Origin of the sequence: Pseudomonas wadenswilerensis (assembly GCF_900497695.1) — a bacterium.
Taxonomy (GTDB): Bacteria; Pseudomonadota; Gammaproteobacteria; order Pseudomonadales; family Pseudomonadaceae; genus Aquipseudomonas; species Aquipseudomonas wadenswilerensis.
The window spans coordinates 280,093-335,967 of sequence record NZ_UIDD01000004.1; the positions used below are offsets into that span (position 1 = coordinate 280,093).

The following is a 55,875-nucleotide window of genomic DNA, read 5'->3' on the forward strand; positions in this document are numbered from 1 at the left end:
TTTGCCGACGACGTGCAAACCACCGTCGCGCCGAGCGAAGTCGAGCTCAATGCCTTGCGTGACCTCGAAGCGCGCACCGCCGCCGCCCACGGCCAAGCGCCAGGAGAAGCCTGATGCGTGACGTCTTTATCTGCGATGCCATTCGCACCCCCATTGGCCGCTTCGGTGGCGCCCTGGCCGGCGTGCGCGCCGACGACCTGGCGGCGGTGCCGCTCAAGGCGCTGATCGAGCGCAACCCGCAGGTACAGTGGGAGCAACTCGACGAAGTGTTCCTCGGCTGCGCCAACCAGGCCGGTGAAGACAACCGCAACGTCGCGCGCATGGCGCTGTTGTTGGCGGGCTTGCCGCAAAGCGTGCCGGGAGTGACCCTCAACCGCCTTTGCGCCTCGGGTATGGATGCGGTGGGCACGGCCTTTCGCGCCATCGCCAGCGGTGAAATGGAGCTGGCGATTGCCGGTGGCGTCGAGTCGATGTCCCGTGCGCCGTTCGTCATGGGCAAGGCTGACAACGCCTATTCGCGCAACATGAAGCTGGAAGACACCACCATCGGCTGGCGCTTCATCAACCCGCTGATGAAGGCTCAGTACGGGGTCGATGCGATGCCGCAGACCGCCGACAACGTCGCCGATGACTACCAGGTATCACGTGCCGATCAGGACGCCTTCGCCCTGCGCAGCCAGCAGCGCACGGCCGCCGCCCAGGCTGCGGGCTTCTTCGCCGAAGAGATCGTGCCGGTACGCATCGCCCATAAAAAGGGCGAAACCGTGGTCGAGCACGACGAGCACCCGCGCGCCGACACCACCCTTGAAGCCCTGGCCCGGCTCAAGCCGGTCAACGGCCCGGACAAGACCGTCACCGCCGGCAATGCCTCGGGCGTCAATGACGGCGCCGCGGCGTTGATCCTGGCCTCGGCCGAAGCCGTGAAGAAACATGGCCTGACCCCGCGGGCGCGGGTGCTGGGCATGGCCAGTGCCGGCGTTGCGCCACGGGTCATGGGCATCGGCCCGGTACCGGCCGTGCGCAAGCTGACCGAGCGCCTGGGCGTGGCGGTGGCCGATTTCGATGTCATCGAACTCAACGAAGCCTTTGCCAGCCAGGGCCTGGCCGTGCTGCGCGAACTCGGCCTGGCCGACGATGCACCGCAGGTAAACCCCAACGGTGGCGCCATTGCCCTCGGTCATCCGCTGGGCATGAGCGGCGCGCGTTTGATCCTCACCGCCTTGCACCAACTGGAGAAATCCGGCGGGCGCAAAGGCCTGGCGACCATGTGTGTCGGCGTCGGCCAGGGCCTGGCCCTGGCCATCGAGCGGGTGTAAAGCAATGATCCCGAGCCGCCGGCCTCCACGCAAGGTTGGCGGCCTGGGGTGATTGTTCTGTGGATCGTGGATGTTACTGGGTGTATCTAGACTCTCTGTAGTTCCAAGAGAAAGTAGCCATGACTTCAGCCTATTTGAAGCAACGACCGGGCAATCAGCTGTTCGATGCCTATTTCACCGCGCAGGGGATGCGCGAGATCTTCAGCGACCGTGGCCGGGTGCAGGGCATGCTTGATTTCGAAGCAGCCCTGGCCCGTGCCGAAGCGGCCACCGGGGTTATCCCCCAGGTGGCGGTGGCAGCGATCGAAACCGCCTGCCATGCCGAGCGCTATGACTTTGCCGCGCTGGCCGAAGCCATTGCGGTGGCCGGTAACTCGGCGATCCCGCTGGTCAAGGCGCTGGGCAAGGTGATTGCCAGTGGCGTCCCGGAGGCCGAGCGTTATGTGCACCTGGGCGCCACCAGCCAGGATGCCATGGACACCGGCCTGGTGTTGCAACTGCGGGCGGCGCTGGCATTGATCGAAACGGATCTGGCGCGGCTGACGGATGCCCTGGCCCGCCAGGCCCAGACCTACGCAGAGACCCCCTTGGCCGGTCGCACCTGGCTGCAACATGCCACGCCAGTCACCTTGGGCATGAAGATCGCCGGCTGGCTCGGCGCCTTGAACCGCCACCGCGAGCGCCTGCAGGAACTCAAGCCGCGCCTGCTGACCCTGCAGTTTGGCGGCGCTTCCGGCACCCTGGCGGCGCTGGGCGACAAGGCCTTGCCGGTGGCTGAGGCCTTGGCCGCAGAGCTGAAACTCACACTGCCTGAACAACCCTGGCACACCCAGCGCGACCGCCTGGTGGAGTTTGCTTCGGTGCTTGGCATGATCGCCGGCAGCCTCGGTAAGCTCGGCCGTGACGTCAGCCTGCTGATGCAGACCGAAGCGGCCGAGGTATTCGAACCCTCGGCGCCCGGCAAAGGCGGGTCCTCGACCATGCCGCACAAGCGCAATCCGGTCGGCGCCGCGGTGTTGATCGGCGCTGCCACCCGGGTGCCGGGTCTGCTGGCCACGCTGTTTGCCGCCATGCCCCAGGAGCACGAGCGCAGCCTCGGCCTGTGGCATGCCGAATGGGAAACCCTGCCGGAAATCTGCTGCCTGGTGTCCGGTGCACTGCGCCAGGCACAGATCATCGCCGACGGCCTGGAAGTGGACGCCGAGCGCATGCGTCGTAACCTCGACCTGACCCAGGGCCTGGTCCTGGCCGAAGCGGTCAGTATCGTTCTGGCCCAACGCCTGGGTCGTGACCACGCCCACCATTTGCTGGAAACCTGCTGCAAGCGTGCAGTGGCCGAGCAGCGCCACCTGCGCGCCGTGCTTGGTGACGACCCGCAAGTCAGCGCCGAACTTTCGCCAGACGAACTTGATCGTCTGCTCGACCCAGCCCACTACCTCGGCCAGGCCCGTGCCTGGGTCGAGCGGGCGCTGGCTGAACATCACCGCGTCAATGCCTGAAGGAGGCTGCAGTGGCACAGGTACAACTCGCCGATGGCGTACTCAATTATCAACTCGAAGGCCCGGAACACCTGCCGGTGCTGGTGCTGTCCAACTCCCTGGGCACCGACCTGCACATGTGGGACACCCAGGTACCGGCCCTGACCGCGCATTTTCGCGTGCTGCGCTACGACACCCGCGGCCATGGCGGCTCGCTGGTCACCGCAGGGCCGTACAGCATCGAGCAACTGGGGCAGGATGTGCTGGCCCTGCTCGATGCCTTGCACATCGAACAGGCGCATTTCTGCGGCCTGTCCATGGGCGGGCTGATCGGCCAGTGGCTGGGGATCAATGCCGGTCACCGGCTCAAGCGCCTGGTCGTGTGCAACACCGCGGCCAAGATCGGCGCGCCGGACACCTGGAACCCGCGTATCGAGATGGTCCTGCGTGATAAACAGGCGGCAATGGTCGGCCTGCGTGATGCGTCGATCGAGCGTTGGTTTACCCCGGCCTATGCCGCGGGCAACCCCGAGCAGGCCAAGCGTATTACCGACATGCTCGCCGCCACCTCGCCTGAAGGTTATGCGGCTAACTGCGGGGCAGTGCGCGATGCCGACTTCCGTGAGCAGTTGGGCGAGATCAAGGTGCCGCTGCTGGTGATCTCCGGCACCCATGACGCGGTCACGCCGCCGTCGGGCGGGCGCTTCATCCAGGAGAACGTGGCGGGCGCCGAGTATGCCGAGTTCCACGCTGCGCACCTGTCCAACGTTGAAGTCGGTGCGCCGTTCAGCCGCCGGGTGATCGATTTTCTGCTGGCCCGTGAGGAATGACCATGGACGAGAAACAACGTTATGAAGCCGGCATGCAGGTGCGCCGCGCGGTGCTGGGCGATGCCCATGTCGAGCGCAGCCTGGACAACCTGACCGAGTTCAACGGCGAGTTCCAGGAAATGATCACCCGCCACGCCTGGGGTGACATCTGGACCCGCCCGGGCCTGCCCCGGCATACCCGCAGCCTGATCACCATCGCCATGCTGATCGGCATGAACCGCAACGAGGAGCTGAAACTGCACCTGCGCGCGGCGGCCAACAATGGCGTGACCCGTGAAGAGATCAAGGAAGTGCTGATGCAGAGCGCGATCTACTGCGGGATCCCGGCGGCCAATGCCACCTTCCACCTGGCCGAGTCGGTGTGGGATGAGTTGGGGGTTGAGTCGCGGGGCTGACCTTCAGGGCCTTATCGCCGGCAAGGCCGGCTCCCACAGGTATTGCAACCACCCAACCTGTGGGAGCTGGCTTGCCAGCGATGGGCTGCAAAGCAGCCCTAATCAGACCGCCGCCTTCTTCTGCCGAATCGCCACCGGCCCGACAGTGTCTTCAATGGCTTTTTTCAGCTCCAGGCGCATGCCCAGCAAGAACCCCAGCTCCACCACCACAAACAACGGCCCGATGATCAACCCCATCAGATCATCGACAAACGCCGGCTTGCGCCCTTCATAGTGGTGGCCGACAAACTGGATCACCCAGCCAATCACGAACAGCGCAAGCCCGGCACTCAGCCACACCAGGGTGCTTTGCACGGCCAACGCCTGCCCGGCCCACAGGCACAAACCAAGCAATACCGCCATCAGCAGGCCCAGGCGTTGATCCAGGCGCAAGTAGAACCAGCCGGTAACCAGCGCCACCAGCAGCGCCGGCGACACCCAGACGCCGCCCACCGCAACCCCCGGTCGTGACAACAAAACCGTCACCGCCAGCACAATCAGCGGAATACCGATAAAGTGGGTGACGATGTTGCGCGGGTCGCGGTGGTAGGCGGCGTATTGACTCAGGTGTTCGACCAGGTTTTTCATTGTTGTTCCTCCTGTAGGTGGCGTGAGCATGTCCTACAGATTTCCGCCTGTCTGTCGGCTAGCCGACAGAGCTCACCTTCGAGGCGCTATGCGCGAAACCCTGCTGCAAGGTCATTGGTTCCAGGCGTTGCCTCCCTGCTTTCAGGATAGCCTGTTGGCGCTGGCCCGGCAGCGTGAGCTGGCAGCCGGGCAATACCTGTTCCAGCGCGGTGATGCGCCGTGCGGGCTGTATGCGGTGCTCGATGGGGCGATGCGCGTGGGCGCGGTGGCTACCGATGGCAAGGAAGCGCTGTTGACCCTGATCGAAGCGCCGCACTGGTTCGGTGAGATCAGTCTGTTCGACGGCCAGCCGCGTACCCACGACGCCCAGGCTGAAGGGCCGACCCGGCTGTTATGGATACCCCAGGCGCCGCTGTTGAAGTGGCTCGAACAGCAGCCACAGCACTGGCGCGACGTGGCGTTGCTGATGAGCCATAAACTGCGCGTGGTGTTTGTTGCCCTGGAGCAGCAGAGCCTGCTGGCGGCGGCGCCGCGGGTAGCCCACAGGCTGTTGCAGATCGCCGCCGGTTATGGCGAGTTGCGGGGCAGCCGGCGCGTGCTGCAACTGTCCCAGGAGCAGTTGGCGCTGATGCTCTCGCTGTCGCGCCAGACCACCAACCAGATCCTCAAGTCGCTGCAACAGGAGGGCGCCTTGCGCCTGGGCTATGGCGAGATCGAAATCATCGACCCCGCACGCCTGCAGGCGCTGGCTAATCCGGCTGGAACGGTGACTGACTGAGGATCACCCCGGTCTCCTCGACATACTTCTGCCATTCGCCGAGCAGCGCCTCCAGTTTCGCTGGTTGTGCCGTGGCCAGGTCATTGATTTCGCCCGGGTCGCTGGCCAGGTCGTAGAGCTGCCAGGTGGCCGGGCCGACCGGGCCGGGGATGTACACGGCTTTCCAGTGGCCCTGGCGAATCGCCCTGCGGCCGAACAGCTCCCAGCCGGTGACGGTGTTTTCGTCGTGTACCTGCTCGGTCTCGCCTGACAGGAAACCCAGCCAGGACTTACCGCGCAGCGGCGCCACGTCGCGACCGCGCCAACGCTTGCCGGGGTGACGCACGCCGGCAAGATCAAGCAGGGTCGGGGTGATGTCCATCACCGTGCTGAACTGATGGCTGATCTGGCCCTGGCGCGCCAATGCCGGGTAATGCACCAGCGCCGGCACGCGAATTCCGCCTTCGCTGGTGAAGGCCTTGTACAGCCGTGACGGTGCAGTGGCCGCCTGGGCCCAATGTGGGCCGTACCAGACATAGGAGTTGGCCCGGCCGATGTTCTCCAGGCTGTTGTCGTAGTGCTGGTCGAGATAGCTGGCCAGTTGCGGGCCGAATTTGGGGAAGGCTTCGAGCAGCGCCCCTTCGGCACCGTTGTCGGACATGAACAGCACCAGGGTGTTGTCGAGCAGGCCCTGGTTGCGCAGGTAGTCCAGCACCCGGCCGATGTTCCAGTCCATGCGCTCGACCATCGCCGCGTACACCTCCATCGCCCGCGCCGAACGCTGGCGTTGCTCAGCGCTGAGGCTGTGCCAGTGGTTGTCCACCGGGTGGGCCTGGGTATCGGCGGCGATCAGGCCCAACTGACGCAGTTTTTCCAGGCGCTCCTGGCGCAGCACTTCGGGGCCGGCGTCGTAGCGGCCCTGGTAGCGCGTCACCACCTCGGCAGGCGCCTGCAACGGCCAGTGCGGCGCCGAGAAGGGCAGGTAGGCGAAGAATGGCCGGCTCTGGTCGCGCTCCTTCAGGTACTGCAGCAGCTTGTCGCCGAAGGCGTCGGAGGAATAGAAATCCTTGGGCAGTTCTTCGATAAAGGTCTGGTCTTCGATGTACAGCGCCGGCGTCGACTTGAGCAGGCCGGGGGTGTGTTCGTCATAGGTTGGCTCAAAGCCATAGTGGTTGGCAGCGCCGGGCAGCAGGGCGAAGGAGCGCTCGAAGCCGCGGGCCTGGGGCGCCAGTTCGGCGGTCAGGCCCAGGTGCCATTTGCCGCTCATCAGGGTCTGGTAACCGGCATCGCGAAGCAGCTCCGGCAGGGCCACCACGCGGTCATTGAGATAGCCTTCGTAGCCTGGCTTGCCGATCAGTTCCGGGGTCAGCGCTTCGGCCATGGTACCGATGCCGGCGATATGGTGGTCGGTGCCGGTGAGCAGCATCGAGCGGGTTGGCGAGCAGGTCGGCGCGGTATGGAAATCGGTCAGGCGCAGGCCGGCAGTGGCCAGCGTGTCGAGGTTCGGCGTGGCGATTTCACCGCCGAAGGCGCCGAGGTCGGAGAAACCCAGGTCGTCGGCAACGATGACCAGAAAGTTGGGGCGTTGGCTCATGGTCGGTTCTCAGTAGGCAAGGTAGGTCAAAGGCAGGTCGCGGATCTGTTCCAGCGCCGGCGGCAGATAGCGTTCGTCGGCGGTCAGTTCGTGCAGCAGGTCTTCGCGCAGACGGTGGAAGGCGTAACTGGCGCGTTGGCGCGGGTGCGCCAGGTCGATGTCGACGATGCGCTTGATCCGCCCGGGGCGCGGCTCCAGTACCACCACGCGGTCGGCGAGAAACAGCGCTTCTTCGACATCGTGGGTCACCAGCAGGGTGGTAATGCGTGCCCGCTCGCGAATCGCCAGCAGCTCGTCCTGCATCTGCTGGCGGGTCAGCGCGTCGAGGGCGCCGAAGGGTTCATCGAGGAGCAAGATACGCGGGCTGGCCACCAGGCCACGGGCAATTGCCACACGCTGGGCCATGCCACCGGAGAGCTGGTGCGGGTAGGCCTGGCTGAAGTCCTGCAGGCCCACCAGGGCGATGTACTGGTCGATGCGCTGCTGGCGCTGCTCGCTGTTCAACGGCTCGTTGACCAGGCCCAGGGCGATGTTCTGCGCCACGCTCAACCAGGGGAACAGGCGGTGCTCCTGAAAAACGATGCCGCGTTCGCTGCCGATGCCATTGAGCGGTTGGCCGTCGATCAGGATCTGCCCCTGGTAGTCGTTGTCCAGGCCGATCAGCAGGCGCAGCAGGGTAGATTTACCGCAGCCACTGGCGCCGACGATGGCGACGAACTCACCGTCGGCGATTTGCAGGTTGAAGTCGCGGATGGCTTCCAGCTCACCGCCGGCCACGGCGAAGTGTTTGCCGACCTGATTGAAACTGACCAGGGCAGGGGCGATGGCGTTCATGCTCGTCTCCAGCGCGTGGCGCGCAATTCGAGGTGTTGTCCAAAGGCGCCGAGGAGCGCGCCAGTGAGGCCGACCAGGAGCATCCCGGCCATGATGATGTCCATGCGCAGCAACTGCTGGGCGCCGATCATCAGGCTGCCGATACCGCCGCCCGAGGGCATGAAGTATTCGGCGCCGATGGTACCCAGCCAGGCGTAGATCAGGCCGATGCGCAGGCCGGCGAAAATCCCCGGCGCAGCGCCTGGCAGCACCAGTCGGTGCAGGCGCTGGGGCAGGTTGAGGTGCAGCACGCGGGCGACTTCCTCCAGCTGTGGCGAGCGGTTGGCCACCGCCCGCTGGGTGGCGATGAACAGCGGGAAGAACGCCGCCAGGCCGACGAATACCCATTTGGCCAATTCACCGAGGCCGAACCAGGCGGTCAGCAGCGGCACCCAGGCGAAGATCGCGATCTGGCGCAAACCGGCCAGGCTTGGCCCGAGCAGCCGTTCGGCGGGCGTCGACAGCCCAAGCCACAGGCCCAGGGCGAAGCCCAGGCTGCCGCCGAGCAGCAAACCGCCCAGGGCCCGACCGACACTGATCGCCAGGGCGCCGCTGAGCGAGCCGTCGAGCAGGCCATTCCAGGTGGTCTGCAGGACTTGCAACGGGGCAACCAGAATCTGCGTGTCGACCCAGTCCAGTTGATTGGCCAGCTGCCACAGCACCAGCAGCGCGATCGGCAGCAGCAAGGCCTGCAAGCGCTGGGCGCCTTGCAAACGCGACACCCGCAGCTCGGCGCTGGGCGGATGCGGCCAATGCACCAGGTGCCGGTCGAGCCAGCCGAGGATGCGATCCATGACAAAACCCAGCAGGCCGATGACCAGGATGCAGACAAACACGATATCGAGCATGAACAGCTGCCGGGCCCAGACCATCAGGTAACCGATACCTTCACTGGAGGCCAGCAGTTCCACCGCCAGCAACGATGTCCAGCCGGTGGCCAGGGCCAGGCGCACGCCGGCGAGAAAGGCCGGCAGGGCCGCCGGAAAAATCAGTTGGCTGACCAGCAGGCGCGCCGGCAGGCGCAACACCGTGGCCGCCTCGCGCAGCCGTGGCTGGGTATCGCGCACCCCCACCAGGGTATGCAGGGTCACTGGCACGATGATCGCCTTGACCAGCACCACCAGCTTGAGCACCTCGCCGATACCGAACAGCACCATGAACAGCGGCACCCAGGCCAGGGTCGGGATCTGCGCCAGGGCATTGAAGGTTGGCAGTACCAGGCGTTCGGCGCGACGGCTGAAACCCAGCCAGGCACCGAGCAAGGCGCCGCTGGCGACGCCCACCAGCAGGCCCAGGGCCAGGCGTTGCAGGCTGATCGCCAGGTGCGTCCACAGCTCGCCCTGGGCCAGCTCCAGGCCGCTCTGCCAGACCAGGCTCGGTGCCGGCAATATCTGTTCGCTCATCCACTGGTTGCGACTGGCCAGCCACCACAGTGCTGCCAGTAACAGGGGCAGATACCAGGCTTGCAGGCGGCTCAGGTACAGGCCGTCGAACCGTCGCGTCCGGCCTGGCGGGCTGGCCAGTGGCAGGCTGGAAAGTGAAGCTCGGGCCATGGAAACCTCTGCGAGTTGAAATTTGCTTATTCTTAAATTGAATTACAGATTTGAATATCAATTCGTTTAGGTGATAAGAATCTGCATTTAAAGCTGCTGTCACAACGCGCAGCCAATGCATTCGAAGCATATTTTTCTTGTGCCTGATGCATGGCGCGCTGGAACGCCCGTAGAACGGCTTTTATGCTTACAAGTTATTAAAATGTAATTTATTAGTATTTATTTACTGGTCTGGGTTGTCGGTAGCGTGGCCGCACCATTACAAGGAGTCGCGTGCCATGAACCTGTCGATCAACCGTGTGTTCAATCTGTTTGCCGTTCCCGCCCTGGCCGCGGTGGTCGGCTGGCTGCCGCCGGCCCAGGCTGGCGAGGTCAGGGAAATCCGCATCGCCGTGCCCGACCTGAGCGCCGGCACCCAGCATTCCGGCGGCGGTGTGACCGACGTACTGCGCGACCAGCAATTGCTGGAAAAAGCCTTCGCCGCCGATGGCATCAGCATCCAGTGGAACTACTTCAAGGGCGCGGGCCCGGTGATCAACGAGGCATTCGCCAACGGCCAGGTCGACTTCGCCTACCTCGGCGACCTGGCGGCGATCATCGGCAAGGCCAATGGCCTCGACACCCGCCTGCTGGCCGCCACCGGGCGCGGCATCAAGCATTACCTCGGAGTGGCGCCGGGCAGCAACATCAAGACCTTGCAAGATCTCAAGGGCAAGCGCGTGGCGGTGTTTCGCGGCACTGCCACCCAGCTGTCGTTCGACGCCGCCCTGGCCAGCCAGGGCCTGAGCGAGAAGGACCTGAAAGTCATCAACCTGGATTTCAACGCGGCGATCGCCGCCCTGGCTGCCAGGCAGATCGACGCCACCTGGGGCTCGACCGGCATCAGCGCCCTCAAGCAACGCGGCCTGGCCGAGCTGCCGCTGAACACCCGTGACCTGGGCGGCGCCGGTAATGTTCAGGCGGTGCTGGTAGGGGCTGGGCGCTTTGTCGACGAGCACCCGGAACTGGTGGAAAAACTGCTAGCTGCTCAGGAGAAGGCCGTGCACTGGCTGACCCAGGACGACAACAAGGAGGCTTACATTCAGTTGGTCTCGGGGCTGGCCAGCTACCCGCCGGCGATCCTGCAGCAAGACCTGCAGAACGAGCAGCTGAGCAAGATCTTCCCCTCGACCCTGGATGCCGACTTTCTGGCCAAGTTGCAGGCTTCAGTTGACCTGGCCGCCGGGCAGCGGCTGATCCGCAAACCGTTCAAGGTCGAGCAGTGGCTGGCGCCTCAGGCTATCCGGCCAGCACCTGCACCTCTGGCTGCCGATCGAGGCTGATCAGGGTTTCGATCATTGCCCGGGCGGCGGGCGAAAGGCGATAACCGCTGCGGCTGACGATGCCGCAGCGGGCATTGAGGCTGTCGAGGTTGGCCGGCAGGTTGCGCCAGTGCAGGCGTATCAGGCGGCCCTGTTCGATGTCCTCGGCAAAGGCTTCTTCGGTGCCGATACCAATGGCGTCGGTGCCCAGCACGATCTTCACCAGGGTCGGCAGGTGCTCGGTCTGCACCTGCGGGGCGAAGTCGGTCTTGCCGCTGAGGTTGGCCAGCAGCTTGCGCACCCCCGGCGGGATCAGGGTGGTGGCCAGCGGGTAGTCGTACATGTCGTTGGTCGACAGGCTGTCCTTGGCCAGCAGCGGGTGCCCCGGACGGCAGAAGAACAGGCCGCGGCGCGGGCTCAGCGGCTGGGTCTGGAAGTTCGGGTCGGCCTCGAAATGACGGATGTCGGCGACGAAGAACTCGATCTCTTCTCGACTCAGCGCGCGGCTGAGTTTTTCCCAGTTATCCACGTCGAAGCAGGTGCGCACCTTGGGGTGGGCGCCGAGAAAGCGTGCCACCGCCTGCGGCACCAGGTGCACCGCAGGCGCCGGGCCGCAGCCGAAGCGCAGCTCGCCGGCATCGAGCTTGGTCATCTGCTGCACTTCGCTGTTCAGCTGCGCCGCGCCTTGCACCAGGCGCAGGGCGTGCTGCAGCACCACCTGGCCTTCGGGCGTGGGGCGCAGATCCTTGTTGCCGCGATCGATCAGCACGCAGCCGAACTCCTGTTCCAGGCCCTGGATGCTGCGGCTGAAAGCCGGCTGGGTGATGCCCATGGCATCGGCGGCGCGGACAAAACTGCGGTGTTCAGTGAGGGCGATGAAGTAACGCAGTTGGCGAAGATCCATATGCTTTCCCGGCATTCCAAAAATACGGCGAAGGTATTTGCCGCCGTGCAGGCTCAGGTTTTAAATGCAAGCTCTTATTCCGTCAATGAAGCATCTGTTTATTTGTTAGAGCTTATTTGCATATCAATAGAGCAGAGCTTTCATCGGCACTTCGCGCAACCTAGCCAGATGAGGGTCAAACCATGAGCAATGCCGCACGCGTCGTAGCACCTGTCACCCACGCGCTGGACATCCACCCGGTGGCCGGTCGCATCGGTGCCGAGATCCGCGGGGTCCAGTTGAGCGCCGACCTTGAACCTGCCGTGATCGAGGCCATCCAGGCCGCGCTGGTGCAGTACAAGGTGGTGTTCTTCCGCGCCCAGACTCATCTTGATGACCAGGGCCAGGAAGCCTTTGCCCACCTGCTCGGCGAGCCGATCGCCCACCCGACCGTGCCGGTGCGCGAAGGCACGCGTTACCTGCTTGAACTCGATGGTGGCGAAGGGCGCCGGGCCAATTCCTGGCACACCGACGTGACCTTCGTCGATGCCTACCCCAAGGCGTCGATCCTGCGCTCGGTGGTAGCGCCCGCGTCCGGCGGCGATACCGTATGGGCCAATACCGCCACGGCTTATCAGGACCTTTCTGCCGAGTTGCAGGCCCTGGCTGACCAGCTCTGGGCGGTGCACAGCAACGAGTACGACTACGCCGCAGCCAAGCCCAACGTGAGCCTCGAGCAGCTGGAAAATTACCGGAAGATCTTCACCTCGACGGTGTATGAAACCGAGCACCCGGTGGTGCGCGTGCACCCGGTCAGCGGCGAAAAGAACCTCTTGCTCGGGCACTTTGTCAAACGCATCAAGGGCTACTCGCAGAGCGACTCGGCACATCTGTTCAACCTGCTGCAAAGCCATGTCACACGGCTGGAGAACACCGTGCGCTGGCGCTGGCAGGCGGGTGACGTGGCGATCTGGGATAACCGCGCGACCCAGCATTACGCGGTGGACGATTATGGCACCCAGGGCCGCGTGGTACGCCGGGTGACCTTGCAGGGCGACGTGCCGGTGGGGGTGGCCGGGCAGCATAGCCGCACCACACGCGGGGCTTGAAGCAATCGCGGGGCAAGCCCGCTCCTACAGTCCAGGTGTTGTGCACAGCGGACATTGTGGGAGCAACTGTCTTGATCAGGCTGTTTGCTCTCGCCAAGGGGTATTGTCCCGCAGCATTGCATTCAGCCTGACGATCAGTACCCGCATGCAAGCTACGAGTGCCACCTTGGCGCACTTGCCACGTGCCCGAAGTGCTTCGTAGCGTGCTTTAAATTCCGTGTTGTGGCGGATGATGATCCAGCTCGACATGTACAGCACTCGCCTTACATGGGCCCGACCACCCCATATCTGGCGGTGCCCTCGATGGCTACCACTATCGTTGTTGTAAGGCGCTACGCCCACCAGCGCGGCGATCTGACGGCGGTCCAACTGCCCCAGTTCAGGCAGTGAGGCGAGCAGATTTGCGGCGGTTACCCGACCGATTCCGCTCACCGCCAACAACTGACTCGCCCTGGTATCGTCCAGTTGCACCATCGCCTGGTCAATTTCTTCGTCGAGGCGTTTGATCAGCACTTTCAGGTGTTCTATGTGCTCATCAAAGTGGGCCATCGCCATTGCCGAGCGGCATTGCAGGCGACGCCGTTTGTAGTCATCACGGCTCTGCACAAATTGGGCGCGCTGCTTCACCAACTCGCGCAGCTCTTCGCGTTCCGGGCTGATCGGTTGGCCTTGAGGAACGCTGAGGTGTGCAGCGAAGTCCGCAAGGACCTCGGCGTCGATCTTGTCGGTTTTGGCTTTTTTACCCATGGCATCGGCGAATTTCCGGGCACGGGCTGGATTGATGCAGATGGTTTCCAGTCCTGCTGAGGCCAGGGAGATCAACACATCTTTCTCGTAGCCGCCTGTCGCTTCGATCAGCACTCGACTGATATTGAAGTCCTTCAGACGCTCAAGCAACGCCTCGAAGCCTGCGGAGTTGTTGGCCACTTCGAAGCGGATTTTCTGAGGTTTGATGCAGATCTCTAAAGTGGCTTTGGCAGTGTCGATTCCAACAGAAGACAACATGGCTGAACCCTCTTACACTCAGTTGTGAGAGCGCTCTGGCTTGGCCCACGCTTGTGATTCGAGAGGCGCTCAATCAACTGTTCGGGCTCGGGCCAGAGTGGAGAGGTGAATGGCAGCTTTGCTCCCACACGTGCTTTAAGCACTACCGGCGTACAGCTTGCCATTCACCGCTCTCACTTCTGATTCTATTCCTACCTCAAGACACAAGCCGGCGTTGCCGGCGATGGGCTGCGAAGCAGCCCCAAGTTCAGAGAATACTGATCGGGTAACTGATGATCAGCCGGTTCTCATCAAAGGTATTGGTGCTGTAGTCCCGGCGCATGGTCGAGTTACGCCACTTGAGCGACAGGCTCTTCAACGTCCCGGACTGGATCACATAGGCCAGCTCCGACTCCCGCGCCCATTCCTTGCCATCGGTGATGGCGCCGGTATGCACGTTGTCGCCGCTGATGTAGCGGTTCATCAGGGTCAGCCCGGGCACGCCGAGGCCGGCGAAGTTGTAGTCGTGACGCAACTGCCAGGAGCGCTCCTGGGCGTTGTCGAAGCTTGAGTTGTAGCTGTCGTTGGCCAGGGTGCCACCACTGGTGCCATTGACCCGCATCCAGGCATCGTCGCCGCTGACTTTCTGCAGGCCAACATAGAAGGTACTGGCGCCGTACTTGGCCGAGAGCATCGCCGAGGCGGTGCGGTTGTCCAGTTTGCCGGCGCGTTCGGCGCCGTCTTCCTTGCCGATGAAGTAGCCGAGGTTGGCGCCCAGGGTCCAGTCGCCCAGCGGCTGGCTGTGCACCAGGTTGAGGTACTGCTGGTTGTAGATGTCCTTGAGTTCGGCGTTCCACAAACCGATCATCGTGCGCTTGTCGTTGAAGCTGTATTCGCCACCGGCAAAGTTGAAGCGGTCGGAGGTGAAGGCCGCCCGGCCGTTCATCGACATGTCTTCCATGCTCGCGTCATTGCGCGGGCTGTTGCCGCGGAACTGCCCGGCATACAGGGTCAGGCCGGTGATTTCCTGGGAGGTGATCTGCCCGCCGCGGAAGGTTTGCGGCAGCGAGCGGCCGTCGTCCGAACGCAAAATCGGCAGCACCGGCATCCATTCACCAACCTTCAGTTCGGTGTTGGAGATCTTCGCTTTCAGTGCCACGCCGAGACGGCCGAAATCGTCGGCCGGGCGCCCGTCATCGTGCACCGGCAACAAGTGTGTGCCCGCCGTGCCCTTGCCGCCATCGAGCTTGACCGAGTACAGGCCCAATACATCGACACCGAAGCCGACCAGGCCCTGGGTAAAGCCGGAGCGGACGTCGAGGATGAAGCTCTGGGTCCATTCCTCGGCCTTGCCTTGCGGGTTGGCCGGGTCGACGAAGTTGCGGTTGATGTAGAAATTGCGCAGGTTGAGGCTGACCTTGGCGTCCTCGACAAAGCCGCCTTCGGCCGCGAGGGCGGGCAGGGCGCAAGTCATGGCCAACAAGCCGGGAAGCAGGTGTCGTGCGGGTGCGGGTGTGGTCATCGTCTGTTGTCTCTTGTTTTTATGTAAGCCGAAGCCATCCGCTGCGACAGTTGGAGGTCACAGGCCGGGCTACGATCTTTTGGGGGTACGCTTTGGAAAAGCTGCGAAGCGATGGTGCGGCGGCGGGCGGGGGTGAATCAATTCGTTACAGGCGGAATTGGGCGATAATCGAACGGTAACTGGTTGGTTAATTCATCATCGCGGGGGCAAGCCCGCTCCTGCAGGCGATTGCATAAAAAAGCCCACCGCAAGGGTGGGCTCTTTCACAACGCAAACACTCAGCCTTTCGGCGTCTGGGCTGCAGCCTGCTGCTGCGCCTGACCGGTCTGCTCGTACCAGCCGCCACCGAGGGCCTTGTACAGGTTGACCTCGCTGACCAGCTGCGACAGGCGATCACTGATCAACGACTGCTGGGTGTTGAACAGCTGACGCTGGGCGTCGAGGAAGGTCAGGTTGCTATCGATACCAATGCGGTAACGACGCTCGGCCAGGCGGTAGTAGTCCTGGTTGGCGGCAACCAGGTCGCGCTGGGCCTGCAACTGCTGATTGAAGGTCTGGCGCGCGGCGAGGCCATCGGAGACTTCCTGGAAGGCGGTCTGGATGGTTTTCTCGTATTTCGCGACGTTGATGTCCTTCTGGATCTTCGAGTAGTCGAGGCTGGCACGCAGGGAACCGGCGTTGAAGATCGGCAGGTTGATCTGCGGCTGGAACAGCCAGGTGCCCGAACCACCCTTGAACAGGCCACCCATGTCCGGGCTCAGGGTACCGGCGTTGGCAGTCAGGCTGATGCTCGGGAAGAACGCTGCGCGGGCGGCGCCGATGTTGGCATTGGCGGCCTTGAGCAGGTGTTCGGCTTCCTGGATGTCCGGGCGGCGTTGCAGCAGGTCGGACGGCAGGCCCGCCGGGACTTCGGCCAGCAGGTCGCTGTCGAGCTTCTGCGCCGCCGGCAGGTTGGCCGGCACGCCGGTGCCGAGCAGCACGGTCAGGCTGTTGAGGTCCTGGGCAACCTGGCGCTGGAACTGCGCCAGCTTGACCCGAGCGCCTTCAACCGAAGTACGTGCCTGGCTCAGGTCCAGGGCCGAAGCCACACCTACTTCATTACTGCGCAAGGTCAGCTGGTAGCTTTCCTCGTAGGTCTTGAGGGTGTCTTCGGTCAGCTTGAGCAGCGCCTGGTCGGCCTGCCAGGTGAAGTAGGCGTTAGCCACACTGGCCACCAGGCTGATCTGCGTCGAGCGCCGCGCTTCTTCGCTGGACAGGTAGATTTCCAGTTGCTGCTCGGTCAGGCTGCGCACCCGGCCGAACAGGTCGAGCTCGTACGCGCTGACCCCGAGGGTCGCCGAGTACTGGCTGCTGATACTGGATTCACCGGTTTGCGACATGTTCGCCGGCATCCGCTGACGGCTGCCGCTGCCATTGGCCGAGACCGCCGGGAACAGGTCGGCCCGCTGGATGCGGTACTGCGCGCGGTAGGCATCGATGTTCAGCGCCGCGACCTTGAGGTCGCGGTTGTTGACCAGCGCGCTCTGGATCAACTGCTGCAGCGCCGGGTCATGGAAGAACTGACGCCAGCCCTGTTCGGCGGCAGCCACCTCGGCCGACTCGGTCGGCGAGTAGGCAGGGCCTTGCGGCCACTGCGCGGCCACCGGCGATTCCGGGGTCTGGTAGTCAGGGATCAGCGAGCAGCCGCCAAGAATGAAAGCGGTTACTGCCAGGGACAACAGGGACTTACTCATTGCCCGGCCTCATAGCGTGGAGTTTCAGGGGTGGCGTCTTCTTCGGGCTTCTTGCTACCGAATAGCGACGACACGCTTACGAAGAACAATGGCACCCAGAAAATTGCCAGTACGGTGGCGGTCAGCATCCCGCCGATTACCCCGGTACCGATGGCGTGCTGGCTACCCGAGCCTGCGCCGCTGGAGATGGCCAACGGTACTACGCCGAGGATGAACGCCAGCGAGGTCATGATGATCGGCCGCAGACGCATCCGGCAGGCTTCGATGGCCGCATCCATCAGGCTGCGGCCCTGCTCGTGCAGTTCCTTGGCGAACTCGACGATCAGAATCGCGTTCTTCGCCGCCAGGCCGATGGTGGTCAACAGGCCCACCTGGAAGTACACGTCGTTGGACAACCCGCGCAGGCTGGTAGCCAGCAGCGCACCGATAATCCCCAGCGGTACCACGAGCATGACCGCGATCGGGATCGACCAGCTTTCATACAGCGCCGCCAGACACAGGAACACCATCAGCAGCGACAGGGCGTACAGCGCTGGCGCCTGGGAGCCGGACAGCCGCTCCTCGTACGACAGGCCCGTCCAGGAGTAACCGATACCCGCCGGCAGTTGCGCGGCCAGGCGCTCGACCTCGAGCATGGCTTCACCGGTACTGTAGCCAGGGGCTGGCGCACCGAGGATTTCCATGGCTTCTACACCGTTGTAACGCGACAGCTTCGGTGCCCCGTAGATCCACTCGCCCTTGGCGAAGGAGGAGAACGGCACCATTTCGCCGGCGGCGTTGCGCACGTACCACTTCTGCAGGTCTTCCGGGCTCATCCGTGCACCGGCTTCACCCTGGATGTAGACCTTCTTGACCCGACCGCGGTCGATGAAGTCGTTGACGTAGCTGGCACCCAGGGCAATCGACAGGGTGTTGTTGATGTCGGCAATGGTCACGCCCAGGGCACTGGCGCGCTCGTCGTCGACGGTCAGCTGGTACTGCGGTTCATCGTTCAGGCCGTTCGGGCGCACTGCCGAAAGGATCTTGCTCTGCGCGGCCATGCCGAGGAACTGGTTACGCGCTTCCATCAGCTTGTCGTGGCCGACACCGGCACGGTCTTGCAGGAACACGTCGAAACCGGTGGCGTTACCCAGCTCCAGTACCGCAGGCGGGGCAAAGGCGAACACCATCGCATCGCGGAAGCTGAAGAAGTGCTGCTGGGCACGGTTCGCCAGGTTGAACACGTTGTTCTCGGCAGAACGCTCGCCCCACGGCTTGAGCATGATGAACGCCATGCCCGAGCTCTGGCCACGACCGGCGAAGTTGAAGCCGTTGACGGTGAACACCGAGGCAACGGTATCGGCTTCCTTGTCGAGCAGGTAGCTGCGCATCTCGTCGATCACCACCTGGGTGCGCTCGGCGCTGGAACCGGCCGGGGTCTGCACCTGGGCGAAAAGAACACCCTGGTCTTCTTCAGGCAGGAACGCCGTTGGGATCCGGGTGAACAGCCAGATCATGCCGACCACGATCAGCAGGTAGGCCAGCAGGTAAGGGGCCTTGTGCCGCAACATGTTGCCGACACCGCGCTCGTAGCTGCGCACGCTGCGGTCGAAGTTGCGGTTGAACCAGCCGAAGAAGCCGCGCTTGGCAACGTGGTGCTCGCCCTTGGCAATCGGCTTGAGCATGGTTGCGCACAGCGCCGGGGTGAAGATCAGGGCAACCAGTACCGACAGGGCCATGGCCGAGACGATGGTGATCGAGAACTGTTTGTAGATCACCCCGGTGGAGCCGCCGAAGAACGCCATTGGCAGCAATACTGCCGACAGTACCAGGGCAATACCGACCAGGGCACCCTGGATCTGGCCCATGGACTTCTTGGTCGCTTCCTTGGGTGACAACCCCTCTTCGGCCATCACCCGCTCGACGTTCTCCACCACGACGATGGCGTCGTCCACCAGCAAGCCGATAGCCAGCACCATGCCGAACATGGTCAGGGTGTTGATGCTGAAGTCCGCCGCGGCAAGGATGCCGAAAGTACCCAGCAACACCACCGGTACGGTCATGGTGGTGATGATGGTGGCGCGGAAGTTCTGCAGGAACAGGTACATCACCAGGAACACCAGCACGATCGCTTCGATCAGGGTGTGGATTACCCCGCTGATCGATTCGGTCACGACCGGCGTGGTGTCATACGGGAACACCGCCTTCATGCCTTCCGGGAAAAACGGTTCCAGGTCGGTGATGGTTTGACGCAGGGCCTTGGCGGTATCCAGGGCGTTGGCGCCGGTGGCCAGTTTTACTGCCAGGCCGGAAGCCGGCTTGCCGTTGAACTGGGCGCTGATCGCGTAGTTCTCGCCACCCAGGCCGACCTTGGCGACATCGCCCAGGCGCACCTGGGAGCCATCACGGTTGACCTTGAGCAGGATCTTCTCGAACTGCTCGGCAGTCTGCAGGCGGGTCTTGCCGATGATGGTGGCGTTGAGCTGGGTGCCTGGCAGGGCAGGCAGGCCGCCGAGCTGGCCGGAGGACACCTGGACGTTCTGCGCGGCCACGGCGGTACGCACGTCGACCGGGGTCAGCTGATACTTGTTCAGCTTGGCCGGGTCGAGCCAGATACGCATGGCGTACTGGGCACCGAACACCTGGAAGTCACCGACACCGGCAGTCCGCGAGATCGGGTCCTGCATGTTGGAGACGATGTAGTTGGCCAGGTCGTCCTTGGACATGCTGCCGTCTTCGGACACCAGGCCGATCACCAGCAGGAAGTTCTTCACCGCCTTGGTCACGCGGATACCCTGCTGCTGCACTTCTTGCGGCAGCAGCGGGGTGGCCAGGTTCAGCTTGTTCTGCACCTGGACCTGCGCGGTATCGGGGTTGGTACCCTGCTCGAAGGTCGCGGTAATGGTCATGCTGCCGTCGGAGTTACTTTCCGACGATACATAACGCAGGTTGTCGATACCGTTGAGCTGCTGCTCGATCACCTGGACCACGGTGTCCTGCACGGTCTGCGCCGAGGCGCCCGGGTAGGTCACGGCGATGGCGATGGCCGGCGGCGCGATGCTCGGGTACTGGTTGATTGGCAACTTGAGGATCGACAAGGCGCCGACCAGCATGATCACCAAGGCGATCACCCAGGCAAAGATCGGGCGATCGATAAAGAATCTCGACATGGTTTATTCCCCTTTGGCCCCTGCAGTCGTTGCATTGGCCTGGGTTGGCTGGGCAGGCTTGACGTTGGTGGCTTCGCTGACCTTGACCTCGACGCCCGGCTTGACGAACTGCAGGCCTTCGGTGATCAGGCGGTCGCCCGGGTTCAGGCCTTCCTCGATCAGCCAGTCGCTACCCACGGTACGGCTGGCCTTGAGCTGGCGCAGTTCGACCTTGTTGTCCGGGTTGACGATCAACGCGGTCGGCTGGCCCTTGAGGTCGCGGGTCACGCCTTGCTGCGGTGCGAGGATGGCTGCGCTGTTGACCCCGGCGGCCAGGCGCGCGTGGACGAACATGCCCGGCAGCAGGTTGTGCTCAGGGTTGGGGAACACGGCACGCAGGGTGACGGAGCCGGTGGTCTGGTCAACCGAGACTTCGGAAAACTCCAGGCGACCTTCCTTGCCATAGGTGCTGCCGTCTTCCAGGGTCAGGGTGACCTTGGCGGCGTTGTCGCCGACCTTCTGCAGCTGGCCGCTTTCCAGTTCACGGCGCAGCTTGAGCAGCTCGGCCGAGGACTGGGTAACGTCGACGTAGATCGGGTCGAGCTGCTGGATCACTGCCATCGCTTCGGCCTGGCCATTGTTGACCAGCGCACCTTCGGTAACCGAAGAGCGTCCGACGCGACCGCTCAGCGGGGCCAGGACCTTGGTGTAACGCAGGTCGATCTGGGCGCTGCGCAGCGAGGCTTGAGCCTGCAAACGTTTGGCGTTGGCGTCGTCGTATTCCTGGCGGCTGACAGCCTGTTCGCTGACCAGTTGCTTGTAACGGTTGGCCAGCGAGCTGGTCGATTGCAGGTTGGCCTGGGCACTGGTCAGGGTCGCCTCGTACACCGACGGGTCGATCTGGTACAGCTGCTGGCCTTCCTTGACTTCGCTGCCTTCCTTGAACAGGCGCTTGAGAATGATGCCGTTGACCTGGGGTCGAACCTCGGCAATGCGGTACGCGGTGGTACGGCCTGGGAGATCGGACGTCAGGGTATAGGCCTGGGTTTGCAGGGTTACGACGCCGACCTGAGGAGCTTGCGCCGCAGGCGCCGCCTCTTCCTTTTTACAGCCGCTGAGCAGTGTTGCCAGGGCGACGGCGGAAACCAGAGCGGTAACAGCTGGCTTGAATTGCATGAAGATCCTCGGGTCGCAAGAGCTGAAGACGCTCAAGAATAATGGAAAGGGTGCGCTATAAAAAATGCTGTCGAGTGGATAAATAGCTTGCTAAGGAATATACTTACATTCATGGTTGTTTGTAAATACCTCGCAGGCGAAGCGTTCAGCCGATGCGAGCCCCCAAATTAATACAGCCGGTAACAGCCTGCAGAGGCTGACCCGGTCCGACTCCCAGGCACCCAGCGTGCGTGCCCGGGCCTGATGAGGTTGTACTGCCATGGTCCGTCGAACCAAAGAAGAAGCCCAGGAAACCCGCGCCCAGATTCTCGAGGCCGCGGAAAAGGCCTTCTACAAGCGCGGGGTAGCGCGTACCACCCTGGCCGATATCGCCAAAGAGGCGGGCGTGACCCGCGGCGCAATCTACTGGCACTTCAACGACAAGGCCGAACTGGTGGAGGCCATGCTCGACAGCCTGCACGAGCCGCTGGACGCCCTGGCCCGGGCCAGTGAAAGCGAGGATGAAGTCGACCCGCTCGGCTGTATGCGCAAGCTGCTGGTGCGGTTGATGCACCAGATGGTGCTCGATCCGAAAACCCGGCGAATCAATGAAATTCTGCATCACAAATGCGAGTTCACCGATGATATGTGTGAGATCCGCCAGCAACGGCAGTCCTCGACGATCGAATGTCATGCCCATATCGCGTTGTCGCTGGGCAATGCAGTCAAGCGCGGGCAACTGCCCGCCGACGTGGACCCGGAACGCGCGGCATTGGCCATCTACGCCTATATAGACGGGCTGATTCGCCGCTGGCTACTGCTGCCCGACAGCTTTGACCTGCTGAACCAGGCCGAGCAGTGGATCGATACCGGGCTGGATATGCTGCGCTTGAGCCCCGCCTTGCGCAAATGACACTTTGTGAAGCTTTGTGATCATTTGTTTCTACGCCGGTTATAAAGGTCCTACTGGCGGCCGCGCAATTGCCTGTCAGGCAAGGCCAGCGCCGCCGTCAGCCCCAGCAGCGAAACCGTAGCACTGCCGAGCAGCAGGTTGCGAAAGGTCAACAGCAACTCGGCCTGCATCGCCGCGGTCGGCTCGCCAGCCTGCAGGCTGCCAAGCAGGGCATCGCCGGCCAGGTTCAGGCCGCCCTGGGCAAGCATCGCCAGCAGCAGGGTCGACATGCAGGCCACGCCCATGGCCCCGCCCAGGGAGCGGAACAGGTTGGTGGTGCTGGTGGCCACGCCGATATCCCGGGGCTCGACCGCACTCTGGGTCGCCACCAGCGAAGTGGGGAATTGCAGGCCCGAGGCGATCCCGGTCAACAGCATGAACACCCCACTGAACCAGGCCGCCTGCGGCGGGCTGAAGGCCATGCCGACGATGGCAAACGGCATCAGCAGGGCGCCGCCGAGAATCTGCGGCTTGTAGCGCCCGGTGAAAGTGGTAAGGCGGCCGCCGCAATAGGCGCCGATCGGCAGGCCGATGGCCAGCGGCAGCAAGTGCAGGGCCGCGCTGTCGGCGCCGGCACCGGTGATGCTCTGATAGCGCAGCGGCATCAGCATGGTCAGCGAAATGGCCTGGAAGCTGGTGAAGAAGATCGTGCACCAGCACAGGGTGGCGATGCGATTGGCGAATAGCTTCAACGGCAGCAGCGGTTCGGCGGCGCGTTGCTCATGAAGCACGAACAGCAGCAGCCCGATCAGTGCACAACCGAGCAGGCTGGCAACTTGTGCAGAATCCCAGGGCTGGCCCTGGCCGATCAGGGAGATGCCCAGCAACAGGCTGCCCAGGCCGAGAATCAGCAGGGCGGCGCCGAGGTAATCGACCTGCGCTTTGTGCGTTGGTACCTGCAGGCTGCGCAGGGCACGGCGCGTCACCCACCAGGCGGTCAGGCCCAGGGGCAGGTTGAGCCAGAACACCCAGCGCCATGACAGGTATTCGGTGAGCAACCCGCCCAGCACTGGCCCGGCGACGCTGGCCAGGGCGTACATGCTGCTGAAGTAACCCTGGTAGCGACCACGTTCGCGCGGCGGCACAAAGTCGCCAATGATCGCCTGGCTGACCGAGACCATGCCGCCGGCGCCGACACCCTGCAGCACCCGCGCCAGCACCAGTTGCTCCATGTTCTGTGCCAGCGCGCAGAAAATCGAGGCCAGGGTAAAGAGCGCGGTGCCGGTAAGGATCATCCGCCGCCGGCCATACAGGTCACCGAGTTTGCCGTAGATCGGCACGGCCACGGTCATGGCCACCATGTAGCCGGAAATCACCCAGGCCAGCAGGCCGACATCGTTGAATTGCGCTGAAATCGCCGGCATCGACACCGCGACGATGGTCTGGTCGAGGGCGCCGAGAAAGATCGCCAGCATCAGCGCGACGAGCACGCTGCGCAGTACCGGTTGCGGAGTGTTCAGTTGAGTCACGGGCCAGCTCTGGGGCAGGTAAGGCCCGCAGCCGATCAGCTGCGGGAGCAGGTGCCGACCAGTCTACTCGATAGCTTGCTAAGCGTCTTCCTCGATAGCCTCGTAGGGCAGGCCGACATAGTTTTCTGCCAAGGTCGTACGACCGGCTTTAGAACTGACGTAGTACTCAAGCTCGGTTTGCTGGATACGCTGGCTGAAGGCATCGCTGTCAGGAAAGCGGTGCAGGATCGAAGTCATCCACCAGGAAAAGCGCTCGGCCTTCCAGATCCGCCGCAGGCAGATCTGCGAGTAGCGCTCGAGCAGGTCGGTACGCCCTTCGCCGTAGACCTTGCGCAGGATGTTGTACAAGGTGCTGACATCGCTGGCCGCCAGGTTCAGGCCCTTGGCGCCGGTGGGCGGGACGATGTGCGCGGCGTCGCCGAGCAGGAACAGCTTGCCGTACTGCATGGGTTCGACCACGAAGCTGCGCAGCGGCGCGATGCTTTTTTCGATCGAAGGACCGGTCACCAGGCGTTCGGCCAGATCCGCCGGCAGGCGCGATTTGAGCTCGGCCCAGAAACGCTCATCGGACCAGTCCTCGACCTTCTCTTCAGCGCCCACCTGCACGTAGTAACGGGTGCGGGTCGGCGAGCGCAGGCTGCACAGGGCAAAGCCGCGTTCGTGGCGGGCATACACCAGCTCGTCGCTGACCGGCGGGGTGTCGGCCAGCACGCCGAGCCAACCGAAAGGGTAGACCCGTTCGAAAACCTTGAGTGCTTCGGCGGGAATCGATTGCCGGGCGATGCCGTGGTAACCGTCGCAGCCGGCTATATAGTCGCAGTCCAGGCGCTGCACTTCGCCGTCCTTTTCGAACGTCAGGTAAGGACGCTCGGACTTCAGGTCATGGGGCCGGACGTTATCGGCTTGATAGACAGTGACGGCGCCGCAGGCTTCGCGCGCGGCCATCAGATCGCGGGTAACTTCGGTCTGGCCGTAGATCATGACGCCTTTGCCGCCGGTCAGGCCCTTGAGGTCGATATGTTCGCGGCGCCCGTCGAAGGCCAGTTCAAAACCGCTGTGGGGCAGGCCCTCGGCGTCCATGCGCGCGCCGACCCCGGCTTCGCGCAGCAACTCGACCATGCCCTGTTCCAGTACCCCGGCGCGAATGCGCCCGAGTACGTAGTCGGCGCTCTGGCGCTCGACGATGACGTTGGCGATCCCGGCCTTGTGCAGCAACTGGCCGAGCAGCAGGCCGGAAGGGCCGGCACCGATAATTGCGACTTGAGTCTTCATTGTTGTTATCCCAGGCAAGCTTCAGCGCAGGGCCGAAAGCAGCTTATGATTGTTGTGCTTGCATTTTTCGCTTGGAAACCCGAGCGAAGAAGGGATAAAACAGGCGTATAGCAGTACTTTTCACCAATCAGTGCGATTATCGGGCATCGGCCCGGGAGCCAATCAACAGATGAGCAAAGCCTCGATCCCGGTGTTCAAGCTCTACGGCGAGCCGTTGCAGTGGCCTACCCCGGACCTGCTGCACTGCGAGTCGATCCCGGCGCGCAGCCGCTTGCATGACTGGGAAATCGAACCCCATCGGCATGCCGACCTGTGCCAGTTGCTGTTCCTTTATGAAGGGCAGGCCGAGATCGAGGTGGAAGGTCAGGTGCGGCGCCTGGATCAGGCGGCGATTCAGGTGGTGCCGGCGTTGTGTGTGCATGGTTTTCGCTTTTCCAGCGACGTCGATGGCTACGTGGTAACCCTGGCAGCACCCCTGGTGAGTCTGCTGCACACGCAGCTGGCAGGCGCGCCGGCGGCCCTGGCCCAGGTCGGTACTTATCTGGCGGGCGACCATCGTACTTACTTGTACAGCCTGTTCAGCGCCTTGCAGCAGGAGTACCAGCAGGGCCAGCCCGGGCGCGACTTGCAGTTGCGCTCATTGATCAACCTGCTGGTGGTGTGGATCAGCCGACAATGCTTGCAGCACCATGGCCAAGGTCTTGCGGTGGCGCGCGGGCGTGAGTATCTGGAACGCTTCAACAAGCTGGTGGAGCAGCAGTTTCGCCAGCAGCCGAGCGTCGAGGCGCTGGCCTATGAGGTGGGGGTTTCGGTAGCGCACCTGAACAGCATCTGCCGTGAGCTTGCCGGGCAGTCGGCCTTGCAGATCATCCATCAACGCTTGTTGCTCGAAGCCAAGCGCGAGCTGGTCTACACCAGCCTGAGCATCAAACAACTGGCCGACAGCCTGGGCTTCGCAGATCCTGCGTATTTTTCGCGGTTCTTCCGTCGCCTGACCGGCAAGGCCCCCAGCGACTTTCGTTACCAGGCCCCGCAGTCACCTACTTGAGTGCGCTCAGCGTCGCAGTGTGCGGCACGCAATGGGCCAGGCTGCAACTGGCGGCAGAGTAGGGTTGGTTGCGGATCTGCTCGACCCGGTAGGCTGCGGCGGCATACAGCCCGACCACAGCGGCCATGGCACAGATAACGGCGCATTTTCTGGATTTGACGCCCATGATGCTGACCTCCTGCAAATCACGTACAGGTGCTATTCAAAGCATAGGTCAGCCTGGCCGGGTATGCCCGGTTTAGAGCAGGTCCTGGTCCCAGATCGGCTCGGCGGTAAAGCGCTCGGCGAGAAAGTCGAGCATGCTGCGCAGGGTGGCCGGCATGTGCTTGCGCGAGGTGTACACGGCGTTGAGGTTCAGCTCCCGCGGCTTGGCCTGGGGTAGCAGGCGAATCAGCTCGCCGCTGCGCAAGGCGCCGGCTGCCTGATAGGTCGGCAGCATCGCCACGCCGGCGCCGGCCAGTGCCGCCCGTTGCAGGGTCATGGCTTCGTTGGCGCTGATGTTACCCTGCACCGGTACCGACACCACCTCGCCAGCCACGTCGAAATGCCAGAGGCTGCGGCCGAAGTAGGAGTGGGTCAGGCAGTTGTGCTGGCTGAGCTCCTGCACGTGCTGCGGCGCCGGGTGCAGGTGCAGGTAGGCGGGGGAGGCGCAGATCACCGAACGGCACACGGTCAGGCGCCGGGCGATCAGGTTCGGGTCCAGGTCGTTACTGGTGCGGATCGCCAGGTCGATGCGTTCATCCACCAGGTTCACCGTGCGGTCGAGCATCTGCAGGTCGATTTTCACCCCAGGGTAGCGTTTGACGTAATCGGCCACGGCGTCCATCAATTGCGCCTGGCCGAACGAGGTACTGACGCTGATACGCAGTTCGCCGCGCGGGGCATCGTTCGGGGTGCTGACGGCCGCCTGCAGGTCACCGGCAAGCTCGAGCATCTGCCGGCAGCGCGGCAGGGTTTCCTGGCCGGCGGCGGTCAGGCTCAGGCGGCGCGTGGTGCGTTGCATCAGGCGCGCCCCCACCCAGTCCTCAAGTTCGGCGAGATACCGGGAAACCACCGGTCGGGAGAGTTCCAGGTGGTCGGCGGCGGCCGATTGGCTGCCCAGGTCGACCACGCTGACGAAAACCCGCATTGCTGTCAGACGATCCATGATTTGCACGCTTTCAGAAACAAACTAATCCTAAGCATCGCATTTTTTGTGACGGATCGTGCAACTAAGCTGTTGTTCATCGCCCACTTCACAGGAATCGCCTTGATGCCTCGTTCGTTTTCCCTGCGCCGTCTGTTGCTGGCTTTCGCCACCCTTGGGGTCATGGCCCAGGCTGCGGCCGCCGAGCCGCTGAACCTGGATGTCTACAACCCGGGCACCAACGCCTTGTTCCCGGTCAGCTCGGTGATCGTCAGCGGCAAGCATGACGCCATCCTGGTCGATGCCCAGTTCGGCAAGGCCCAGGCCGAGCAGGTGCTGGCCAAGCTGCAAGCGAGCGGCAAGCAACTGACCACCATCTATATCAGCCACGGTGACCCGGACTACTACTTCGGCCTGCAGACCCTGACCGATGCCTACCCCAAGGCCAAGGTCGTGGCCTCGGCGGCGACCGTCGCCCATATCAAGCAGACCATGGACGGCAAGCTGGCCTACTGGGGGCCGCAGATGGGCGCTGACAAACCGGCGAAGCTGATTGTGCCGCAGGTGTTGCAAGGCAATGAGCTGAAGCTTGAAGGCCAGCGCCTGCAAGTGGTCGGCCTCGACGGCCCGCAGCCGGACCGCAGTTTCGTGTGGATTCCGTCGATCAAGGCGGTGGTCGGTGGTGTGGTGGTCGCCGAGAACCTGCACGTGTGGATGGCCGACACGCAGTCGGCGCAATCGCACAAGGACTGGCTGTCGACCCTCAAGCGCATCGAGCAGCTCAAGCCCGACACCGTGATCCCTGGCCACTACCTGGGCCAGGGCAGCCGTTCGCTCAAGGCGGTGCAGTTCACCGCAGACTATATCCGTGCCTTCGACGAAGAAACCGCCAAGGCTGGCAACTCCGCCGAACTGATCGCGGCCATGAAAAAACGTTACCCGGACCTGGGTGAAGAGAGCTCGCTGGAGCTCAGCGCCAAGGTCGCCAAGGGCGAGATGAAGTGGTAAGCGTCGTTCAACTCTGACTGGAGATTTCCCATGAGCAAGATCGCAATCATCGGTGCTACCGGCCGTGCTGGCAGCCAGTTGCTGGAAGAGGCCCTGCGTCGGGGTCATAGCGTTACCGCCATTGCCCGTGACACTTCGAAACTGCAGGGGCGCGCCGGGATCAACGCCGTGGCGCTGGACGTCAGCGATGCCGCCGCCCTGGAACAGGCAGTGGCAGGGCACGACGTAGTGCTCAGCGCCGCGCACTTTTCCAGTATCAAACCGCAGGCCATCATCGAGCCGGTGAAGCGCGCCGGGGTCAAGCGCCTGCTGGTGGTGGGCGGGGCGGGCAGCCTGCTGCTGCCGTCGGGGCACAAGGTCATCGACAGCCCGGATTTCCCCGAGGCCTACAAGGCTGAAGCAACCGCCGGTGGTCACTACCTCGACACCCTGCGTCAGGAAAAGGACCTGGACTGGACCTTCCTGTCCCCTTCGGCCGAATTCGTCGAAGGTGCCCGCAGCGGCGCTTACAAGCTGGGCAAGGATCACCTGCTGATCGGTGACAAGGGCAAGAGCTGGATCAGCTTTGCCGACTACGCTATCGCCATGCTCGATGAAGTGGAAACGCCGGCGCACTCGCGGCAGCGCTTCACTGTCGGTTATTGAGGGGCTTGGGCCTGCTCGCACAACCAGGCGAGCAGTTCCTGCAACGCGGCTGAAGCCGACCCTTGCGGCCGTACCAGGTAATAGGCCTGGCCGGTGCTGACCTTGAGCGGGAACGGCGTTACCAGCCGCCCGCACTTGAGGTCATCGCCGATCAGCGACCAGTCGCCGATGGCCACACCGGTACCCTGGGAGGCCATCGACATGGCCATGTCCAGGGTTTCGAAATGCTGGCCCTTGCCTTGCCGGGGCAAGCTCGCCCCGGCGGCATCGAGCCAGGCATTCCAGTCGCGCTGGTCGCGGGTCGGGTGCAGGAGCATGTGCTGATCAAGGTCGGCGATCTGCTGCAAGGGCAGGGCGCCGCTCAGCAGTTGCGGCGCGCACACCGGCGTCAGTTGTTCATCGAACAGTTTCTGGGTCTGCAGGCCATGGTTGGGTCGGGCGCCATAGACCACCGCCGCATCGAACACTTCCCGACGAAAATCCACCCCGTGCTGCACCGTAGTGGTCAGCTCCACCGGCACGTCCGGGCGCAACGCTTGCCATTCCATCAGGCGCGGCAGCAGCCAGCGCATCACGCAGGTCGGGGCCTTGAGCTGCAAGGTGGTGCTGCGCGCGCCTACTTGCTGCACCCCTTCCTCGATCAGGGCGAACACCTGCTGCACCCGCGGCAGCCAGTCCTGGCCTTCGCGAGTCAGGCTCAGGCCACGGGCCTGGCGCAGGAACAGCGGATAACCCAGGTGCTCTTCAAGGCCGGCAATCTGACGGCTCACCGCGCCCTGAGTGATGTGCAGCAGTTGTGCGGCGCGGGTGAAGTTGCAGCACTGGGCAGTGACCAGAAAGGTGTGCAGGGCAGGCAGTGGAGGCAGGCGTTTCATCGGCTTGAGCCATGATCTTAGGACATGGCTAGTATGAGCTTTTTTGCATTGTGCAGGTAGCCGTCGGGCGGTCCAATACAGCCTGTTTCCCGAACAATGACAGGCAGACGATCATGGCGACTTGCGGCGAAGTACTGGTCAAACTCCTTGAAGGCTATGGCGTAGACCATGTCTTTGGAATTCCCGGCGTGCATACCGTGGAACTCTATCGCGGGCTGGCAAGCTCGCGCATCCGGCACATCACCCCGCGCCACGAGCAAGGCGCCGGCTTCATGGCTGACGGCTACGCGCGTACCCGCGGCAAGCCGGGCGTGTGCTTCATCATCACCGGCCCGGGCATGACCAATATCACCACCGCCATGGGCCAGGCCTACGCTGACTCGATTCCGATGCTGGTGATTTCCAGCGTGCAGTCGCGTGACCAGTTGGGCGGCGGGCGCGGCAAGCTGCATGAGCTGCCGGCGCAGGGCAATCTGGTGGCAGGCGTGGCGGCGTTTTCCCACACGCTGATGAGCGCCGATGACCTGCCGTCGGTACTGGCGCGCGCCTTTGCCGTGTTCGATGGCGCGCGGCCGCGCCCGGTGCATATCGAGATTCCACTGGATGTGCTGGTCGAAGACGCCGATCACCTGCTGGCCTGTGCCCCGGTGCGTATCGCCCGCGCTGGCGCCGCGCCTGCGCCGGTTGCACAAATGGCTGCCATGCTCGCGGCAGCCCGGCGGCCGCTGATCCTCGCCGGCGGTGGTGCCATCGATGCCAGCGCGGCGCTGACCCGCCTGGCAGAATACCTGCAGGCGCCGGTGGCCCTGACCATCAACGCCAAGGGCGTTCTGCCGGCCAGCCACCCGCTGCAGATCGGCTCGACCCAGTCGCTGGTGGCCACCCGTGCCCTGGTCGCCGAAGCCGATGTGGTGCTGGCGATCGGTACCGAGCTTGCCGAGACCGACTACGACGTGACCTTCAAGGGTGGTTTCGAGATCCCCGGTGAGCTGCTGCGCATCGATATCGACCCCGACCAGACCGTGCGCAACTACCCGCCGAAGGTCGCCCTGGTCGCGGATTCGACCCTCGCTACCCAGGCCTTGCTGGTCGCCCTGGCCGAGCAACCGGCACCGGTGTGCGGCGCCGAGTGGGGCGCGGCCCGTGCCGCCCGCTTGCGTGCAGTGCTGGAGGCTGACCGCGACCTGCCGATGCGCAGTCAGACGCGTATGCTCAATACCATTCTCGAAACCCTGTCGGGCGCAGTGCTGGTCGGTGACTCGACCCAGCCGGTGTACACCGGCAACCTGACCCTGGACATGGACCAACCGCGGCGCTGGTTCAACGCCTCGACTGGCTACGGCACCCTGGGTTACGCGCTGCCGGCAGCCATGGGCGCCTGGCTGGGCAGCGCCGAAGCGGTGGCCGATCGCGCGCCGGTGGTGTGCCTGATCGGCGACGGCGGCTTGCAGTTCACCCTGCCGGAACTGGCCAGTGCCCGCGAGGCGCAGGTGCCGCTGATCGTGCTGCTGTGGAACAACCAGGGCTATGAAGAGATCAAGCGCTACATGGTCAACCGCGCCATCGAGCCGGTCGGCGTCGATATCTACACCCCTGATTTTATTGGCGTGGCCAAGGCCCTGGGCTGCAGCGCCGAGTCTGTGGGCGACGTCGCCCAGCTGCGCGAAGCATTGCGTCAGGCCTGCGATCGCAAAGGCCCGAGCCTGATCGAAATCGACCAGGCCACCTGGATGCAGGCGGTGCCAGCATGATCAAGCTGCCTGGTATCTATATCGCAGGCGTCTGGCAGCATGGCCCCCAGGCGCTGACGGTGATCAACCCGAGCAACGAGCAGGTACTGGCCGAAGTTGCCGGTGGCGACGCTGCGGCGGTCGAGCGGGCAACGCTGGCGGCCCGAGCGGCATTTGTCGAATGGTCTACATCCAGCGGGCCGACCCGCGCGGCCATCTTGCGGGCTATTGCCGAGGGTGTCGAGGCGCGCCGCGAGCGCTTGGTACAGCTGCAAGCCAGCAACAACGGCAAGCCGCTGGTTGAAGCCCACATCGATGTCGATGATGTCATCGCGACCTTTCGCTATTACGCGGAGTTGGCGGACAACCTCGGGCGTGACCGCTCGGTGACCCTGCCCAGCGAAGATTTTGTCGCCCGGGTACGGCGTGAACCGTGCGGTGTGGTCGGTTTGATCGTGCCGTGGAACTTCCCCATGGTCACCACCGCCTGGAAGCTGGCGCCGGCACTGGCGGCAGGCTGCTGCGTGGTGCTCAAGCCTTCGGAAGTCACCCCGCTGGCCGAGCTGGAACTGGCGGCGATCATCGCCGAAGCGGGGCTGCCGGATGGGGTGTTCAACCTGGTCTGCGGTACCGGGCTGGCGGTGGGCGCGCCCTTGGCGGCCGATCCGCGTATTGCCAAGATTTCCTTCACCGGCAGCAATGCGGTGGGTGTGCAGGTAATGCAGCGGGCGGCGGAGACGGTCAAGGGTGTGAGCCTGGAACTGGGCGGCAAATCGCCGTTGCTGGTGCTGGAGGACGCCGACCTGGAACTTGCGGTGGAGCTGGCTTGCCTGGGTGGTTTCTTCAATGCCGGGCAGATGTGTTCGGCCACCAGTCGGGTGCTGGTGGCCGAAGCCCTGTACCCTGCGTTTATCGAGGCAGTGAAGGCCCGCGCCGAAGCGATCCGTGTGGGCGAGCCGTTCAGCGGCGAAAGCGAAATGGGGCCGTTGGTCAATCAGACCCAGTACCAGCGGGTACAGGCGCATATTGCGGCGGGTGTGCAATCCGGTGCCCGGTTGCTCTGTGGCGGTTCACGGCCGGCGCAGCTGCCTTGCGGCTACTTCGTCAGCCCCACGGTGTTCACCGATGTACCGCTGGACAGCGCCTTGTGGTGTGAGGAGATCTTCGGTCCGGTGCTGTGCGTGCGTTCGTTTGCCACTGAAGCCGAGGCGCTGGCGCTGGCCAATGACACCGAGTTCGGCCTGGTGGCCAGTGTGCTCAGCCGTGATTTGCCGGCTGCCGAGCGGGTAGCCAACGCCTTGCAGGCGGGGCTGGTGTGGATTAACGCACCGCAGGTGATCTTCCCGCAGACGGCCTGGGGTGGGTACAAGCAGAGCAGCCTGGGTCGGGAGCTGGGGCCTTGGGGCTTGAGTGCCTTTCAGGAGATCAAGCACGTCGTCAGGGCGGTGTAAAAGCGGACCGCTGCGCGCTCCATCGCCGGCAACGCCGGCTTGTGTCTTGAGGTAGGAATAGAATCAGAAGTGAGAGCGGTGAATGGCAAGCTGTACGCCGGTAGTGCTTAAAGCACGTGTGGGAGCAAAGCTGCCATTCACCTCTCCACTCTGGCCCGAGCCCGAACAGTTGATTGAGCGCCTCTCGAATCACAAGCGTGGGCCAAGCCAGAGCGCTCTCACAACTGAGTGTAAGAGGGTTCAGCCATGTTGTCTTCTGTTGGAATCGACACTGCCAAAGCCACTTTGGAAATCTGCATCAAACCTCAGAAAATCCGCTTCGAAGTGGCCAACAACTCCGCAGGCTTCGAGGCGTTGCTTGAGCGTCTGAAGGACTTCAATATCAGCCGAGTGCTGATCGAAGCGACAGGCGGCTACGAGAAAGATGTGTTGATCGCCCTGGCCTCAGCAGGACTGGAAACCATCTGCATCAACCCAGCCCGTGCCCGAAAATTCGCCGATGCCATGGGTAAAAAAGCCAAAACCGACAAGATCGACGCCGAAGTCCTTGCGGACTTCGCTGCACACCTCAGCGCCCCTCAAGGCCAACCGGTCAGCCCTGAACGCGAAGAGCTGCGAGAGCTGGTGAAGCAGCGCGCCCAATTTGTGCAGAGCCGTGATGACGACAAGCGGCGTCGCCAGCAATGTCGCTCGGCAACAGTGATGGCCCACTTCGATGAGCATATAGAGCAGCTGAAAGTGCTGATCAAACGCCTCGACGAAGAAATTGATCAGGCGATGGTGCAACTGGACGATACCAGGGCGCGTCAGTTATTGGCAGTGACCGGAATCGGTCGAGTAACCGCCGCAAATCTGCTCGCCTCACTGCCTGAACTGGGGCAGTTGGACCGCCGTCAGATCGCTGCTCTGGTGGGCGTAGCGCCTTACAACAACGATAGTGGTAGCCATCGAGGGCACCGCCAGATATGGGGTGGTCGGGCCCATGTAAGGCGAGTGCTGTACATGTCGAGCTGGATCATCATCCGTCACAACACAGAATTTAAAGCACGCTACGAAGCACTTCGGGCACGTGGCAAGTGCGCCAAGGTGGCACTCGTAGCTTGCATACGGGTGCTGATCGTCAGGCTGAATGCAATGCTGCGGGACAATACCCCTTGGCGAGTGCAAACAGCCTGATCAAGACAGTTGCTCCCACAGGGTTATCAGCTTGCACTTCTCACTGTGGGAGTTGGCGTTGCCGGCGATAGCAATCTAGAGCGCACTGCGCAACCTGGCCAGGTCCCTAACCGGCGGCGCCCCATACAAGCGGCTGTACTCGCGGCTGAACTGCGACGGGCTTTCATAGCCCACCCGATAGCCTGCCACCGCCGCCTCAAGCCCGTCATTGAGCATCAGCCGCCGCGCTTCCTGCAGGCGCAGCTGCTTCTGGTACTGCAACGGGCTCATGGAGGTCACCGCCTTGAAACGGTGATGCAAGGTCGAGGTACTGAGGTTGACTTCGCGCGCCAGGTCATCGATGCGCAACGGCTGATGAAAGTGCTGGTTGAGCCATTCGATGGCTTGGCACACCCGATGGGTCTGGCTGTTGGCCATGGCAATTTCATACAGCCGGTAACCCTGCGGTCCTCGCAGCAGCCGGTAGAGAATCTCGCGCTTGATCAGCGGCGCAAGGATCGGGATATCCTTCGGCGAATCGAGCAAGCGAATCAACCGCAGCAGGGCATCGAGCAACAGCGGATTGGTACGCTCCACATACAGCCCACGGCCCGACGGCAAAGCCGGCACACCGAGGGGGCCGGCATCGGCCAACAGGTTGTTGATCTGCGCCGGATCAATGTTCAGGCGCACACCCAGGCTGGGGTTTTCCGGGCTGGCCTCCAGCAGCACGCCGCTGATCGGCAATGCCACCGACACCACCATGTAATGCAGCGGGTCGTACCTGTAGTGCTCGTCGCCCAGGCACACCTCCTTGCTGCCATGAGCCAGGATGCACAGTGCAGGCTCGGCCAGGGCCGGCATGGAGCGCACGCTTTCTTCGTAGCGCACCAGAAACAGGTCCTCAACCGCCGACTCGACGCCAGCCTGGCGTGGCGCATGGCGTTGGATGAGTACGGCCAGCTCCTGGCGCTGTTGTTCCAGGGCGGGGTCGAGGATCAGGCGGTCGGGCTCAATAGCAGACATGGGGGGCGATTCCAGGGAGAACGACTGCAGGATAGGTTTGTGCAAGCCACGGCGCTAGTCGAAAGCTGCCGCCCGCTTGCCTGATCCTGCAGGGCGCGCAGGATCAGGCAAGCGCTCGACAGGAATTGCCTAACCGCCGCGCGGGCGGGAGGCCTAACCTGTGCAGCCTGGCAATTTCATCTGGCTGCACATGGAGAAACGCTCATGACCTCGGTACATTCGGTCACCCACCTTGCATTTATCCGCGCCAGCAGCGGTCGCTCAGAGGAACTGGGCGAGCGCCTGCGTGACCTGCTGGAGCCGTCGCGTCAGGCCCCCGGCTGCCTGAAGTTCAGCCTGCAACGCTCCCAGGCCGATGCCGACCTGTGGCTGCTCAGCGGTTTCTGGCGCGATCAGCAATCGATGAGCGGCTACTTCGCTTCACCGACCCTTGAGTTGTTTGGCGAGCTGGTGCAGGCGCGGGTGGTCGACAGCCTCGACCTGCATACCTTCGGCTCGCCTTGCGCAGGTTAGAATGCCGGCTTCAGGTAATTGATGTGGATTTGAAGCACATGGCACGTAAAGAATTTTCGCGGTTCGAAGCCGTATCGGCAGCTGTACGTGGCGACGACGGTTATAACGCCGCCATCGCCGTCAAAGGCCTGGGTGCCAGTGGCGCACCGCGCTTTCATAAGGTCCTTGAAGGGCAGCGTTTCCAGACTGCCCTGGCTGCTGACGAAGCGGCCTGCGCCGAACTTGAGCGCCTGCAGGGCGTCGATGACGACGCCGAACTGGTCTGGTAACTCAGCCGTTGACCTGCGGGCGGGCCATCTTGAACAGGTTGCCCAGTTCGAAGTAATCCGCCGGGCCGCCACCCCGCAGGATCGGCTGGCCTGCAGCGGTATCGTAGATGCCGTCCTTGAGCAGATGCTCGGCGATATGCACCGCCACCACTTCACCCAGAACCAGCCAGCTTGGCACCAGCGCCTGGTCAGCACGTTGCAGCTGGATGATCTGGGTGACCTTGCACTCGAATGACACCGGGCTTTCTTGCACCCGCGGCACGGCAATCACCCTGGACGCCACCGGGGTCAGCCCACTCAGGGCGAACTCGTCAACTTGCGGTGCAACCGCGGCGCAGCTCTGGTTCATCGCCTCGGCCAACGGCCGGGTGGCCAGGTTCCAGGCGAATTCGCCCGTCTGCTCGATGTTGTTCAGGCTGTCTTTGCGCCCGACGCTGGCGAAACCGACGATCGGTGGAATGTAGTTGAAGGCGTTGAAGAAGCTGTAGGGCGCAAGGTTCAGGCGACCTTCGGCGTCCTGGGAAGAAATCCAGCCAATCGGGCGTGGGCCGACGATGGCATTGAACGGATCGTGGGGCAGGCCGTGGCCTTTTGCCGGTTCGTAGTAATACATCTGCGCTGGCCTGAGGGCCTTCCCTGTGAGTAAGCGCCTAGTGTGCCAAGGCTTGGCCTTGCTGAAAATGACTAAGCCCGGCCGAGGCCGGGCTGACTGCGTCACATCAGGGCTTAGCTGATGCGGTGGGCCTGGGTGCGATCGAAACCGTCTTCAGCGAATTTGGCGCCGCCAGTGCGATCGAAACCGTCTTCTACATAAGTGGCCGGCTGGGTTGGCACGGCGTTGAAGTTGTGGGCGTTGGTACGGTCGAAGCCGTCTTCGGCGAAGGCGTTGACAGCCAGTACCGAGAAGGCCAGGGTCAGGATCAGTTTGCTTTTCATGGTCGTTGCTCCGAGGTGGTGAGGGGTTGTTTGTTTCTATGGGTGTAATGCTACGCCGATAAAATTGATTAAAAAGCGCAAAAAATAACGTATAAGAATCTAAAAAGTAGATGTATTTGACGGCAGTTCGCCCTCATCGCCAGCAAGGCCATGCACGGACCTGTGGGAGCTGGCCTTGCCAGCGATGCAGGCGATGCGGTCTACGCTATGAGTGAAGATTGAGGGTGTGGGATTAATTGCGGGTTAAAGCGCCATAAACAAAAAAAGGGGGCAATCCGCTGGCGGATGCCCCCTTTTTTCTGCCGATGACTGGGATCAGTCAGTGGTGATCCGCGAATGCTTGCGGGTGTCCTTCATGAACACATACACCAGCAACGAGCAGGCGATACAGGCGGTCACGTACCAGTAGTAGCCGGTCTCCATGCCGATGCTCTTGAACCACAGCGCCACGTATTCAGCGGTACCGCCGAAGATCGACACGGTCAGGGCGTACGGCAGGCCAACGCCCAGGGCGCGGATTTCGGTGGGGAACAGCTCGGCTTTGACCACCGCGTTGATCGAGGTGTAGCCGCTGACGATGATCAGCGCCGCCATGATCAGGAAGAACGCGCCCCACCAGGTCTGGATGGTGTGCAGGGTGGTGAGGATCGGTACGGTGCACAGCGTGCCGAGCACGCCGAAGGCGATCAGGATCGGACGCCGGCCGATCTTGTCGGAAAGGCTGCCGATGACTGGCTGCAGGCACATGAACAGGAACAGGGTGGCCGCCGAAATGGTGGTCGAGTCGCTGATGCTCATGCCCACCGTGTTCACCAGGTACTTCTGCATGTAGGTGGTGTAGGTGTAGAAGGCCAGGGTACCGCCCATGGTCAGGCCGACCACGGTGGCCAGCTCCTTCGGATGGCGCATCAGGGTGCGCATCAGGCTTTCCTTGGACTTTTCCTTCTTGGTGAAGGAGGCGGTTTCTTCCATGCCACGGCGCAGGTACAGGGCGACCACCGCACACAGGGCGCCGATCACGAAAGGCACACGCCAGCCCCAGGCATACAGCTGCTCGGTGGTCAGGGTCTGCTGCAGGATGATCAGCACCGCCAGGGCGATGAGCTGGCCGGAAATCAGCGTCACGTACTGGAAGCTGGAGAAGAAGCCACGGCGTTCCTTGGTGGCCATCTCACTGAGGTAGGTGGCGGAAGTGCCGTACTCGCCGCCCACCGACAGGCCTTGCATCAGACGCGCTATGACCAGCAGCACCGGCGCGGCGACACCGATGGTTTCATAACCCGGGGTCAGGGCGATGACCAGCGAGCCTGCGCACATCAGCAGGACCGAAGCCATCAGCGCGGCCTTGCGGCCCTTGCGGTCGGCGTAGATACCCATCAGCCAGCCGCCGATCGGGCGCATCAGGAAGCCCACGGCGAAGATCGCGGCGGTGTTGAGCAGTTGGGCGGTGGTGTCGCCAGCGGGGAAGAAGGCTTTGGCGAAGTACAGGGAGAACGCGGCGTAAACGTACCAGTCGTACCATTCGACCATGTTGCCGATCGAGCCGCTGAAAATCGACTTGAGTCGGCTGCGGGTGGTTTTTTCCGCGGCGGGCGCAATGGCCGCCCCGGCGGGCAGAGTGCTGGAGTTATCCATCGAAGGGACCTTCATAGTTGTTTTTGTGGAGCGCGTCGAAACGCAGCCTGCCAGGGCTATAGCAGAAGCTGTGCCAGGTGCTGGAGGCCCGGTCTAGAAGGGTTGTACGGGTGTGATGAGCGGAAATCCGCCTATCCAAACGAGTGGGTAGGCGAAAATCCGCTTATGGCGATCAGCTGTGTCGATCAAGCAGGGCCGAGAAAATCTTCACGCAGCAGGCCGTGGCGCTGCATTTTTTCGTTGAGGGTGCGCCGCGGCAGTTGCAGCTCTTCCATCACCGCCTTGATCTCGCCCTTGTGGCGGCTGAGGGCGGCGCGCAGGCACTGGGCTTCGAAGGCTTCCTGCTGGGCGGCCAGCGATTGCCCGGCTTCGATTTCTGCTGCCGCCGGCTCGCCCAGCCCCAGGGCATGACGTTCGGCGGCGTTGGCCAGTTCACGAACGTTGCCCGGCCAGTCGTGACCGAGCAGCTTGCCCAGGTGCGCGCCACTGAGTACCGGCGTGCTACGGCCAACGCGCTCGGCGGCCAGGCGGGCAAAGTGGTTGAACAGCAGCGGGATGTCTTCGCGCCGGTCGCGCAACGGCGCCAGGCGCAATTCGGCGACGTTCAGGCGATACGCCAGGTCTTCGCGAAAGCGGCCGGCCCGGGCTTCTTCGAGCAGGTCGGGTTTGGTCGCGGCGATGATCCGCAGGTCGACGCTGATGCTCTGGTTGGCGCCCAGGCGTTCGAGCTTCTGCTCCTGCAACACGCGCAGCAGCTTGGCCTGCTGGGCCAGTGGCATGCTTTCGATTTCATCGAGGAACACCGTGCCGCCATTGGCATATTCGAGTTTGCCGATACGCTTGCCCTGGGCGCCGGTGAAGGCGCCGCTTTCATGGCCGAACAACTCGGCCTCGAACAATTGCTCGGGGATCGCCGCGCAGTTGAGAGCGACAAAGGGCTTGCCGGCGCGCGGGCCAAACTCATGCAGGCAGCGCGCGACCTGCTCCTTGCCGCTGCCGGTTTCGCCGCGAATCAGCACGTTGACCGGCAGGCTGGCGAGGTCCAGGACCTGCTTGCGCAACTGCTGCATGCCCTGGGACACGCCCAGCAGATCCGCCTCCAGGCGTACCTTCAAATCGGCCTGTTCATGCAGGCGGCGGTTCTCCAGCACCAGCTGGCGTTTTTCCAGGGCGCGGCGCAGGCTGCCGAGCAGGGCTTCGGGGCTGAAGGGCTTTTCAAGAAAGTCGTAGGCGCCATTGCGTATGGCCTCGACCGCCATCGGCACATCGCCATGGCCGGTGAGCAGGATCACCGGCAGGTCGGCATCGCTGGCCTGCAGCTGTTCGAGCAACTGCAGGCCGTCCATGCCGGGCATGCGCACGTCACTGAGGATCACCCCGGGGAAGTGCACCGGCAGTTGCTGCAGGCAGTCTTCGGCACGGCTGAACAGCTGCACGTTGAAGCCGGACAGGCTCAGCCATTGCTCCACGGCTGTGCGGATGCTGGCTTCATCGTCGACGACCATCACTGAGTTCAACATGCGGGTTCCGGGTCCATAGGCAAGGTCAGGCTGAAACGGGCGCCGCCGGGTTGGTTGTCGACCTGCAGGCGGCCGCCGGCTTCGTGAATGATGCCATAGGAAATCGCCAGGCCCAGGCCCAAGCCTTCGCCCACCGGCTTGGTGGTGAAGAACGGGTCGAAGACACTGGCCAGGTGCTCGACGGGAATACCGCCGCCGCTGTCGAGCACGCTCAGGCGCCAGTGGTCCCGTTCGGCATCGATGCGCACCTCAAGGCGTTTGTAGCTCTTTTCGGCCATGGCATCCAGGGCGTTGCGCAGCAGGTTGATCAGCACCTGCTCAAGGCGTATCGCATCGCCGCGCACCCAGGCCGGGCGGGCCAGGTACAGGGCGACGCTGACGTCTTCGGCGCGGATGCGCGCATCGAGCAATTGCAGCGCCTGGTCAACCACGGTGGCCAGGTCCAGGCGTTCGCGCAGGCCGCTGGGGCTGTTGCGGGCGAAGGTTTTCAGGTGCCCGGTGAGGGCCGCCATGCGCGTGAGCATCTGCTCCAGCGGCTCCAGGGCCTGGCGTGCTTCATCCAGGCGTTGGTTATCGAGCAGCAGGCGCAGGGTTGCCAGCTGCATGCGCTGGGTGGTCAGCGGCTGGTTGATCTCGTGGGCCAGCGCCGCCGACATCTGCCCAAGCGCCGCCAGCTTGGCCGATTGCACCAGGCCCTCCTGGGCGGTGCGCAAGTCGCGGGTGCGGGCTTCGACCAGGCGTTCGAGTTCTTCGCGGCTGCGTTGGCGCAGGCGGGCCAGGCGCAGGCGCTGGCTGATGAACAGCAGGGCGAACACCAGGCTCAGCCAGACCGCAGCGGCAGCCAGCGCGGCGTTGCGGCCATCTTCGCTGACCTGCGGCTTGCGCAGCAGGTGCAGGGTCCAGCCCTCGGCTTCCAGCGGCAGGCTTTCCCACAGGTAGTCGGTATTGCCCTCGGGGCCCTGCACGCGCATCAGGTGGCTGTTGGCGTCAAAGCTGCTGAGGATATGGTGCTGTAGCGGCACCAGCGGTTGCTTGTCGTACTGGCGGGTGGCGGCCAGTTCCGCGCGGTCGGCGCTGGTCAGCGCTTGCAGTTCGCGGTAGCGCCAGCCGTCCTGGTTGGCGATGAAGATGATCCCGCGGGCGTCGCTGACCAGGAGGATATCGCTGCCCTGGCGCCATTCGCGCTCAAGCTCGGGGAACTCCAGCTTGACCACCATGGCACCGAGGAAGCGGCTGTTTTCATCCTGCACGGCACTGGACAAAAAATAGCCCGGCACGCCGCTGGTCACACCCACCGCATAGAAGCGGCCGCTGCCCTGGCTACGGGTCTGTTTGAAATATGGCCGGAAGCCATAGTTGGAGCCGACATAGGTGCTGGGCAGGCGCCAGTTGCTGGCGGCCACGGCCAGGCCGGTGCGGTCGAGCAGCTCGAGGGTCGAGGAATTGGCCGCACCGTTGATGCGCTCCAGCTTGCGGTTCAGGGCATCCTGCACCGGGCCTGCAACCGGGCCGCGCAAGGCGCTGATCAGTTCCGGGTCGAGGGCCAGCACCGCCGGCAGGGCGCGGTAACGTTCGATCAGGGTGTGCAGCGAGTTGGCATACAGCCCCAACTGCTCACTGGCCCGGCGGGCATCCTCGACCATCGACTGGCGCTTGGCGTGGTGCATGGCCCAGCCCGCGGTCAGCAAGGTGCCGGCGAGGATGAAGAACAGAATCAGGCCCAGACGCAGGGCGCGAAAGGAAGAAGGCATGGTGCAAGTCCCGGCAGTGGGGAAGGCCTCCTGGCCTTCCCTTGGAGCATGGCAACGTTTTACAGCAGCTCGAAGCTCTGTTGTTGCACGGCCTGCGAATCGAGGCCGACCTGGACCCGGAACTCACCCGGCTCGGCAGCCCATTGCAACTGGCCGTTGTAGAACTTCAGGTCGTCGGCCTTGATGGTGAAGCGCAGGGTGCGTTCTTCACCAGCCTTGAGCATGACTTTCTGGAAGTTCTTCAGTTCCTTGACCGGACGACTCATGGACGCGGTCACATCCTGCAGGTACAGCTGCACCACGGTTTCGCCGTCACGCTTGCCGGTGTTCTTGACCACGATGCTGGCTTCGAGATCCTGGCCCTGTTTCACCGTCTTGCTCGACAGGCTCAGGTTCGAGAGGCTGAAGTCGCTGTAGCTCAGGCCGTAGCCGAAGGGGTACAGCGGGCCGTTCGGCTCTTCGAAGTACTGCGAGGTGTAGTTGCCTGGTTTGCCCGGGGTGAACGGGCGGCCGATGCTCAGGTGGTTGTAGTACATCGGGATCTGCCCGACCGAGCGCGGGAAGGTGATGGCCAGCTTGCCCGACGGGTTGTAGTCGCCGAACAGCACATCGGCAATGGCGTTGCCGCCTTCGGTGCCGCTGAACCAGGTTTCCAGGATGGCATCGGCCTGCTCGCGTTCCCAGGCCAGCGACAGCGGCCGGCCGTTCATCAGCACCAGCACCAGCGGTTTGCCGGTGGCTTTCAGGGCCTTGATCAGCTCGCGCTGGGCCGCCGGGATTTCCAGGGTGGTGCGGCTGGAGGATTCGTGGGACATGCCACGAGACTCGCCAACCACGGCCACGACCACGTCGGACTGCTTGGCAGCCTTGACCGCTTCGTCGATCAGCACTGCGGCAGGGCGTGGGTCGTCGACGATTTCCGGGGCATCGAAGTTGAGGAAGTTCAGGTAATCGAGGATGGCCTTGTCGTGGGTGACGTTGGAGCCTTTGGCGTAGATCACCTTGGCCTTGTCACCGAGGACCTGGCGCATGCCTTCGCGCACGGTGATCGACTGGTGCGGGCGGCCGGCGGCGGCCCAACTGCCCATCATGTCGATCGGGGCATCGGCCAGCGGGCCGACCAGGGCGATGGTGCCGGCTTTTTTCAACGGCAGGGTCTGCTGGCGGTTTTCCAGCAGGACCAGGCTGCGGCGGGCCACGTCGCGTGCTTCGGCGCGGTGCAGGCGGCTGTCGGCATAGGTGTCGGCCGGATCGTCGCTGGCCTTGCCGATGCGCCGGTACGGGTCTTCGAACAGGCCCATGTCGTACTTGGCACCGAGTACTTCGCGCACGGCGTTGTCGATGTCGGCCTGGTCGATTTCACCGGCCTTGAGCAGGCTGGCCAGCTCTTCGCCGTACAGCGAGTCGTTCATGCTCAGGTCGATGCCGGCCTTGATTGCAAGCTTGGCGGCTTCGCGGCCATCGCGGGCAACGCCGTGGCGCACCAGCTCGGTGATCGCGCCGTGGTCGCTGACGGTCACGCCCTTGAAGCCCCAGTCCTTGCGCAGCAGGTCGTTCATCAACCAGGTGTTGGAGGTGGCCGGCACGCCGTTGATCGAGTTCAGCGCAACCATCACCCCGCCGGCGCCGGCATCGATGGCGGCGCGGTAGGGCGGCAGGTAGTCGTTGAACATCTTGCTCGGGCTCATGTCGACCGTGTTGTAGTCGCGGCCGCCTTCCACTGCGCCGTACAGGGCGAAGTGCTTGACCGCGGCCATCAGGCTGGTGGCTTCGGCCGGGCTCTGGCCCTGGAAGGATTCGACCATCACTCTGGAAATGCGCGAGACCAGGTAGGTGTCTTCGCCAAAGCCTTCACTGGTGCGGCCCCAACGCGGATCGCGGGCGATATCGACCATCGGCGCGAAGGTCATGTCGATGCCGTCGGAGGCGGCTTCAAGGGCGGACACCTGGCCGACCTTGGCGATTGCGTCCATGTCCCAGCTGGCGGCCAGGCCCAGGCTGATCGGGAAGATCGTGCGGTGGCCGTGGATCACGTCGTAGGCGAAGAACATCGGGATCTTCAGCCGGCTCTTGGCGGCGGCATCCTGCATCGGCCGGTTTTCCGCGCGGGTGATCGAGTTGAAGGTACCGCCGATGCGCCCGGCGGCGATTTCCTTGCGGATCATTTCACGGGGCATTTCCGGGCCGATGCTGATCAGGCGCAACTGGCCGATCTTTTCATCCAGGGTCATCTGCTTGATCAGGTCGGCGATGAACGCCTGTTTGTCCTGCAGCGGGGCGGCAGAGGTGTCGGCAAAGGCCGAGTGACTGGCCAGGCTGACAACCAGACCCAGCAAACACAGCTTGTTCATGAATTCTGTTCTCAAGGCTTGCGGCAGGTCGATACTGCCCAGCCGAAGTTGGGGAAGCGGCTATTGTTGTAGTTTGCTGGGGCATCTTTTAGCTGATTGGGCGATCCCGATCCAGCGGCGACGACGGATTATGCCTCAAGTCCGGTGAATCACGGCGATCAAGGAGCGTAGCAACATGCAGGTAATTCATTTCAAGGGCGTACGACTGTGGCTGCTGCTGATGCTTGCCAGCTTGCTGGCCGGTTGCGGGATCAACAACATCCCCAACTATGACGAGCAGGTAAAAGCGGCCTGGGCCCAGGTGCAGAACCAGTACCAGCGCCGCGCCGACCTGATTCCCAATCTGGTCGAAACGGTCAAAGGCTACGCCAAGCAAGAGCAGGAAACCCTGACCGCGGTCATAGAAGCCCGGGCCAAGGCGACCTCGATCCAGGTCGATGCCAGCACCCTGGACGATCCCGAGAAGTTGCGCCAGTTCCAGCAGGCCCAGTCGCAGCTGACCGGGGCCCTGAGTCGCCTGATGGTGGTGTCCGAGCGTTACCCGGACCTTAAATCCAACCAGAACTTCCTCGCCCTGCAGTCGCAGCTTGAAGGTACCGAGAACCGCATCGCCGTCGCGCGCAAGGATTTCATTGCCGCCGTGCAGCGCTACAACACCGAGATCCGCACCTTCCCCGGGCGGCTGTGGCACAGCGTGATGTACAGCGACCTGCCGATCCGGGAAAACTTCGAGGCCACCAGCGCCGATGCCGAAAAAGCGCCTGAAGTGAAATTCTGATGCGTCTGTTCAAGCTCGCGCTGCTGCTGGCGCTGCTGTTTGCCACACCGCTGCGTGCCGAGTTGAGTTTCCCGGCGCTGAGCGGGCGGGTGGTGGACAATGCCGGCCTGCTCGACGGTGCCAGCCGCAGCCAGCTCGACAGCATGCTCAAGGCTCATGAACAGGGTACTGGCGAGCAGGTCGTGGTGGTGACCCTGGCGGATTTGCAGGGGCAGAGCATCGAAGACTACGGCTATCAGCTCGGCCGCCACTGGGGCATCGGCCAGAAGGGCAAGGACAACGGCGCGCTGTTGATCGTCGCCCCTCAGGAACGCAAGCTGCGCATCGAAGTCGGCTACGGCCTGGAAGAGCGCCTGACGGATGCGCAGTCCTCGGTGATCATCAATCGCATCATCACCCCGGCGTTTCGCCGTGGCGAGTACAGCCAGGGCATCGTCCAGGGCACCGCGGCGATTCTCCAGGTGCTGGGCGGCAACCCGTTGGCCGAGCCCTCGCGGGCGCTGGGCGGCGAGACCGAAGACGGTGCGCCGGCCTGGGGCATTGGCCTGTTCATCCTGCTGATCGTCGTGGTGTTCGCCCTGCAGTCCCTGGGCCTTGGTGGTAGCGGGCGCGGCGGCATGGGGGGTGGTTTCGGCGGTGGCTACGGCGGCGGTGGTTTTGGTGGCGGTGGCGGCGGAGGGGGCTTCAGCGGTGGCGGGGGCAGCTTCGGCGGTGGTGGATCGTCGGGTGGCTGGTAAATGATCAATAACGAGTAGCGCAACGCATGACATTGCTTACTGAACAACAGCAGCGCCAGGTCGCTGAAGCCATTGCCCGGGTCGAGCGTCACACCGATGCCGAACTGGTCACGGTGCTGGCCAGCCGCGCCGACGACTACGCCTATATCCCCTTGCTGTGGGCCAGCCTGCTGGCTCTGGTGGTGCCGGGCATCGTCCATTACCTCAGCGGCTGGATGAGTGTGCACAGCTTGCTGATCGTGCAGTGGCTGACCTTCATCGCCTTGTGTCTGCTGTTTCGCATTCCGTCGCTGACCACCCGCCTGATTCCGCGTTCGGTGCGCCACTGGCGTGCGGCGAACCTGGCCCGGCGGCAGTTTCTGGAGCAGAACCTGCACCACACCGTGGGCGGCACCGGCATGCTGATCTTTGTCAGCGAGGCCGAGCGCTATGTCGAAATCCTCGTCGATGAAGGCATATCCCGGCATCTGGACAACAAGGTCTGGGATGTCATCGTCAAGCGCTTTACCGAACAGGTGCGCCAGGGCCAGACGTTGCAGGGCTTTGTCAGCTGTATCGAGGCTTGCGGCGAACTGCTGCGTACCCATGTGCCGCTGACCCACGAGCGCAACGAGTTGCCCAATCGCCTGGTGGTGCTGGGCTAGCGGCGGCGCCCATCGACAAATGCTGTGCAGGGCAAGCGCATCCACGTAAAATTCCCGGCACTGCGCCTACCTGCGCCCCCTCCGCAACCCGAGGCACCTTTTCCCGATGTCCGATTCCCCCACCGCCCAGGCCGCGCCGGATGCGCGTGCGCAGTTTCTGAGCCTGCTCGCCACCAGCCTGGAACAGAACGCCCTGATCAAGCTGGTGCTGGCGCGCCATGTCGGCAACGAAGAAACCCTGCAGCGCATCATTGCCAAGCCGCTGACGGTCAAGGGCCAGGCCTGCGTGTCGTTCGTCTACCGCTACAAGACCCGCGACATCACCCGCAACCTGGGCAACGATGAAGCGCTGGCGCTGGTGGCCGAGTTGCTTCCGGCCTCGTTTCGCAGCGCCCACCTGCTCAGCCTCAGCGACGAAGCGCAGCTGGAGTTCAGCAAGAAGGGCAAGCCGATGCTCCATCGCAGCGCTGTGCAACAAGAGCGCCAGGCGCCGGCTGGTGAGCACGACCGGGAGAAGAAGCGCTACCTGGAACTGAGCCGGCCGTTCCTGCAGGACCTGGGCGTGACCGACAAGCAGCAGGCGCTGATCCCGGCCATGTCGCGCAAGTGGAAGCAGATCAACAAGTTCATCGAAGTGTTTTCCCACGCCCTGAACTCGGCGCCGCTGGCCGCCGAGCAGCCGTTGCGAGTGGCCGATTTTGGTTCGGGCAAGGGTTACCTGACCTTTGCCATCCACGACTACCTGCGCAATACCCTGCAGCGCGAGGCGCAGGTGACCGGCGTCGAGCTGCGCCCGGACATGGTCGAGCTGTGCAACGCCGCGGCCTCGCGTCTGGAGCATCCGGGCCTGGTGTTCGAATGCGGTGATGTGCGCAGCGTGGTGCCCAGCGCCATCGAGGTGATGATTGCATTGCATGCCTGTGATATCGCCACTGATTACGCGATCCACACCGGTATTCGTTGCGGCGCGGCGATCATCATGTGCTCGCCGTGCTGCCACAAGCAGATTCGCCCGCAACTGCACAGCCCGGGCTTGCTCAAGCCAATGCTGCAGTACGGATTGCACCTGGGCCAGCAGGCTGAAATGCTCACTGACAGCTTGCGCGCGTTGTACCTGGAAGCCTGCGGCTACGAGACCAAGGTCTTCGAGTTCATTTCGTTGGAGCACACCAACAAGAACAAGATGATCCTGGCGGTCAAGCGTCAGGCGCCGGTTGAGGCGTCAGCGTTGCTGGAGAAGATCCAGCAGCTCAAGGACTTCTATGGGGTCAAGGAGCATTGCCTGGAGACCTTGTTGCGGGCCGATGGCTTGATCCCTGCCTGAAGACTTTGCGACCGCTGCGCGCTCGATCGCTGGCAAGCCAGCTCCTACAGGGTCGGAGCACGCAGATCCACTGTGGGAGCAACTGTCTTGATCAGGCTGTTTGCTCTCGCCAAGGGGTATTGTCCCGCAGCATTGCATTCAGCCTGACGATCAGCACCCGCATGCAAGCTACGAGTGCCACCTTGGCGCACTTGCCACGTGCCCGAAGTGCTTCGTAGCGTGCTTTAAATTCCGTGTTGTGGCGGATGATGATCCAGCTCGACATGTACAGAACTCGCCTTACATGCGCCCGGCCTCCCCATATCTGGCGGTGCCCTCGATGGCTACCGCTATCGTTGTTGTAAGGCGCTACGCCCACCAGCGCGGCGATCTGACGGCGGTCCAACTGCCCCAGTTCAGGCAGTGAGGCGAGCAGATTTGCGGCGGTTACCCGACCGATTCCGCTCACCGCCAACAACTGACTCGCCCTGGTATCGTCCAGTTGCACCATCGCCTGGTCAATTTCTTCGTCGAGGCGTTTGATCAGCACTTTCAGCTGCTCTATATGCTCATCGAAGTGGGCCATCACTGTTGCCGAGCGACATTGCTGGCGACGCCGCTTGTCGTCATCACGGCTCTGCACAAATTGGGCGCGCTGCTTCACCAGCTCTCGCAGCTCTTCGCGTTCAGGGCTGACCGGTTGGCCTTGAGGGGCGCTGAGGTGTGCAGCGAAGTCCGCAAGGACTTCGGCGTCGATCTTGTCGGTTTTGGCTTTTTTACCCATGGCATCGGCGAATTTTCGGGCACGGGCTGGGTTGATGCAGATGGTTTCCAGTCCTGCTGAGGCCAGGGCGATCAACACATCTTTCTCGTAGCCGCCTGTCGCTTCGATCAGCACTCGACTGATCTTGAAGTCCTTCAGACGCTCAAGCAACGCCTCGAAGCCTGCGGAGTTGTTGGCCACTTCGAAGCGGATTTTCTGAGGTTTGATGCAGATTTCCAAAGTGGCTTTGGCAGTGTCGATTCCAACAGAAGACAACATGGCTGAACCCTCTTACACTCAGTTGTGAGAGCACTCTGGCTTGGCCCACGCTTGTGATTCGAGAGGCGCTCAATCAACTGTTCGGGCTCGGGCCAGAGTGGAGAGGTGAATGGCAGCTTTGCTCCCACACGTGCTTTAAGCACTACCGGCGTACAGCTTGCCATTCACCGCTCTCACTTCTGATTCTATTCCTACCTCAAGACACAAGCCGGCGTTGCCGGTGATAGTGTCAGCCCAGGCCCCGCACCGGCGCAGGATGCACCCGGGTCTTGCGTCCCAGCACCACCGTCGCAATCACCCCGGCGGCAAACACCCAGGTAATCGGCTCGACCTGTTCGCCAAAGAACAGCGCCGAAAAGGCGATGGTGAAGAAAATCTGCAGCAACTGAATCTGGCTTACCCGGGCAATGCCACCCAGGGCCAGCCCGGCGTACCAGGCAAAGAAGCCGATGAACTGCGAGAACAACGACACATAGCCAAAGGCCCACCAGGCTTTTGCACTCACCGGTCCCTGATGCTGCAAAGCCAGGTACACCACCGGCCCGAGCAACAGCGGCGCCGACAGCACCAGCGCCCAGCAGATCACCTGCCAGCCGCCCATTTCCCGCGCCAGCCGGCCACCTTCGGCATAGCCCAGGCCGCCCACGGCAATCGCCGCCAGCATCAGCAGGTCGCCGGCCTGGATCTGCCCGGCGCCCATGATCATCGCGTAGGCCAGCACCAGCGCGCTGCCCAGGGCGGCGCAGGCCCAGAAGGCTTTCGACGGTCGCTCGTGGGACAGCCAGGCGGCGTACACCGCCACGCATAACGGCTGCAGGCCATTGACCAGCGCACCGTGGGACGCCGGCACGCTTTGCATGGCCCAGGCCGAGAACACCGGAAACCCCAGGATCACCCCCAGCGCCACCAGGCTCAGGCCTTTGATCTGCGTCCAGGTCGGCCATTTTTCCCGGCGCCAGAGCAGCAGCGCCGCCGCCGGAATCGCCGCCAGCAACGCACGGCCCAGGCCGTTGAGCAAAGGGTGCAGTTCCTGCACGACGATGCGGGTCATGGGCAGGGTCAGGCTGAAAATAATCACACCGAGAAGGCCAAGGACCATCCCGGTGTTTTCGCGGCTGGACATACAGAGCGCCTGTGGCAGAGAAGTGCCTTCATTGAGCCACAGGCGGGACGGATGATCTTGTTACAGTTGCTAACAAGTTCATCCGTACAGTTGCCTCAGAAGAAGCGGGTGATGCTGACCTTGGCGTTCCGGCCCTGGCTGTAGGCGTATTCGCCGCTGAGCTCGGAGCGGTAGTCCTTGTTGAACAGGTTATCCACCGTCAGGTTCACCTCGGTGCCTTTGAGGTAAGGCTGCTGCGGCTTCCAGTTGGCGAACAGGCCGTGCAGCTGATAGTCGTCGTTGGCATAGTGGTCGTAGTAGCGGTCACCCAGGGCACTGGCCGGGCCTTCGCGGTAGTTGTCGCTCGGCAGGCGGTCGGTCTTGCGCACGAACTGCGCCTGCCAGCCGACCTTGGCGTCCCAGCTGGGGATCTTCACTCCCAGGGTGGTGATCCACTTCGGTGCCGGAATGTCCTTGGCCCAGACGTCCGGCCCCCAAGGGTTGGTGTAGGCACCTTCATGGCGGCCGGTCATCCACGAGTAGGACACCGAACCGAACAGGTAGGTCGAGTCGTAGAAGCTTTCGACCTCGAAGCCCTTGATGGTCACGCCCTTGAGGTTACGGTAATTGGACATCAAGCCTTTACCGCAGGCATCGGAGATGCTTTCGCCCTTGGCCAGCTGTGCTTCGCAGCCGATGCCGGTGGCCTTGAAGATCTCGTCCTTGATTTCATTGCGAAACAGCGTGGTGCGGATCTGCATGCTGTCGTCGGCAGTGAAGACGTTGGCAAAGTCGGTAACGTTACCGGCGCGCAGGGCGGTGATGCGTTCCGGGTCGAGGTTGCGGCTGCTGGCGGTGCGGCTGCCGATCCCCTGGACTTCGTACTGTTCATCCAGCACCGGCGCGCGCCAGGTCTTGCTGTAGTCGGCAAAGAAGGCGGTGTTGGCGGTGGCTTTCCAGAACAGCGACAGGCGCGGCGACCAGCCGGTGTAGGTTTTCTCGCTGTAGTCGTGGCCGTTTTCGGCAACGGTGTAGTACGGCGCCTGGTTCGGCTTGCCCTTGTTGGCGACGTGGTCGTAGCGCAGCGACGGGGTGATGGTCACGTCGCCGAGGGTGATGGCGTCCTGGATGAAATAGCCCTGGCTGTCGACGGTGCCGCTGGGCATGAAGTACGGCTGGTAATGGCCGTTGTTGTATTTGGGAATCTCGTAGCTTTTGCCGGGCATCCACATCTGTGTGTCACGGTCGTGGTGACGGATCTGCAAGCCGCTGGTGAAGGCGTGCTCCAGCGGGCCGGTGGCGAACAGGCTGGTGTTGCGCACGTCGAGCATCTGGTCCTGGTACTCGGTGTCCATCTTGCGCCCGCCGGTGGACGGCTGGAAGAACGCCGTGGCAGCACGCTCGTCGGTCTGCTTGGTGTCGGACTCGGAGTACTTGACCTGCAGGTCGATCAGCGGATTGTTCACCGGCTGGTACTTGTAAGTGGTCGACCAGGTGGTGTCGGTGGTCGTGCGGTTGGCCAGGAAGCGTTTGAGGGCATCCTTGTAGCCGAACCGGTTGATGTCCGACTGGGTCGGCGGCGTCGGGTAGGCGGTGGAGGAGAACGGTGCCCAGCGTTCACTTTCCGAGCGCGACCAGGAGAACCCGAGGCTGTGTTCGTCGTTGAAGTGCAGGTTGGCCTTGAGCAGCGCGCCGTCCAGGTCCAGGGCACTGTTGGGCAGGCGCTGGGGGTTGATCGGGTAACGGCCTTCCGGGTCGGGCAGGGTGCCGGCCAGCTTCATGTCGTCGCCGTCGCGCTTGGTCAGGTACACCAGGGCGTCCATGCGGCCATCGTCGGTGCGGCCGAACAACGCCGAGCTGTAGACCTGCTGGTGGTCGTTGCTGGCATAGCCGTACTTGAGCATGGCGCCGCTGTTGCGCCCCTCCTGGAGCAGGTCGGGGGCGTCCTTGGTGGTCATGTTGACGCTGCCGCCGAAGCCGCCGTTGCCGGTGTAGATCGAGTGCGGACCCTTTTCCACCTCGATGTTCTTGATCAGTTCCGGCTCGATGAAGATGGTGCCTTGCTGGTAGCGCTCGAAGCCGCTCTTGGTCGCGCCATCGACGGTCATCGGTACGTCTTCGGCGTCGCCCAGGCCCCAGATGTTGATGGTCTGGCCGCCAGGCTTGGCCGAGCCGCCCATGTTCACCCCGGGCAGGGTCGCCAGCACGCTGGGGATGTTGCTCGGCTGGTAGCGGTCGATGTCTTCCTGGGTCAGGGTCGAGCGGCCGACGGTGCTCGGGTCGACCTGCTGACCGTCACCTACCACGCTCACCGCGCCGAGCTGGATGCTGTTGTCAGCGGTGGCGTCGTCTTCGCGCAGGCGCACCACATAGGTATTGCCGACCTTGACCAGGGCAAAGCGGCTGTTGTGCAGCAACTGGCTGATCGCCTCGAGCGGTTCGTAAGCACCTTGCAAGGCTGGGGCCTGGACGCTGTTGAGCAAGGATTCGTCAAACAGCAACTGCAGCTTGGCCTGCTGCGCCAGCTGGCTCAGCGACGCCGCCAGCGGCTGCGCCGGCAGGTTCAGTTGCAGCGGCGCGGCCTGGGCCTGCAGGCTCAGGGCCAGGCACGCGGCCAGCAGTGAAGGACGAACAGACAACGGCTTGAAAGGAGCAAACGCACGCAAGATGAAACCCCCCAATACGGCAACAAAGGCCAGAAAAGGCCTGCAGTGATTACGCAGACGGGAGGAAGACGCAGGGCTGCGGAAAACCCTCACATGCGAATGAAAAATATTCTCAATTTACGGTTTGCGTTCAATCCGCACTCGGCCGTCGGCGAGGTTCACAGCCTTGATCGGCAGCAGCGCCGGCAGGGCATTGAGCAAGGCATCGGGGTCGTTGACGTCGAGGTTGCCGGAGACCTTGTAGCGGCCCAAAGCTGGATCAGCGAGCAGCACCGGTGCCGAGCGGTACAGTGCCAGTTCGTCGATCAGGCTGGCCAGTTCGCGGTTGCGAAAACTCACATGACCACTGCGCCAGTCGGCCACCTCCCGAGCGCTCAGGTTCTGCACGTTGAGGCTGCCGCGGGCCAGGTCATAGACGGCGCGCTGGCCGGCGCTCAACAGCACCGGCGGGCGATTCTCGCCCGGGGTTTCCAGGGCCACCTGACCGTGGGCGACGCTGACCACCAGCTCCTGCTGGCCGCGGCGCAGGTCAAAGCCGGTGCCGACCACCCGTACCCGGGCATTGCCGGCATCGACGAACAGCGGGCGTTCCTTGTCGGCAGCCACTTCGATGTACAGCTGGCCCTGGTCGAGGCGAATCAGCCGGCGCTCGTTGTCGAAGTTCAGGCTCAGGCGGGTGCGGGCGTTGACATCCAGCTGGCTGCCATCGGGCAGGGCCAGGTGCTGTGGGTGTTCGCTCTGTACGGCCAGCTGTTGCTGATGATGGCGGCTCGGCAGGCCGAGGTTGGCGGCCAGTACGGCGCAGACCAGCCCGGCGGCCACGGCCAGTGCCGGGCGCCAGCGCAGCGGTTTGCGGCTGGGCAGGACGACCGGTTTGTTCAGGCTCTTGAGCGCGGCCAGGTCGTCCCAGAGTTGTTCGAACTGGGCATAGGCGCGGGCGTGCTCGGGGTGCTGCAGCCACTGGGCGAAGGCTTTGCGCGATTCACGCGAGCTGTCGTTGCGGTTACGGGTAAACCAGCTGGCCGCCTGGGCATCGATGCTGCGCTTATCGATTTCAGGAGTGGGGGTCATTCTGGCTGCTCCATGCCGTTGTCACTGTCCAGGCGTTGCTTGCAATGCAGCAGGGCCGCGGCGATGTGCTTTTCCACCATGCTCACGGAAATGCCCATGCGCGCGCTGATCTGCGCCTGCGTCAAACCTTCGAAGCGGTGCAGCATAAGGGCTTCGCGGCGGCGCGGCGAGAGTTCAGCGAGGACAAGTTTCAATTGTTCCAGGCGTTGTTGCTGCTGGGCATGCTTCAGCGGGTCGCTGGCGGTGCCGGCCGGTGTCTGTTCGCTGGCCTGGGCGTCTTCGTCGAGCACGCTGTGGCGCACCTTCTGCCGGCGCCAGTGGTCACTGAGCAGGTTGCGCGCCATCTGGAACAGGAACGCCCGCGGTTGCTCGACCCGCGCCCGGTCGCGATAGCCCAGCCACTGGGTGAACACGTCCTGGGTCATGTCTGCCGCATCGTTGGCATTGTCCATGCGCTTACGCAGAAAATGCAGGATATCGGCATAGAACCCGCGACAGGTTTCGTGGGCAAAAGGGTCGGGTTTGGGGCGCGGCATGCAAGCTTTCCAGGACGGACCGGAGAGAAAGGTTGCGAATGGTATCGAGAATTATTGTTATTTACCATGCCTGTTTTTGTCGCCCATTAACGCCGCTTGCGGATCGGTACCGGCACCGGGATCTCCAGCCCAGGCGTTCCCAGCGGGTGGCTGTAAGCGTCGAAAAAGTACAGTGGCAGGTCAGGCATATCGGCAAAGCGCTGCACATAGTGCTGCTTCTGGCTGATGATCGAGGCGTCGCTCAAGGGCCGGATGGCGATGGCCAGGTGCGCCGGGCGCGCCAGCTTGATTGCCTCCAGCAAATGCCGGTCGGTGCCATCCAGGTGTTGGCCGAAAATGCACAAGCCATCCCGATGGCCGGCCAGTTCGCCGAGGGCCCAGCTGAGGTAGTCGGAACTGCGGATGGCCTTGAGCTTGTCGGCGCTGCTGCTTTCGTTGACGAACAGCGGCACGTCGCCCGGTGTGTTGACGGCAAAGCCATCGAGCAGCTGGCTGTCGGTGGCACTGCGCTGGCGGGTGCTGCCGTCCTGCTGCTTGAGCAGGTGCAGGCCGCCGTGCAGGTACAGCAAGCGCGTGCCCGGGCTGCGGGTGCGGCGGATATCGAAGTCGCCGTCTTCATCGAACAACTGCTGGAAGCCTTCCGGAGCCTGGCTGGCGGCCCAGTGGCAGATCAGGTCGTAGTTGCTGGAATAGACGCTCTGGTAGGTGCCCAGCTCGCGGTTGAGTAGCTGCAAGGTCTGGCTCGGCAGCATGCGCCAGGGGACGTGCACGCTGCGGATGGCGTGGATCAGCGCTTCCTTGATCGCGTAGTAGCGGTTCAGCGGTGCCGACGCGCTGATCGCCAGCGCGGCGTTGATCCGCACCGTGGTGTTCAGGGCACTGAGCACCGGCTCGAACAGCTCGCTGCCCAGCGACTTGAACAGCGCCTGGTCGGTCAGGCTCAGGGGTTTGTGCCGCACCCGCTGGGCCTCTTCGAACAGCGAGAAATAGCTGAACGGCCGCCACAGCGCCCGGCTGGCGCCATTGCCCAGCAGCAGGCCGCTGCACGGGTGACTGGCGTTCAGGTCTGGCCAGTGGTTGAGGCTGGCGTCGAGGTTGGCGTGAGGCATCGGGCATCTCTGTGGCAGGGCAGGCAATCGCCGGCGACTTTAGCATGCAACCGGTCTGTCATCAGCGTTGGCGACTATGCTGGATTCGCTGTGAACCAAAGGAAGGCTGAAAATGTTCAACGCTATTGGACGTGTGTGTTGCCTGGCGCTGTTGCCGATGGCGGGGCTTGCCGAGGCCGGGCAGGGCGCTGAGCTGGCCAGGGCCCAGGGGATTGCTTACCCGGCGGTGATCGCCCACCGCGGTGCTTCTTATGATGCGCCGGAGTCCACGGCACCGGCCTACCTGTTGGCGCGTGAGTTGGGCGCAGATTACCTGGAACTGGACTTGCAGCGCTCCAGCGACGGCATACTGGTTGCCGTGCATGACGACAACCTGTTGCGTACCAGCGATGTTGCCGAGCGTTTTCCCGAACGCCAGAGCAGCCCGGTCAGCGCCTTCACCCTGGCCGAACTGAAATCGCTGGATGTCGGCAGCTGGTTCAACAAGGCCTATCCCGAACGCGCCCGGGCAAGCTTCAAGGGCCTGCAGATCCAGACCCTCGATGAAGTCATGGACATCGCCGCGGCGAACCCGCAGCGCCAGCCTGGCTTGTACATCGAAACCAAGGTGCCAGGCCTGTTTCCCGGCATCGAAGCTGATCTGGGGAAAGGCCTGCAGGCCCGTGGCTGGCTCGACCAGCCGGGCCGGGTGGTGCTGCAGAGTTTCGACCGCAACAGCCTGGCGCTGCTGCACCAGCAAATGCCCCAGGTGCCCAAGATTCTGTTGTTGTGGATCGGCAAAGGCAGTATCGAACCGGCCGCGCAGCAAACCTTCGCCGAGTCGGGCGAGAGCGACAAGGCAGCCTTCTATGCCCGCCAGCAACCCAAGGACAAGGCCGAATTCGAGCGCTGGCTGGATTACGCCAAGGCTGCAGGCG

Annotated in this window: 49 protein-coding genes and 1 pseudogene (2 of these 50 cut by a window edge); 22 read left to right on the forward strand and 28 right to left on the reverse strand. The window is 63.3% G+C overall.

What is annotated here, in order from left to right:
- From CCOS864_RS06105 to pcaC, 5 genes are all read left to right on the forward strand, one after another.
- Positions 1-114 carry the 3' portion of a CoA-transferase subunit beta gene (locus CCOS864_RS06105; protein ID WP_115085495.1) on the forward strand. 666 nt of this gene lie to the left of the window's left edge, so only the last 114 of its 780 coding nucleotides appear in the window; its start codon lies off the left edge, out of view; the stop codon is at positions 112-114.
- A complete protein-coding gene (gene pcaF / locus CCOS864_RS06110; protein WP_177414832.1) occupies positions 111-1,316 on the forward strand; it encodes a 3-oxoadipyl-CoA thiolase in 1,206 nt (401 codons plus the stop codon). Before CCOS864_RS06105 ends, pcaF begins: the two co-directional genes overlap by 4 nt.
- Before the next feature lie 119 nt (positions 1,317-1,435).
- Positions 1,436-2,815: a 3-carboxy-cis,cis-muconate cycloisomerase gene (locus tag CCOS864_RS06115; RefSeq protein ID WP_115085497.1), complete on the forward strand. Its 1,380-nt coding sequence runs from the start codon at positions 1,436-1,438 to the stop codon at positions 2,813-2,815.
- Between the two features lie 11 nt (positions 2,816-2,826).
- Positions 2,827-3,624, forward strand: a complete 798-nt coding sequence (gene pcaD / locus CCOS864_RS06120) for a 3-oxoadipate enol-lactonase (RefSeq protein WP_115085498.1) — start codon at positions 2,827-2,829, stop codon at positions 3,622-3,624.
- Positions 3,625-3,626: 2 nt separating this feature from the next.
- Positions 3,627-4,019, forward strand: coding sequence for a 4-carboxymuconolactone decarboxylase (gene pcaC, locus CCOS864_RS06125; protein ID WP_115085499.1), 393 nt, complete (start codon positions 3,627-3,629; stop codon positions 4,017-4,019).
- 102 nt (positions 4,020-4,121) lie between these two features.
- Here pcaC and CCOS864_RS06130 read toward each other — a convergent pair whose 3' ends face one another.
- Entirely contained in the window at positions 4,122-4,646 is a 525-nt protein-coding gene (locus CCOS864_RS06130) for an Mpo1 family 2-hydroxy fatty acid dioxygenase (RefSeq protein ID WP_115085500.1), read from the reverse strand.
- Between the two features lie 88 nt (positions 4,647-4,734).
- On the opposite strand from CCOS864_RS06130, the gene CCOS864_RS06135 reads away from it, so the two are divergent.
- On the forward strand, positions 4,735-5,424 hold the full coding sequence (locus CCOS864_RS06135; protein ID WP_115085501.1) for a Crp/Fnr family transcriptional regulator: 690 nt from the start codon (positions 4,735-4,737) through the stop codon (positions 5,422-5,424).
- On the opposite strand, the gene CCOS864_RS06140 is transcribed toward CCOS864_RS06135, so the two are convergent.
- The 3 genes from CCOS864_RS06140 to CCOS864_RS06150 are packed head-to-tail and all read right to left on the reverse strand — an operon-like array spanning position 5,396 to position 9,423.
- Positions 5,396-6,997 (reverse strand): arylsulfatase, encoded by a 1,602-nt coding sequence (locus CCOS864_RS06140; RefSeq protein ID WP_115085502.1) that lies wholly within the window; start codon positions 6,995-6,997, stop codon positions 5,396-5,398. The genes CCOS864_RS06135 and CCOS864_RS06140 overlap by 29 nt on opposite strands.
- Before the next feature lie 9 nt (positions 6,998-7,006).
- Complete coding sequence (locus tag CCOS864_RS06145; protein ID WP_115085503.1) at positions 7,007-7,831, reverse strand: ABC transporter ATP-binding protein; 825 nt, start codon at positions 7,829-7,831, stop codon at positions 7,007-7,009.
- Complete coding sequence (locus CCOS864_RS06150; protein WP_115085504.1) at positions 7,828-9,423, reverse strand: ABC transporter permease; 1,596 nt, start codon at positions 9,421-9,423, stop codon at positions 7,828-7,830. Before CCOS864_RS06150 ends, CCOS864_RS06145 begins: the two co-directional genes overlap by 4 nt.
- Before the next feature lie 278 nt (positions 9,424-9,701).
- On the opposite strand from CCOS864_RS06150, the gene CCOS864_RS06155 reads away from it, so the two are divergent.
- A complete protein-coding gene (locus CCOS864_RS06155; protein ID WP_115085505.1) occupies positions 9,702-10,745 on the forward strand; it encodes an ABC transporter substrate-binding protein in 1,044 nt (347 codons plus the stop codon).
- Here CCOS864_RS06155 and CCOS864_RS06160 read toward each other — a convergent pair.
- Positions 10,702-11,628: a LysR family transcriptional regulator gene (locus CCOS864_RS06160; RefSeq protein ID WP_115085506.1), complete on the reverse strand. Its 927-nt coding sequence runs from the start codon at positions 11,626-11,628 to the stop codon at positions 10,702-10,704. The two genes, CCOS864_RS06155 and CCOS864_RS06160, sit on opposite strands and share 44 nt — an antisense overlap.
- 182 nt (positions 11,629-11,810) lie before the next feature.
- On the opposite strand from CCOS864_RS06160, the gene CCOS864_RS06165 reads away from it, so the two are divergent.
- Positions 11,811-12,716 carry a TauD/TfdA dioxygenase family protein gene (locus CCOS864_RS06165; protein ID WP_115085507.1) on the forward strand — a complete coding sequence of 302 codons (906 nt, stop codon included), beginning with the start codon at positions 11,811-11,813 and terminating at the stop codon, positions 12,714-12,716.
- Positions 12,717-12,791: 75 nt separating this feature from the next.
- Here CCOS864_RS06165 and CCOS864_RS06170 read toward each other — a convergent pair whose 3' ends face one another.
- The 5 genes from CCOS864_RS06170 to CCOS864_RS06190 all read right to left on the reverse strand — a co-directional run bounded on the left by CCOS864_RS06170 (position 12,792) and on the right by CCOS864_RS06190 (position 21,259).
- The gene (locus tag CCOS864_RS06170) at positions 12,792-13,721 is read right to left on the reverse strand and encodes an IS110 family RNA-guided transposase (RefSeq protein WP_115085508.1); all 930 of its coding nucleotides are present in this window, start codon (positions 13,719-13,721) and stop codon (positions 12,792-12,794) included.
- A gap of 247 nt (positions 13,722-13,968) precedes the next feature.
- The gene (locus CCOS864_RS06175; protein ID WP_115085509.1) at positions 13,969-15,222 is read right to left on the reverse strand and encodes an OprD family porin; all 1,254 of its coding nucleotides are present in this window, start codon (positions 15,220-15,222) and stop codon (positions 13,969-13,971) included.
- A gap of 278 nt (positions 15,223-15,500) precedes the next feature.
- Positions 15,501-16,955, reverse strand: a complete 1,455-nt coding sequence (locus tag CCOS864_RS06180) for an AdeC/AdeK/OprM family multidrug efflux complex outer membrane factor (RefSeq protein WP_115085510.1) — start codon at positions 16,953-16,955, stop codon at positions 15,501-15,503.
- Positions 16,952-20,104, reverse strand: a complete 3,153-nt coding sequence (gene ttgB, locus CCOS864_RS06185) for a multidrug efflux RND transporter permease subunit TtgB (RefSeq protein WP_115085511.1) — start codon at positions 20,102-20,104, stop codon at positions 16,952-16,954. The genes CCOS864_RS06180 and ttgB overlap by 4 nt, the downstream gene beginning before the upstream one ends.
- Before the next feature lie 3 nt (positions 20,105-20,107).
- On the reverse strand, positions 20,108-21,259 hold the full coding sequence (locus CCOS864_RS06190) for an efflux RND transporter periplasmic adaptor subunit (RefSeq protein WP_115085512.1): 1,152 nt from the start codon (positions 21,257-21,259) through the stop codon (positions 20,108-20,110).
- Between the two features lie 259 nt (positions 21,260-21,518).
- On the opposite strand from CCOS864_RS06190, the gene CCOS864_RS06195 reads away from it, so the two are divergent.
- Complete coding sequence (locus CCOS864_RS06195; protein WP_115085513.1) at positions 21,519-22,151, forward strand: TetR family transcriptional regulator; 633 nt, start codon at positions 21,519-21,521, stop codon at positions 22,149-22,151.
- A 50-nt stretch (positions 22,152-22,201) separates the two neighbouring features.
- On the opposite strand, the gene CCOS864_RS06200 is transcribed toward CCOS864_RS06195, so the two are convergent.
- Complete coding sequence (locus CCOS864_RS06200; RefSeq protein WP_258578326.1) at positions 22,202-23,659, reverse strand: MDR family MFS transporter; 1,458 nt, start codon at positions 23,657-23,659, stop codon at positions 22,202-22,204.
- 78 nt (positions 23,660-23,737) lie between these two features.
- Positions 23,738-24,931: a 4-hydroxybenzoate 3-monooxygenase gene (pobA, locus tag CCOS864_RS06205; RefSeq protein ID WP_115085514.1), complete on the reverse strand. Its 1,194-nt coding sequence runs from the start codon at positions 24,929-24,931 to the stop codon at positions 23,738-23,740.
- Positions 24,932-25,100: 169 nt separating this feature from the next.
- Between pobA and CCOS864_RS06210 the strand changes: the two genes are divergently transcribed.
- Complete coding sequence (locus tag CCOS864_RS06210; RefSeq protein WP_115085515.1) at positions 25,101-25,979, forward strand: helix-turn-helix domain-containing protein; 879 nt, start codon at positions 25,101-25,103, stop codon at positions 25,977-25,979.
- Here CCOS864_RS06210 and CCOS864_RS28165 read toward each other — a convergent pair.
- Together CCOS864_RS28165 and CCOS864_RS06215 are read right to left on the reverse strand one after the other, a co-directional pair.
- The gene (locus CCOS864_RS28165; protein ID WP_166675649.1) at positions 25,972-26,145 is read right to left on the reverse strand and encodes a hypothetical protein; all 174 of its coding nucleotides are present in this window, start codon (positions 26,143-26,145) and stop codon (positions 25,972-25,974) included. The genes CCOS864_RS06210 and CCOS864_RS28165 overlap by 8 nt on opposite strands.
- Positions 26,146-26,217: 72 nt before the next feature.
- The gene (locus tag CCOS864_RS06215) at positions 26,218-27,126 is read right to left on the reverse strand and encodes a LysR family transcriptional regulator (RefSeq protein ID WP_115085516.1); all 909 of its coding nucleotides are present in this window, start codon (positions 27,124-27,126) and stop codon (positions 26,218-26,220) included.
- A 105-nt stretch (positions 27,127-27,231) separates the two neighbouring features.
- Between CCOS864_RS06215 and CCOS864_RS06220 the strand changes: the two genes are divergently transcribed.
- The gene (locus CCOS864_RS06220; protein WP_115085517.1) at positions 27,232-28,113 is read left to right on the forward strand and encodes an MBL fold metallo-hydrolase; all 882 of its coding nucleotides are present in this window, start codon (positions 27,232-27,234) and stop codon (positions 28,111-28,113) included.
- A gap of 30 nt (positions 28,114-28,143) precedes the next feature.
- Positions 28,144-28,758, forward strand: a complete 615-nt coding sequence (locus CCOS864_RS06225; protein WP_115085518.1) for an NAD(P)-dependent oxidoreductase — start codon at positions 28,144-28,146, stop codon at positions 28,756-28,758.
- On the opposite strand, the gene CCOS864_RS06230 is transcribed toward CCOS864_RS06225, so the two are convergent.
- On the reverse strand, positions 28,752-29,633 hold the full coding sequence (locus CCOS864_RS06230) for a LysR substrate-binding domain-containing protein (RefSeq protein ID WP_115085519.1): 882 nt from the start codon (positions 29,631-29,633) through the stop codon (positions 28,752-28,754). The two genes, CCOS864_RS06225 and CCOS864_RS06230, sit on opposite strands and share 7 nt — an antisense overlap.
- Positions 29,634-29,746: 113 nt before the next feature.
- On the opposite strand from CCOS864_RS06230, the gene CCOS864_RS06235 reads away from it, so the two are divergent.
- The 3 genes from CCOS864_RS06235 to CCOS864_RS06245 all read left to right on the forward strand — a co-directional run bounded on the left by CCOS864_RS06235 (position 29,747) and on the right by CCOS864_RS06245 (position 33,990).
- Positions 29,747-31,384, forward strand: a complete 1,638-nt coding sequence (locus CCOS864_RS06235) for a 5-guanidino-2-oxopentanoate decarboxylase (RefSeq protein ID WP_115085520.1) — start codon at positions 29,747-29,749, stop codon at positions 31,382-31,384.
- Positions 31,381-32,814, forward strand: coding sequence for an aldehyde dehydrogenase family protein (locus tag CCOS864_RS06240; RefSeq protein ID WP_115085521.1), 1,434 nt, complete (start codon positions 31,381-31,383; stop codon positions 32,812-32,814). Before CCOS864_RS06235 ends, CCOS864_RS06240 begins: the two co-directional genes overlap by 4 nt.
- 246 nt (positions 32,815-33,060) lie before the next feature.
- Positions 33,061-33,990: an IS110 family RNA-guided transposase gene (locus CCOS864_RS06245; protein WP_115085522.1), complete on the forward strand. Its 930-nt coding sequence runs from the start codon at positions 33,061-33,063 to the stop codon at positions 33,988-33,990.
- 75 nt (positions 33,991-34,065) lie between these two features.
- Here the strand turns inward: CCOS864_RS06245 and CCOS864_RS06250 are convergent, their stop codons facing one another.
- The gene (locus CCOS864_RS06250) at positions 34,066-34,995 is read right to left on the reverse strand and encodes an AraC family transcriptional regulator (protein ID WP_115085523.1); all 930 of its coding nucleotides are present in this window, start codon (positions 34,993-34,995) and stop codon (positions 34,066-34,068) included.
- A gap of 204 nt (positions 34,996-35,199) precedes the next feature.
- Here CCOS864_RS06250 and CCOS864_RS06255 point away from each other — a divergent pair, with 204 nt between their 5' ends.
- Both CCOS864_RS06255 and CCOS864_RS06260 read left to right on the forward strand, forming a co-directional pair.
- Positions 35,200-35,508: an antibiotic biosynthesis monooxygenase family protein gene (locus CCOS864_RS06255; protein WP_115085524.1), complete on the forward strand. Its 309-nt coding sequence runs from the start codon at positions 35,200-35,202 to the stop codon at positions 35,506-35,508.
- Between the two features lie 38 nt (positions 35,509-35,546).
- A complete protein-coding gene (locus CCOS864_RS06260; protein WP_115085525.1) occupies positions 35,547-35,777 on the forward strand; it encodes a hypothetical protein in 231 nt (76 codons plus the stop codon).
- Between the two features lies 1 nt (position 35,778).
- Here CCOS864_RS06260 and CCOS864_RS06265 read toward each other — a convergent pair whose 3' ends face one another.
- The 6 genes and pseudogenes from CCOS864_RS06265 to bglX all read right to left on the reverse strand — a co-directional run bounded on the left by CCOS864_RS06265 (position 35,779) and on the right by bglX (position 43,970).
- Positions 35,779-36,390, reverse strand: coding sequence for a flavin reductase family protein (locus CCOS864_RS06265; protein ID WP_115085526.1), 612 nt, complete (start codon positions 36,388-36,390; stop codon positions 35,779-35,781).
- 116 nt (positions 36,391-36,506) lie between these two features.
- A pseudogene (locus tag CCOS864_RS06270) lies at positions 36,507-36,713 on the reverse strand (hypothetical protein); the annotation flags it as partial.
- Positions 36,714-37,028: 315 nt separating this feature from the next.
- The gene (locus CCOS864_RS06275) at positions 37,029-38,348 is read right to left on the reverse strand and encodes an MFS transporter (protein WP_115085528.1); all 1,320 of its coding nucleotides are present in this window, start codon (positions 38,346-38,348) and stop codon (positions 37,029-37,031) included.
- A gap of 185 nt (positions 38,349-38,533) precedes the next feature.
- A complete protein-coding gene (locus tag CCOS864_RS06280) occupies positions 38,534-39,868 on the reverse strand; it encodes a sigma-54-dependent transcriptional regulator (protein WP_115085529.1) in 1,335 nt (444 codons plus the stop codon).
- The gene (locus tag CCOS864_RS06285) at positions 39,862-41,619 is read right to left on the reverse strand and encodes an ATP-binding protein (RefSeq protein WP_115085530.1); all 1,758 of its coding nucleotides are present in this window, start codon (positions 41,617-41,619) and stop codon (positions 39,862-39,864) included. Before CCOS864_RS06285 ends, CCOS864_RS06280 begins: the two co-directional genes overlap by 7 nt.
- Before the next feature lie 59 nt (positions 41,620-41,678).
- Entirely contained in the window at positions 41,679-43,970 is a 2,292-nt protein-coding gene (gene bglX, locus CCOS864_RS06290; protein ID WP_115085531.1) for a beta-glucosidase BglX, read from the reverse strand.
- A gap of 175 nt (positions 43,971-44,145) precedes the next feature.
- On the opposite strand from bglX, the gene CCOS864_RS06295 reads away from it, so the two are divergent.
- From CCOS864_RS06295 to CCOS864_RS06310, 4 genes are all read left to right on the forward strand, one after another.
- The gene (locus CCOS864_RS06295; RefSeq protein ID WP_115085532.1) at positions 44,146-44,748 is read left to right on the forward strand and encodes a LemA family protein; all 603 of its coding nucleotides are present in this window, start codon (positions 44,146-44,148) and stop codon (positions 44,746-44,748) included.
- Positions 44,748-45,485: a TPM domain-containing protein gene (locus CCOS864_RS06300; RefSeq protein WP_115085533.1), complete on the forward strand. Its 738-nt coding sequence runs from the start codon at positions 44,748-44,750 to the stop codon at positions 45,483-45,485. Before CCOS864_RS06295 ends, CCOS864_RS06300 begins: the two co-directional genes overlap by 1 nt.
- Positions 45,486-45,511: 26 nt before the next feature.
- A complete protein-coding gene (locus CCOS864_RS06305; RefSeq protein WP_115085534.1) occupies positions 45,512-46,129 on the forward strand; it encodes a TPM domain-containing protein in 618 nt (205 codons plus the stop codon).
- A gap of 106 nt (positions 46,130-46,235) precedes the next feature.
- Entirely contained in the window at positions 46,236-47,453 is a 1,218-nt protein-coding gene (locus tag CCOS864_RS06310) for a class I SAM-dependent methyltransferase (protein WP_115085535.1), read from the forward strand.
- A gap of 91 nt (positions 47,454-47,544) precedes the next feature.
- Here CCOS864_RS06310 and CCOS864_RS06315 read toward each other — a convergent pair whose 3' ends face one another.
- From CCOS864_RS06315 to CCOS864_RS06340, 6 genes are all read right to left on the reverse strand, one after another.
- Positions 47,545-48,474 carry an IS110 family RNA-guided transposase gene (locus tag CCOS864_RS06315; RefSeq protein ID WP_115084990.1) on the reverse strand — a complete coding sequence of 310 codons (930 nt, stop codon included), beginning with the start codon at positions 48,472-48,474 and terminating at the stop codon, positions 47,545-47,547.
- A 229-nt stretch (positions 48,475-48,703) separates the two neighbouring features.
- Complete coding sequence (locus CCOS864_RS06320) at positions 48,704-49,597, reverse strand: DMT family transporter (RefSeq protein ID WP_115085536.1); 894 nt, start codon at positions 49,595-49,597, stop codon at positions 48,704-48,706.
- Between the two features lie 95 nt (positions 49,598-49,692).
- Positions 49,693-52,245, reverse strand: a complete 2,553-nt coding sequence (locus CCOS864_RS06325) for a TonB-dependent receptor (protein WP_415842481.1) — start codon at positions 52,243-52,245, stop codon at positions 49,693-49,695.
- A gap of 114 nt (positions 52,246-52,359) precedes the next feature.
- Positions 52,360-53,313, reverse strand: a complete 954-nt coding sequence (locus CCOS864_RS06330; RefSeq protein WP_115085537.1) for a FecR family protein — start codon at positions 53,311-53,313, stop codon at positions 52,360-52,362.
- Entirely contained in the window at positions 53,310-53,849 is a 540-nt protein-coding gene (locus CCOS864_RS06335; RefSeq protein WP_115085538.1) for an RNA polymerase sigma factor, read from the reverse strand. Before CCOS864_RS06335 ends, CCOS864_RS06330 begins: the two co-directional genes overlap by 4 nt.
- A gap of 86 nt (positions 53,850-53,935) precedes the next feature.
- Positions 53,936-54,958, reverse strand: a complete 1,023-nt coding sequence (locus CCOS864_RS06340) for a DUF4917 family protein (protein ID WP_115085539.1) — start codon at positions 54,956-54,958, stop codon at positions 53,936-53,938.
- Positions 54,959-55,070: 112 nt separating this feature from the next.
- On the opposite strand from CCOS864_RS06340, the gene CCOS864_RS06345 reads away from it, so the two are divergent.
- Positions 55,071-55,875 carry the 5' portion of a glycerophosphodiester phosphodiesterase gene (locus CCOS864_RS06345; RefSeq protein ID WP_115085540.1) on the forward strand. Its footprint extends 266 nt past the window's final position, so the window shows 805 of its 1,071 coding nt (coding positions 1-805); it begins with the start codon at positions 55,071-55,073; its stop codon lies beyond the right edge, outside the window.

What these genes read in the sequence shown, in the direction of transcription:
- CCOS864_RS06275 (WP_115085528.1), bottom strand. Translation starts at nt 38,348, where the DNA reads ATGGATAACTCCAGCACTCTGCCCGCCGGGGCGGCCATTGCGCCCGCC.
- CCOS864_RS06225 (WP_115085518.1), top strand. Translation starts at nt 28,144, where the DNA reads ATGAGCAAGATCGCAATCATCGGTGCTACCGGCCGTGCTGGCAGCCAG.
- bglX (WP_115085531.1), bottom strand. Translation starts at nt 43,970, where the DNA reads ATGAACAAGCTGTGTTTGCTGGGTCTGGTTGTCAGCCTGGCCAGTCAC.
- CCOS864_RS06305 (WP_115085534.1), top strand. Translation starts at nt 45,512, where the DNA reads ATGACATTGCTTACTGAACAACAGCAGCGCCAGGTCGCTGAAGCCATT.
- CCOS864_RS06135 (WP_115085501.1), top strand. Translation starts at nt 4,735, where the DNA reads ATGCGCGAAACCCTGCTGCAAGGTCATTGGTTCCAGGCGTTGCCTCCC.
- CCOS864_RS06280 (WP_115085529.1), bottom strand. Translation starts at nt 39,868, where the DNA reads ATGTTGAACTCAGTGATGGTCGTCGACGATGAAGCCAGCATCCGCACA.
- CCOS864_RS06245 (WP_115085522.1), top strand. Translation starts at nt 33,061, where the DNA reads ATGTTGTCTTCTGTTGGAATCGACACTGCCAAAGCCACTTTGGAAATC.
- CCOS864_RS06210 (WP_115085515.1), top strand. Translation starts at nt 25,101, where the DNA reads ATGAGCAAAGCCTCGATCCCGGTGTTCAAGCTCTACGGCGAGCCGTTG.
- CCOS864_RS06155 (WP_115085505.1), top strand. Translation starts at nt 9,702, where the DNA reads ATGAACCTGTCGATCAACCGTGTGTTCAATCTGTTTGCCGTTCCCGCC.
- CCOS864_RS06260 (WP_115085525.1), top strand. Translation starts at nt 35,547, where the DNA reads ATGGCACGTAAAGAATTTTCGCGGTTCGAAGCCGTATCGGCAGCTGTA.
- CCOS864_RS06130 (WP_115085500.1), bottom strand. Translation starts at nt 4,646, where the DNA reads ATGAAAAACCTGGTCGAACACCTGAGTCAATACGCCGCCTACCACCGC.
- CCOS864_RS06315 (WP_115084990.1), bottom strand. Translation starts at nt 48,474, where the DNA reads ATGTTGTCTTCTGTTGGAATCGACACTGCCAAAGCCACTTTGGAAATC.
- CCOS864_RS06300 (WP_115085533.1), top strand. Translation starts at nt 44,748, where the DNA reads ATGCGTCTGTTCAAGCTCGCGCTGCTGCTGGCGCTGCTGTTTGCCACA.
- CCOS864_RS06240 (WP_115085521.1), top strand. Translation starts at nt 31,381, where the DNA reads ATGATCAAGCTGCCTGGTATCTATATCGCAGGCGTCTGGCAGCATGGC.
- CCOS864_RS06335 (WP_115085538.1), bottom strand. Translation starts at nt 53,849, where the DNA reads ATGCCGCGCCCCAAACCCGACCCTTTTGCCCACGAAACCTGTCGCGGG.
- CCOS864_RS06235 (WP_115085520.1), top strand. Translation starts at nt 29,747, where the DNA reads ATGGCGACTTGCGGCGAAGTACTGGTCAAACTCCTTGAAGGCTATGGC.
- CCOS864_RS06265 (WP_115085526.1), bottom strand. Translation starts at nt 36,390, where the DNA reads ATGTATTACTACGAACCGGCAAAAGGCCACGGCCTGCCCCACGATCCG.
- CCOS864_RS06310 (WP_115085535.1), top strand. Translation starts at nt 46,236, where the DNA reads ATGTCCGATTCCCCCACCGCCCAGGCCGCGCCGGATGCGCGTGCGCAG.
- pobA (WP_115085514.1), bottom strand. Translation starts at nt 24,931, where the DNA reads ATGAAGACTCAAGTCGCAATTATCGGTGCCGGCCCTTCCGGCCTGCTG.
- CCOS864_RS06285 (WP_115085530.1), bottom strand. Translation starts at nt 41,619, where the DNA reads ATGCCTTCTTCCTTTCGCGCCCTGCGTCTGGGCCTGATTCTGTTCTTC.
- CCOS864_RS06220 (WP_115085517.1), top strand. Translation starts at nt 27,232, where the DNA reads ATGCCTCGTTCGTTTTCCCTGCGCCGTCTGTTGCTGGCTTTCGCCACC.
- CCOS864_RS06190 (WP_115085512.1), bottom strand. Translation starts at nt 21,259, where the DNA reads ATGCAATTCAAGCCAGCTGTTACCGCTCTGGTTTCCGCCGTCGCCCTG.
- CCOS864_RS06330 (WP_115085537.1), bottom strand. Translation starts at nt 53,313, where the DNA reads ATGACCCCCACTCCTGAAATCGATAAGCGCAGCATCGATGCCCAGGCG.
- CCOS864_RS06115 (WP_115085497.1), top strand. Translation starts at nt 1,436, where the DNA reads ATGACTTCAGCCTATTTGAAGCAACGACCGGGCAATCAGCTGTTCGAT.
- CCOS864_RS06180 (WP_115085510.1), bottom strand. Translation starts at nt 16,955, where the DNA reads ATGAGTAAGTCCCTGTTGTCCCTGGCAGTAACCGCTTTCATTCTTGGC.
- pcaC (WP_115085499.1), top strand. Translation starts at nt 3,627, where the DNA reads ATGGACGAGAAACAACGTTATGAAGCCGGCATGCAGGTGCGCCGCGCG.
- CCOS864_RS06175 (WP_115085509.1), bottom strand. Translation starts at nt 15,222, where the DNA reads ATGACCACACCCGCACCCGCACGACACCTGCTTCCCGGCTTGTTGGCC.
- CCOS864_RS06150 (WP_115085504.1), bottom strand. Translation starts at nt 9,423, where the DNA reads ATGGCCCGAGCTTCACTTTCCAGCCTGCCACTGGCCAGCCCGCCAGGC.
- CCOS864_RS06195 (WP_115085513.1), top strand. Translation starts at nt 21,519, where the DNA reads ATGGTCCGTCGAACCAAAGAAGAAGCCCAGGAAACCCGCGCCCAGATT.
- ttgB (WP_115085511.1), bottom strand. Translation starts at nt 20,104, where the DNA reads ATGTCGAGATTCTTTATCGATCGCCCGATCTTTGCCTGGGTGATCGCC.
- CCOS864_RS06340 (WP_115085539.1), bottom strand. Translation starts at nt 54,958, where the DNA reads ATGCCTCACGCCAACCTCGACGCCAGCCTCAACCACTGGCCAGACCTG.
- CCOS864_RS06215 (WP_115085516.1), bottom strand. Translation starts at nt 27,126, where the DNA reads ATGGATCGTCTGACAGCAATGCGGGTTTTCGTCAGCGTGGTCGACCTG.
- CCOS864_RS06320 (WP_115085536.1), bottom strand. Translation starts at nt 49,597, where the DNA reads ATGTCCAGCCGCGAAAACACCGGGATGGTCCTTGGCCTTCTCGGTGTG.
- CCOS864_RS06165 (WP_115085507.1), top strand. Translation starts at nt 11,811, where the DNA reads ATGAGCAATGCCGCACGCGTCGTAGCACCTGTCACCCACGCGCTGGAC.
- CCOS864_RS06170 (WP_115085508.1), bottom strand. Translation starts at nt 13,721, where the DNA reads ATGTTGTCTTCTGTTGGAATCGACACTGCCAAAGCCACTTTAGAGATC.
- CCOS864_RS06140 (WP_115085502.1), bottom strand. Translation starts at nt 6,997, where the DNA reads ATGAGCCAACGCCCCAACTTTCTGGTCATCGTTGCCGACGACCTGGGT.
- CCOS864_RS28165 (WP_166675649.1), bottom strand. Translation starts at nt 26,145, where the DNA reads ATGGGCGTCAAATCCAGAAAATGCGCCGTTATCTGTGCCATGGCCGCT.
- CCOS864_RS06295 (WP_115085532.1), top strand. Translation starts at nt 44,146, where the DNA reads ATGCAGGTAATTCATTTCAAGGGCGTACGACTGTGGCTGCTGCTGATG.
- CCOS864_RS06250 (WP_115085523.1), bottom strand. Translation starts at nt 34,995, where the DNA reads ATGTCTGCTATTGAGCCCGACCGCCTGATCCTCGACCCCGCCCTGGAA.
- CCOS864_RS06230 (WP_115085519.1), bottom strand. Translation starts at nt 29,633, where the DNA reads ATGAAACGCCTGCCTCCACTGCCTGCCCTGCACACCTTTCTGGTCACT.
- CCOS864_RS06145 (WP_115085503.1), bottom strand. Translation starts at nt 7,831, where the DNA reads ATGAACGCCATCGCCCCTGCCCTGGTCAGTTTCAATCAGGTCGGCAAA.
- CCOS864_RS06255 (WP_115085524.1), top strand. Translation starts at nt 35,200, where the DNA reads ATGACCTCGGTACATTCGGTCACCCACCTTGCATTTATCCGCGCCAGC.
- CCOS864_RS06160 (WP_115085506.1), bottom strand. Translation starts at nt 11,628, where the DNA reads ATGGATCTTCGCCAACTGCGTTACTTCATCGCCCTCACTGAACACCGC.